Below are 57,671 nucleotides of genomic sequence, written 5' to 3'. Positions count from 1 at the left end.
TCCAGCATGCTCGCCTCAAATGCGATATTGGTGTTGGCCAAGGCAAAAATAGGCATGATCAGGAAGTTCACAGGCTTGGTCAAGGCATGCTCCAGTCTCTCCAGCGGAGACTCCCTTTCGTCAGGCGTAGTAGGAAGGGTTAGTGCAGTCAGCACGCCTGCAATGGTGGCGTGTATGCCTGAATGGTGGATAAAGTACCATATCACGACGCCTGGTAGCAGGTAAAGCCACACGTTCTTAACTCCCATCCGGTTAAAGACGATTAGCAAAGCAAATACCCCTGCTGCATACAACAGGTAGTTCAGGTGCATTTCGTTCGTGTAGAACACGGCAATAACCACAATAGCGCCTAAGTCATCGACGATGGCCAGTGCCGTTAAGAATACCTTTAAAGAGAGCGGCACCCGTTTGCCCAATAGTGTAATTACGGCAATGGCAAAGGCAATATCGGTTGCCATGGGGATACCCCAGCCACCCGCAGTAGCTGTGCCTTGATTAAATAAGGCATAAACAGCAGCTGGAACCAACATCCCGCCAATAGCGGCAAATACAGGCAAAGCGGCTTGCTTAAAAGAAGACAGTTCTCCTTCTACCAGTTCCCTTTTAATTTCCAGTCCTACCAGCAGGAAAAATATAGCCATTAAGCCGTCGTTAATCCATAACAGCACCGGGTATCTTAGTTGCAGCGCTTCTGACTCATACCCTATTTGATGCGCCAAGAGGCGTTCGAAGCCTGGGCCAAGAGGGGAGTTTGCAATGAGTAAAGATAGTACAACACAGGCCATTAGGATGAAGCCGCCTGCTGAGCCGGATTTTAAAAAATCCCTGAAAGGAGTGAGGTTAATTCTTTGTAGCATGCCTAAAAATAAAGAATTTGGTTTTAAGATACTAGAACTGGATGGATTTCCTGTGTAGGAACAAGTAATCACTTAGTTGGTTTTACTCGTAATAGTTTAATTTCTATATTGAAGCCTCGGGGTTGATTTACATATACTTAGGGCGCACGATTACTGTTGTTGGAGATATCAATTAGATGGAAAGTAAACGATAGCGGCAGGCGAATCTCTAGGAGGGGGTGAGTAAAGTAAACAGGCTTTCGGACATTGGGCCTGTGTTTGTCAAATAAGCCGTAAAAGCGCATGCGTATTCCATCAAACTTCATTCTTCCGGCCATACTTTTCCTTGCTCTGTCTTGTCCTGCCCTGGCTCAGGAGGAAGGCAAGGCAGCGCTGGCAGATAGCCTCATAGAGTACGGACCTGTTATCATCCCTTTTGAGAGTGAAGAAAAGGCCCTGACCTTTGACCCTTTGTCTTCTGCGATGGTGGAGGAAGTAAGGTGGGAGAGGAGTATTCAGCGGCTGGCCAGCACCTCTGGTGAAAAAGCCCCTGCTTCCGTTTTTTCCAGTTCCCTGACATTTCCACCCCGGTGGGACGGATTGGAGAAGTTCCTGGTGGTGCGCACCCCTAAAATAGCCTTTACCTTGGAAATCAACGGGCGCCGCACCCGGCTGGACGCGGCCGGTGTCGACGTGAAAATCCACCTGGGGCCGCTGCTGACGGATGAAGATGACTCACTGCGGCTGCGGGTTTGGGGCGACAAGGCTGCCGGTGAGGCAAGCGAGCTGGCCTCCGGGTTTTTGATAGTAGCCGCGCCGAGCTTCCATGTAGTGGAGACGCAGGTCAGGACCCTCATGCGCTACCCCAATTACTACAGAAGCCTTACCTGGGTCTATCTCTTCAGGCTGAGAAACTACTCCACGCAGCCCTTCAACACCTCTCACTACGCCTCCGAAGAGAAGGTAATGAGTATGGAAGGCGAGTTGAAGGAGGATTATGTCCATCACCGCACGGGCAGCATCAGCCAAATTATTCCCAAAGGGAAGACCCACCTGTTCTTTTACACCGATCACCCGGAAGTCATAGCAGGCAAGTGGAATGCGGAAACGCCCTACCTGTACCTGGTTACGAATACTATCTCCTCCAGCAGGTTCAAATTCTCGCAGGTCTTGGCTGAGCGGGTGGGGGTGCGCACCACGAAGGTGCAGGACCGGCAGCTACAAGTAAACGGCGTGACCGCCCGGTTCAAACCCGTTAGCTATACCCACCCGGCGCTCCACGAGGCCGCACCCAGTGCGGAGCAGCTGGAGGGGTTTGTCCGGAAGCTGAAGCAGCACCATGTCAACACGGTTTTCGTTTCCGGCATCCCCGCCAGTCTGGAACTCTACCACCTGGCCGATAAGTATGGGCTCTACATCATCCAGCACCTGGCCCCGGAGGAGGGAAAGGAATCAGGTTTACAACTTAGGCTTCCTATGGCCACTATCCTGAAGCTCCGGAACCGCCCCTCTGTCATTGCCTGGTCCGCGGAGAAAGCCCACCTGGACCTCCTCTCCGATAGCCTCACCCGCCTGGACCCCGACCGTCCGCTCCTCGCGCTGACAAACGCCGATGCCATCACCAACCTGCCTCTCGCGTCCATTGATTTCACCAAGCTTTCAGCGGAACAGCGAGCAGAGCTTAAAAAGGCGAATCAGTCCTTCAGGATGGAGCTGACAAACGATAAGGGTATGAGCATCAGCAACCTTTATGATTTTGCCGCTGCTCCTCAAGTAAAGTTGCAATGGGAGCTGCTGGCGGGAGAGCAGGTCGTGGACAGGGGGGAGGTAACAGGCATTAGCCTGGGGCCGCGCCAGACCCAACGCTTGAGCCTGCCGCTCGGCCACGCGCAAAAAGGAGCTGGCAGGAGCCTGAGGGTAAGGGTCGTGCTGGAGGAAGACCTGCCCTGGGCTGAAAGAGGTTTTGAACTTGCCTGGGAACACTTTAGCCTGTAGTACCTGAGTTTCTGCAGAGCTACTGTGTGCGTGACTTTGAGGAGTATCTCTTTGATCTTGAGTGCAACAAGCCCTTTTCTCCTCTTATCCCTGCCGCCTCTCTAAAGCCTACTTTTCCTCTGGCAGAAAATGTAATCCTGATCCGCATTCTAACCATTACAAAGTATAGTATCATCAAAGTATAAAACCTTGGCTTAAGCAGCAGAAGGATGGTTGTGTCTGTACTCTCAGAAATCAATTAAATCTTATTTTTAAGTGCAATAGACTTTTCTTGTAATATTTTAATCTCTATATTGAAAGGCTCAAAAGTCACTTTACAGCTACCTGTAGCACAACTGGAATTGTGCAGAAAACTAATCAACATAAGAGAAGACCAACCCACACGACGCTTCCCTAACACTATTCCACGCTATTGGCAAAAAACTAAGATTAGTTTTCCTGCCTAAGCAGCGGCAAAGAATTTCTTACCTCCGGAGTGCTGCAGCCTGTTAGGGCCAGACAGCTATTGGTTTCGGATTTTACGCTTACTGTTTGTTTTTACGTGGCTCCTGGCAGCCATATCACTATAAATTAGAAGTTGTATAAAATCTTCATGTTTCATGAAACCAGACAAAGAGAACCCAAGACGAGACTTTATTAAGAAGTCTGCGATGGCTTTCGCCGCTTTTACCATTGTGCCCCGGTTTGTGCTAGGCGGAAAGGGCTATGTAGCCCCAAGCGACCAGCTCACCAAAGGCGTGATTGGGGTGGGAGCTATGGGGCGTAACCACTTCCCTTATGCCGACACGAGAGTAGTAGCGGTATGCGATGTAGACCGGAACCACCTGAAGAAAGCGGTGGACATGTTGGGCAAGGGCGTTAAAACGTTTACCGATTACCGGGAGATGATCCAGATGCCGGAGGTGGATATTGTGCACATCGCCACCCCGCCGCACTGGCACGGCATTATGGCCGCGGATGCGGCCCGCGCCGGAAAGGACATCTGGTGCGAAAAGCCGATGACCCGGACCATAGGAGAGGGCAAGCGCGTGGTAGAGGCTGTGCAGCAGCATGGGCGCATCTTCCGCCTCAACACCTGGTTCCGCTTCGATGATATCTTCTACGGCATGGGGACTACGGTAAAGCCTATCAAGAAACTGGTGGATAGCGGTTTGCTGGGCTGGCCCCTGAAAGTGACCGTAGGACGCGGTACCGGCTACGACTGGAAATTCTACTGGGTAGGCAAAACCAACTTGGACCCAACGCCGGTACCACAGGAACTGGACTACAACATGTGGCTGGGCCCTGCTCCTTATAAGCCTTACAATCCGCACCGTGTGCATGGCACCTTCCGCGGCTACTGGGACTACGATGGCGGCGGCCTCGGCGACATGGGCCAACACTATCTGGACCCTATCCAGTACTTCCTGGGCAAAGACAACACCAGCCCGGTTTCCGTGGAGATTGATGCGCCGCAGCAACACGCAGATGCTGTAGGTACCTGGCGCAGGATAACTTATACTTATGAAGATGGATGCCAAATCATCCTGGACGGTGAGGGCAAGGAAGAAAACATCCCTTACATCGAGGGGCCGAAAGGCAAGCTCTACCCGGGCTTCCGTTCCGACATTCCTGACCTTAGAAGGAAACTAGCCGCTTTCCCTGATCCGGAGCCGCAGGTAACAGACTTTGTGCAGGCTGTGAAGAACCGCCAGAAGTTTGCCCTGAACGAGGAAAACGGCCACCGCTCCTGCACGCTGGTAAACATGGGCCTGGCTGCCCTGCGCCTGGGGCGCAACCTCAAGTTCGACCCCGTGAAGCAGGAGTTCATCAACGACGAAGGCGCCAACCGCCTGGTTTACCAACCGATGCGTTCGGACTGGACACTGGTGTAACAGCTTGGCTAAGAATTAAAAAGCATTCTTTTATAGGTTAGAATTATACTTTGCTAACAACATGAGAAAAATATCATTCGTGCTCCTGGCCTTGCTTATGCTAAGCACTGCCGTGATGGGGCAACGCAAAAATGACCAGCGAACCCTCTCCACGAAGATCGCTGACTTACTGGCAGAACTGCCGGCCCGGGACGAAAAGCACCTGGAGGCAAGTATGACGGGAATTGCTGCCATGGGCGAGGAGGGAATCCTGCAAATGGCCAGCATGCTGTCGGAGCCCGGCAAGGGCGACAATACAAGTATAGAGTATGCGCTAGGCGGCTTCTCTTCCTACGTAATGGAGGCGGAGCGGGAGGATTGGCGAAAAATGAGTGCCAACGCCTATTGCAAAGCCCTTCAGAGCGCCGGGCATGAGGAGAACAAAGCCTTTTTGATCAGGCAGCTGCAAATGGTCGGCGACGATCAGGCCGTTGCGTGTCTGCAGGGGTACCTGGGCGATGGCCGCCTTTGCGGCCCTGCCGCCAGAGCCCTGACAAGTATAAACACTCCTGCCGCCAGCCAGGCGCTGCTGCAGGCCCTGCAAAGCTCAAAGGGAGATTGCCAGTTGGCTTTGGTTGGGGCATTGGGTGATACCCGCCATGCAGCAGCTGTGCCGGCCTTAACTTCTCTGGCCAACAGCCAGGACGAGAAACTGCGCAAGCTGTCCCTCTTTGCCCTGGCCAACATCGCGGATCCGGCCTCCGAGGCTGCCCTGGCTAAGGCCGCGGAAGCAGATAACTACAAGTTTGACAAAGACAACGCTGTTGCCGCCTACCTGCTGTATGCCAACCGCCTTACCGAGAAGGGACAAACGGATGTAGCTGCACGCCTGGCCCAGTCGATGCTGAGCAAAACCACTGCAGATGAGCAGGTGCACACGCGCACGGCAGCCCTGAAACTTTTGAGCGACGCGCAGAAAGAGCAAAGTATGCCGCTTCTGGTAAACGCCGCCGGTGACCCCAACAAAGAGTACCGCGCCGCTGCCCTGAAGTTTGCCGGCCCTTACGTAACAGCAGAAAACACCTCACTGTGGGTAAACAAGCAGAAGAAAGCCGATCCAGCGATACAGGCAGAAATCATCACCATGCTGGGCAACAACGGTGCGAAAGGCGCCTTGCCAGCAGTAGAAAAAGCCTTGAAGAGCAAAGATGCCCAGGTAAGAATCGCTGCCATCGGAGCTGCGGGTAAGCTGGGCCAGCAAGAGGCGCTGCCATCCCTGCTGAAAGCCATGCGCAAAGGTGGTGAGCAAGAAGCCATCGCCGTTAGAAACGCTCTCCTGATCATGAAAGGAGATGGGATGACAGATAAAGTAGCACAGGCCTTGCCAAAAATGCCAGCGGTAGCGCAGGCAGAACTGTTAGCAGTATTAGGCGCCCGCGGTGAAAGCAGAAGGTTCCAGGAGGTGCTTCCTTATGCCAAGCACAACAATACGGCCGTACGCAAGGCTGCCCTGGAGGCACTTGCCAACATCGCAAGCAAAGACAACCTGCCGCAGCTGTTCACCCTGCTGAACGAAACCTCTCAGCCGGAAGAGCTTGCAGCGGTGCAAAAGGCCGTTGTAGCCGCCGTAGGCGACTATGAAAACCAGGCGGAGAAGGCAGAACTGGTACTGCAAAAGATGAATGAGGCGCCGGCAGAAAAGCGGACGGCTTACTTTAACATCCTGGCAAGTATAGGAGGAGACCAGGCGCTTCAGGCGGTGGCCCAGGCCTTCCAGAATGGTGATGCCACTACAAAAACAGCTGCTTTGGCAGCACTCTCACAGTGGTCGGATGTAAGTGCGGCAGAGGAGCTGTACAATATCTGCGCAGGTGCTAACAATGCTACCTACCTGGACCAGGCACTGAAAGGCTATATCCGTGCCGTGAGCATTGCGAAATATCCTGCCGACCAAAAAGTGTTGATGCTTCGCAAGGCCATGGAGGTGGCTAAAACCACAGAGCAGAAGCAGCTGATCCTCACGCAAGTAGGCAGAAATAGAACCTTCCCGGCGCTGGTGTTTGCAGGCAAGTACCTGGATGATACCGCTTTGCAGCAACAGGCCGCCCATGCCGTGATGAACATCGCTTTGTCCAGCACTGATTTCCAGGGCAACGTGGTGCGGGAGTACCTGAACAAAACCATCCAGGTGCTGCAGGGGCCGGACAGCGAGTACCAGAAAGAGTCGATGCGCAAGTTCCTGGCAGAGATGCCACAAGGCGAGGGCTTCGTGGCGATGTTTAACGGCAAAGACCTGACCGGCTGGAAAGGTCTGGTAGAGAACCCTATCGCGCGCGCCAAAATGGACAAGAAGACGCTGGCTCAAAAGCAGCAGCAGGCCGATGAGCAGATGCGCAAAAGCTGGGTGGTGGAGAACGGCGAACTGATCTTCACAGGCAAAGGCGATAACATTGCTTCTGTGAAGAAGTACAGCGACATCGAAATGTTCGTGGACTGGAAGATCTTCGACGACGGCCACAAGGAGGGCGATGCCGGTATTTACCTGAGAGGTACGCCGCAGGTACAGATCTGGGACACTTCCCGCGTAGACGTGGGCGCACAGGTAGGTTCAGGCGGCCTGTACAACAACAAAGTACATCCGAGCAAGCCACTCAAGGTAGCCGACAACCCGCTTGGCGAGTGGAACAACTTCCGTATCCTGATGCAAGGTGACCGGGTGACGGTATACCTGAACGGAGAACTGGTAACGGACAATGTGATACTGGAGAACTTCTGGAATCGCGACCTGCCAATTTTCCCTGAGGAGCAGATAGAACTGCAGGCACACGGCTCCAGGATAGCGTACCGCGATATTTACATCCGCGAAATTCCACGCCCTAAGCCATTTGAGCTGAGTGCGGCAGAGAAGAAAGAAGGTTTCAAGGTGCTGTTCGACGGTACCAACATGCACAACTGGCAGGGTAACACCACCGACTACGTGATAGAAGATGGGGTGATGGTGGTGCACAAGCCCAAGTTCGGAAACGGCGGCAACCTGTTCACGAAGGAAGAGTACAGCGACTTTGTTTTCCGTTTCGAGTTTAAGCTTACGCCTGGAGCCAATAACGGGCTGGGCGTGCGTGCCCCGCTTGAGGGGGATGCCGCCTATGAAGGAATGGAACTGCAGATTCTGGACAACGACGCCGACATCTACAGAGACCTGGACGATCACCAGTACCATGGTTCTGTGTACGGGGTGCTTACCGCGAAGCGGGGCGCTTTGAAGCCGGTAGGAGAGTGGAACTACCAGGAAGTGATCGTGAAAGGGCCAAAGGTGAAGGTAATCCTGAATGGCACGACCATCCTGGACGGCGACATTGCGCAGGCAAGCAAGAACGGTACACTGGATGGAAAAGACCATCCGGGGCTGAAAAGAACCAAAGGCCACATCGGCTTCCTGGGCCACGGCTCTACAGTTTGGTTCCGCAACATCCGCATCAAAGACTTGAGCAAAGACCAGAAAGCGCTATAAGTTTCTTTCTGTAATGTATACCCTGAAGGCCGGCATCTACCGGCCTTCAGTTGTTCAAAGGTTTAACATTATTTAGATAAGCAAGATGGCAAATATCAATACCTCTAAATTCGCTGACCATACCTTTGACGCCATCGTGATCGGGTCTGGGATTAGTGGCGGCTGGGCTGCCAAAGAATTATGTGACAAAGGCCTGAAAACCCTGGTGCTGGAGCGGGGAAGGAATGTGGAGCACCTGAAAGACTATCCCACAGCCACCAAGAACCCCTGGGATTTCCCACACCGTGGCCGTTTGTCGCTCGAGCTAAGCGAGGAAAACCCGATCGCCTCCAGGTGCTATGCTTTCAAAGAGGATGCTACCCATTTCTTTGTGAAGGATAAGGAACACCCCTATGTGCAGGAAAAGCCTTTCGATTGGATTCGTGGCTACCAGGTGGGTGGCAAGTCGCTGTTGTGGGCGCGCCAGACCCAACGCTGGAGCAAGTATGATTTCGAAGGCCCGGCACGTGATGGCTTTGCTGTGGATTGGCCTATTCGTTATGATGATATTGCCCCCTGGTACAGCTATGTGGAACGTTTTGTGGGTATCAGCGGGAACAAAGATGGGGTAGACACTTTGCCAGACGGCGAGTTCCTGCCACCCTGGGAGATGAACGTGGTGGAGAAAGCCATCCGCAAACGGATTGTAGAGACCTATAAAGACCGCCATGTGATGATTGGCCGCTGCGCCCATTTAACCAAGCCGGAGGAAATCCATCACCAGCAGGGGCGGGGGCAGTGCCAGGCCAGAACCCTGTGCCAGCGTGGTTGCCCGTATGGCGGCTACTTCTCCTCCAACTCCTCCACCTTGCCTTGGGCCGCCAAAACCGGTAACCTCACCCTGCGCCCCGACTCGGTGGTGCATTCTATACTTTATGATGAGCAGAAAGGCAAAGCTGTAGGAGTACGCGTGGTGGATGCACACACCAAGGAAGCAACCGAATACTTTGCGAACATTATTTTTGTGAATGCCGCGGCGCTGAACACGAACCTTATCCTGCTCAACTCCACCTCTTCCCGCTTCCCGAACGGTTTAGGAAATGATAACGGGCTTTTAGGGAAGTATGTAGCCTTCCATAACTACAGGGGCTCGCTTTCAGCAAGTATGGACGGGTATGAAGACAGCTATTACTATGGCCGTCGCCCGTGCGCGGTGATGATGCCGAACTTCCGCAACGTGCACAAGCAGGAAACCGATTTCCTGCGCGGGTATATGGTTTTCTATAGCGCCGGCAGAGGTAGGTCAGGCGCTGGCCCTAACGGCGAGCAGCTTGGAGCAGCCTACAAGGATGCGTTGTCGGAGCCTGGAAACTGGGGCATCTACATGATGATGCAAGGGGAGACGATTCCGAAGGAGAGTAACTACGTGAGCCTGAGCACGAGCGAGAAAGATGCCTGGGGCATGCCCTTGTTGAAGGTGTCGGTTGGGTATGACGAGAATGACGAAAAATCGATGAAGGATTTTCTGGTGCAAGGGGCGGAGATGCTCGACAAGGCCGGCTGTAAGAACATCCACACCAACGACAGCAAGCAGGCACCTGGGCTTGACATTCACGAAATGGGCGGCGTACGGATGGGACGTGACCCAAAAACCTCGCTCTTGAACGAGTATAACCAGCTGCACGCCTGCAAAAATGTATTCGTTACCGACGGTGCCTGCATGACCTCTACCGGTACGCAGAACCCCTCGCTCACCTACATGGCTCTGACGGCCCGTGCTGTGGATTATGCCGTGAGCGAGATGAAGAAGGGAAACCTGTAAGTATGGAAGTATAAGTGGACCTAACAGGATAACCTGGTCGAACGAAAAGTATAAATAAAGTATAAGTTAAAAGAAAACCCACCTGCACTTAAGCAGGTGGGTTTTCTTTTAACTTATACTTCTGAAATGGGCGGCTTAGCCGCTGGCATCAGTTAGTATCCTGGGTTCTGCGTCAGGCTAGACACACCGCCAGAAGTCTGCAGGTCTATCTGTCTCTGCGGAATAGGGAAGTAGTCGTGTTTGCCAGGTATGAAGCTGCCTCCTCTCACGTCTGGTAACAGAGAACCTTCATACGAGAAGAAGGAGTTCAACTCTTCAGCTGCTTTTCCCCAACGAACAAGGTCAAAGAAGCGATGTCCTTCGAGTGCCAGCTCTATCTTGCGCTCAAAGTAGATGGCCTCAAGTGCTTGTTCTTTACCTAAGCCGGCAAAATAACCATCCGGGTAAGGAGCAACGTTGTAGTTGGCGGCTGGGGTGCTGGAGAATCCTGCCATTGGGTTGTTAGGGTTAGCGTACTGGTAAACCTTGTTTTCCGGCTTGGCTGCCCTGGCACGAACCATGTTCACATAGTCCTGCGCCTGTGCCAGGTTTCCTAACTGCGCCTCGGCTTCTGCGGCCATCAACAGCACGTCCGCATAACGAATGAGTACCACGTTGATGGCGGAGCCTGGCGCCCAGGAGCTTTGGTCAGAGTAGGTGTCAGCCGTAGCCTGCCAGTAAATGTGCTTCTTGGAAGAGTACGGACCAGCATAGCTCTGCAAACGAATCCAGGTCTGGCCAGGGTGTGCTCCCCAATCCAGGAACGGAATACCACGACGGCCTACTGTCCAGTCCAGACGAGGGTCCACAGGCTGTGTATCCGGCGTGAAGGCTTCATTGGACGCTATGCCCTGGTCATTCTTTAACGGGGTAGCATTGTAGTTATCCAGAATAGGCAGACCCTGAGCATTGGTACGGTAAGAGTTAGCCAGGTCTATGGTTGGCTGGAAGAACCCGCAGCAGCGGAAAGGGCTGTTGTATGGGTAGTTCAGCATCTCTCCCTGGTTGGCGTTGGCAATCGTGCCTGTGCCGTCGTTGGCCACCATCTGAATGGCAAAAACCGACTCCTGGTTATTCTCATTGGCCGCATCAAAGTTATCTTTGAATTTGTCTACGAGGCCATACTTAAGGCCATTGGCGGTAACACCGGAAGTGATAACCTGATCAAAGATGCCCTTCGCTTCACTGTACTTTTTCTGGTACAGGTAAGCCTTGCCCAGGTAAGCGGCGGCAGCCCATTTATTAGCACGACCTGCCTGTCCCTGTGTATTAGGGAGGTTATCCATGGCAAACTGAAGGTCTGCCTCAATCTTTGGCCATATGTCCACATTGTTCGGCTGGTTGTAGTCAGTGACTGTTTCGTCAATCCAGGGAACCATGTTGAACATCTTCTTCAGCTCAAAGTAATAGTGCGCGCGCAGGAAGCGGGCTTCGCCCTCAATCCGGGTCTTGTCTGCGTCTCCGATGTCCTCTGCCTGGCCCAACAGCTTCAACGTGGCGTTTGTACGGGATATACCTTCGTACATGGCCCGCCACTTGGTGTTGAGGAAGCCGTTGCTGGGGTCAGCCGTGAAAGTGGCGATAGAGTTGATCGCCGGCTGGTCGGCGCCGTCGCTGCCCTTATGGGCTTCTCCACCGGCCACACTGCCGTATATCCAGTTGGTAGGGGCAGCCTCCCATTGGCCACCACCCGCGATGGCGGCTCCGTTACCCTGGGCATCCAAGGCGGCATAGGCGCCAATCAACATCTTTTCTACACCTGCCTGATTCGCAATAATGTCTTCACTGAGGGCGCCTAAGGCTGGTTTTTCCAGAAAGTCGTCTCCGCATGAAGTTAGTAGTTGCATAGAGCTAACTACTGCTGCTGTCATTAAGATTAATTTATATTTTTTCATGACTTTAGAAGTTATGCTCAAAACTAGAAGGATAGGTTTATGCCTGCTAAATACTGGCGCATGTTAGGGTAGTTGCCCTCGTCGATACCGAATGCAGTAGTGCCTCCGGATATTTCAGGGTCTATGCCAGAATAGTTAGTGATAGTGAACAGGTTTGCGGCCTGCACGTAAATTCGCAAGCTGCCAACACCATAGTTGCTCAACAGGCTCTTAGGCAAAGTATAGCCCAGCTGCACGTTCTTCGCTCTTAAGTAAGAACCGTTCTCCACATAGTAAGAGGTAGGAACGTTAGTCGTGCTGAAGGTACCTTTCGCTTCCTGTATAGGGGCTGTTGCATTGCGGTTCTCTGGCGTCCAGGAGTCGTGAACAGCTGTTTTGCTTTTCGCACCAACGAAGTTCGGATAGAAGTCTGTCCACCATTTTACCTGGTTCCAGATGTCATTTCCCTGAGAGCCGTACAGGAACATGTTAAAGTCAAAGTTCTTGTAGGTAGCCGCTATGTTTAAGCCATAGGTAAAGTCAGGGTTAGGGTTGCCTAAGATAACTCTGTCGTCCGGGGTAATGATGCCATCACCGTCAGCATCCGCATAGCGGAAACGGCCAATGCCAATGTCTGCCTGATAGAGTGCGTTTGCATCACCGGAGGCTTCAACGGCGCTCGCATTTGCTTGGTCGATTTCTGCCTGATCATCCCAGAACCCTACAATCTGGTAACCGAAGAAAGAACTCATAGGGGAGCCCACCTCGTTGCGGATAATGTTGCTGCCGTTAAAGCGACGCGACTCCAGGTCGAAGTTCTGAGCACCATTTGATACTTTCAGAATCTTGTTGTCGTAAGTCGTTAACGTACCTGTCACATCAATCCTGAAATCTGAGGACACATCGATATGGCCTGTAATGGCGGCGTCGATACCTTTGTTACGCATTCTGGCAATGTTTACGAAAGGTCTGGTGGCACCACCGGCAGTTCCAGGCAGTTCAGGGTCAAACAAGAGGTCTTTGATCTCCTTGTTATAGTAATCCAGGGTAAAGTCAATCTTACCATTGAACAGGGTCGCGTCAAAGCCTATGTTGCTGTTGATGTTGGTTTCCCACTTCGCATCCGGGTTGCCTATACGGGACTGTCTGAAGCCTTCCACGATGGAGTTGTTGGTACCGCCAATGTCGTAGTATGACAGGGCTCTGTCGGAACCATAGGTTGTGAAGGCGTTGGCTGGGCTTACGTTCAACTGGTTACCCATCACGCCATAGCCACCACGTATTTTAAGGTCGGAGATCCAGCTGATGTTTTGCATGAAGCTCTCCTGGGAGATACGCCAGCCGGCGCTAGCCGCAGGGAACGTACCATAGCGCTGGTTAGGACCAAAGCGTGAAGAACCGTCGCGGCGGATTACAAATCCGAACAGGTACTTGTCCATCAGGCTGTAGTCTATCCTACCGATAAGTGAGAAGAGCGCGTCTTCGCTTCTGCCGCTGAAGTTGGTGCGTGTGCCGGCACCCGTTCCCAGTGTGGTAAAGTTCGGGTCGAAGGAGAAATATCCTTGCGTGGAACCGCCTACCTCACTCCAGTAGTTGTTGTAAGCCTCGGAGCCCACCAGGACGCTAAGGTTATGCACATCGTTGAAGCTTCTCTTGTACGCCAGCGTGTTACTCCAGGTCCAGTTGTATCCGTTGCTGGAGCTTTGGTTAAACTGGTTAACGGTGTTGTTCTCACCGTTCTCGTATTCAGGGAAGGTGAAAGAGCGGTTGTTGTTGTTATACATCTCGCCACCGAAAACCGTGCGTGCCGTGAAGTGGTTGAGGAAGTCTACTTCAGCGAACACGTTACCAAACAGGCGGTTACCCATTGCTTTGTTGTTTCTCAGCCTGTCCAGCTGTGCCACTGGGTTTCTGGCATTTCCAAGTCCGCTACCAGAGGAACCGGAGAAGTTGCCCATGATATCGTATACCGGTATAATCGGCTGCAGACGGTAAGCCATGTTTATCATGTTCTCTCCGCCACCGATTTGTGGGTTCTCAATCACAGAGTAGGCCAGGTTTTCACCCACCCGGATGTTATCGTTAAGGTTGTAGGAGCTATTGGCTCTAACAGTATAGCGCTTGAAATAGGTGTTGTCCAAAACACCTTGCTGGTCGAAATAGTTGGCAGAGAAGTAGAAGCTGCCCATCTCACCGCCGCTGCTTACGGCCACGTTATGGCTCGTAATTGGGGCCGGTCTAAATATCTCCTTATACCAGTCGGTGCCGGATTTGTTTGCCCGCGCAATACGATAGAAAGTGCTCAGTTCAGAGCTTCCTCCGGTATAAAAAGGATTGACGTTATATAAGGAAGGATCCGCTTCCGGGTCTCCTGCCATCACGCCTGTTCTGGTAACACCTGGCCCCGAAACCAAATAATCCGGGAGTACAGGGCTTGCACCAGAACCATAAATAGGGCTTTCCGGAGCAACGCCACCATTTCTGGCTACCAGCCAGTTCAGCTCAGCCATTTCCTGCGGGTTGGCCAGGTTCCAAGGGTTGTCTCCTGATGGGCGCTGTGTGCCGTAGTAGCCATCATATGTTACCGACACTTTGCCTTTGCCTTTCTTGGTAGTGATGATGATTACACCGTTGGCTGCACGCGCACCGTAGATGGAGGCCGAGCCGGCGTCCTTCAGCACCTGCATGGTCTCCACGTCGTTGGGGTTCAGGTCCCTGATGTTTTCCGTTGGAACGCCATCCACCACGAAAAGCGGCGTGTTATTGCCGAACGTGTTGAAACCACGTATCCTGATCTGCTGCGACTGCCCAGGCTGTCCGGAACCGAGAACGGTAACACCAGAAGCCCGGCCCTGCAGCATGCTCGAAACCTGCGCCTCCGGCTGCTTGGTCATTTCAGATACGTTTACCACAGCTACGGCACCTGTCAGGTCTTTTTTCTCCTGTACCGCGTAGCCTGTTACCACTACCTCCTGCAGTGCCCGAGCGTCTGTGGCAAGGGTTACATTGATAGTGCTCTGGTTGTTGATAGCAACTTCCTGGCTTTTGTACCCCATAAAGGAGATAACCAGTGTGGTGCTTCCAGCGGGTACGTTCAGGGTGAAGTTACCGTTAGCATCGGTGGCTGTACCAACCGTGGTGCCTTTTACCACTACAGAGGCGCCCGGAATGGCTTCTCCTTCCTCTCCCGTCACTTTTCCTCTTACTTCTGTGGTCTGCCTTGTGGCGCCGCTAAGCATGTTGGGCTCCACCATGAAACTGGTGTTTGCTGCATATCCTGGAAGCGGGCTTTGCAGGGCGCAGACAGCTGCGAACACAATGGCCCAATCTTTCTTGCAGGATAAAATCTTTGCATGTCTGCCCAATGGAGGAAGCCATGCCCCGGAATATTTCTGTTTCATAAAAAATAGGTTAGGTGAGATGTGATTTTTGCTTTCAGAAAAGACGGAAGGTGCTATGTGCACCTTTCACGTAGGTGCCTGGAAAAGGAAAAGCGGCCAGGAAGCATCTAAGGATTTTTAAGTACACATTTTACATAGGCATCAGGCTATAACTGAGTAATCAATCATTAAAATATGTGTAAAAAAAGATAAAAAGCAAGGATAGGTATGATGTTATACTTTAATTTTTTAAAAAAGTATATCAAAGTATAATAATCTAAGTGAATGTCACCTGTTAGATGGATGAGCGTGGTTGATAATCAGTGTTTTGTGTAAAATTGGCTGAAAGGCCTTTTAAATCGCTGTTTTTCTAAGTATGGGGCATTTTTCAGCTAAAAACTCTGTGTTTATACTTTAATGTGAGTGGTTACTTATTTTTAGTGAAGGTAAAATGTTTTTGGGAACTATGCATATTTATTATATTGTGTGGCTTAAAACACTTTACTGTGTTCACCCCTCTCTGTCTGATGAAGTCGTTTGAGGCAGGCTCAGAAGCTATTGTTGTTTCCCTGTGTATATCATAGGAGAAGTGATATTTAAACAGGGGGTAAGCTTTGAAATCAAAAAAGACGCGATACTTAATAATGAATAGAAATGGATAGGCGCTCGGTAGTAAAAGGACTGTTGCTATTTGCCGGAGGCATGGCGGTGCTGCCCTCCTGCGTGCTGGAGGAAGGCAAGGCCTCCATCCAGCTGGACCACCTGGATGTGTCAGCGGAGCAGGAAGAGCTGCTGGCCGAAATCGCAGAGATCATTCTCCCGGCCACCGACACTCCGGGGGCTAAGGCCATGGGCCTGCACCTGTTTACCCTGAAAATGCTCGACGACTGCTACGGTGCTGAGGAGCAGCAGGCCTTCATGACGGGCATGGCCGCCTTCGACGAACTGGCCAAGGAGCAGGCCGGGAAGCGGTTCATCAAGTGCAGCCCCGAGCAGCGGCAAACGCTGGTTTCCGCCGTAAATGACGGACAGGCGCCCGAGGAGGTGCTCACCTTCTACCGCATCCTTAAAGGTGAGACCATCAAGGGCTACCTCAACTCCGAGCTGGTGATGACCACGCTTAGGGTGTACGAGCTGGTGCCGGGCCGCTACGAGGCCTTCTATCCTGTAACAGCAGAAGCACAGATAAGCTAATGGCAAATTTAAACATAGAAAGCGCCAAGGAGCGCACCTTCGACGCAATTGTGATTGGCTCGGGCATCAGCGGGGGCTGGGCAGCCAAGGAGCTGACCGAAAAAGGCCTCAAGACCCTGGTGCTGGAGCGGGGACGCGATGTGAAGCACAACCACGACTACCCCACCACCAATAAAATGCCCTACGAGTTTGAGCACCGCGGGCAGGTGCCCCTGGAGATACGGGAGAAGGAGCCGGTGGTGAGCCGCTGCTACGCCTTCCGCGAGGATGCCATGCACTTCTTTGTCAAGGACTCCGAGCACCCTTATGTGCAGGAGAAGCCCTTCGACTGGATTCGCGGCTACCAGGTGGGCGGCAAGTCGCTGCTGTGGGCGCGGCAGACCCAGCGCTGGAGCGACCTGGACTTTGAGGGCCCGGCGCGCGACGGCTTTGCTGTGGACTGGCCCATCCGCTACAAGGACCTGGCGCCCTGGTACAGCTACGTGGAGAAGTTTGCCGGTATTTCGGGTAACAGCGACGGCCTGGCCGAACTGCCGGACGGGGAGTTTCTGCCTCCTTACCCCTTGAACAGCGTGGAGGACTACTTCCGCCAGCAGCTCAAGACCCACTACGGCAACCGCCACGTGATCAGCGCCCGCTGCGCGCACCTGTCCAAGCCGAACCAGATACACCTGGACCAGGGACGGGCGCAGTGCCAGAACCGCACCCTCTGCCAGCGCGGTTGTCCGTTTGGCGGCTATTTCTCTTCCAACTCTTCCACGCTGCCCTGGGCTGAGCGCACGGGCAACCTCACGCTCCGGCCGTTTTCGGTGGTGGAGTCGGTGATTTACGATGAGAAGGCCGGGAAGGCAACGGGCGTGCGCGTAGTCGATACGAACACTAAGGAGGTGACCGAGTATTACGCCCGCATCATCTTCGTGAACGCCTCGGCGCTGCACACCAACCACATCCTACTCAACTCCACTTCCTCGCGCTTCCCTAACGGGCTGGGCAACGACAACGGGCTGCTGGGCAAGTATGTGGCCTTCCATAATTACCGGGCACGCATTTCGGCTGAGTACGACGGGCTGCTGCAGTACGCCACCGATGGCCGCAACCCGGCGGGCGGAGGCTATTTGCCGCGCTTTAGGAACCTGCACAAGCAGGAAACAGACTTCCTCAGGGGCTATGCCGCCGGCTTTGGGGCCAACCGCTACCAGGTGGAGGACCGCTCCGGCTTCGGCACGGACCTGAAAGAGCAATTGCTTAACCCGACCTGGAGCAACTGGAGAGTGGGCTCGCACATGATGGGCGAAACCATCCCGAAGGCCGAGAGCCAGGTAAGCCTGAGCAAGGACCAGAAGGATGCCTGGGGCATGCCGCTGCTCAGCATCAACATCGGCTACGACGACAACGACGAGAAGATGGTAGCCGACTACCTGGAGCAGATGACGGAGATGTTCACCAAGGCGGGCTTCACCAACATCCGCACCACGGACTCGAAACAGGCCCCGGGGCTGGACATCCACGAGATGGGCGGCGTGCGGATGGGCCACGACCCGAAGACATCGCTCCTGAACAAGTATAACCAGCTGCATGCCTGCAAGAATGTATTCGTGACCGATGGGGCCTGCATGACTTCGACTTCTACCCAGAACCCCTCGCTCACCTACATGGCCTTGACGGCACGCGCCGCAGATTACGCCGTGAGCGAGATGAAGAAGGGAAATCTGTAAAGGCTATACTTATACTTTAGTAAAAGGAGTAAGGGCCTGCCGTTGTAGAATGGCAGGCCCTTACTCCTTTTACACTTGTCTATACTTTATACTTTCAGCTGCGATTAAAGTATGAACTGAAAGTCTTCACCCACCTCTCTAAGCAGGTAGGGTCATTAAGTTTTAACTTAAAGGGCTGATTTATGATAGGAAAGTTGAAAGTAGTAAGAGCCAGACTCTCCCCTTGAGGGGAGTTAGAGGGGTGTCGGAATTTTGCAGATAACTTTTGCTACTAACTTTACACCCCTATAGTCCCCTCAAGGGGACAGTTTTCGGAAGAAGTTAACGGCCCTGCCCTTTGAAGGGGCAGGGGTGGGTTCATCGCAACTTAAGTTTTATACTTTCAGCTACTCTTGCCCTGCTACAGACTCATAAATCAGCTCCGAAACCGTTGCCATGGCCTCCATAGCGGCCTTTTCATCCTTCAAATTCTTAGACAGCAGCACCAGCACATACTTTCGCCCGTCGGGAAGTATAACGATGCCCGAGTCGTGGCGGACGCCGGTAATCTAGCCGGTTTTGTGGGCAACTTTCACACCTTCGGGAAGCCTGGCCGGTATAATCTCCCGGTGCCGCTGGTCGAGCAGGATGCGGACCATCTCCTGAGAGGCCTCTGGGCTTACCGCCTTGCCCGCCGCGATTTGCTCGAAGAGCAGCATCAGGTCGTAGGCTGTAGTGGTGTTGTTTAATCCTCGCTCGTAAGCTTTTTTATCTTCCACTCCGCGCAGCACTTGTATGGCCTGGGCTCCCAACTCGCGCATGGTTAGGGTAACCTGCTTGGCGTCCAGTTCTTCTATGATAAGGTTCGTGGCCAGATTACTGCTCTGGATAATCATTTTGTAAAGCAACTCCGAGACAGGCCGCTTTTGCCCAATCAAAGTGTAAAGTTCCTGCTCGCTGTCGTCTTCCGGGCTAATGCTGTACAGGCTGCCGTCCACAATGCTTTTAAACTCGTTGTGTATAAGGATGGAGTCTGACAGAGAGAACCTGCCTTCCGATGCCTGCTTGTAAGCCTCAATAAGCACGGGTGTTTTCATGGTGCTGGCCGCATGGAAGCTTTCCTGCGCACTCAACAGCAGCTCTTTGCCGGTTTGCAGGTCTTTGAAAGCCACGGCAAAGGTGCCTTCCTGAGCTCCGAGAGTGGTGGTTATTTGTTGGCTGAGTTCATCCATGCGTTGCTTGGGTTTGGTGCTGGTGCAGGCCGCTAAAAGTATAAGCAGGGCCGGTAAGTATAGGCGAAGGAGCATAGGGTTGAGGTTGTCGACTAGTGAAGTTAATTTTTTGCCGGGAGTCTCCAAAGCGCCTTATATTTATACTTTGCTTCATACCTTACGGTAAAGTTCGTCGGCACCGGATGCGGCAAGCCGCACAAAGTATAAAGCTGTACTTCTGATGTTGCGTGTTCCTGCACGCGGCTCCTGAAGTTTTTTTCATACTTTTACGATAGATAAAGTTTATACTTGCTACAGACCATGTGTAAGCCTAGTTACTCCTAAACCAAGCTGCGATGCCTGCTAGATATAATCTCACCCGTTTGTTTGTGTTTGTCTGTCTCTTTAGTGCGCTGCTGTTTGCCGGTTGCAAAGGGGAGGGCGAAAAGAAGACAAGTGCTGCCTCCGAGCACCTTTTTAACGATGGGTGGGAATTTGTGCGCGATGCAGACTCCGCCGCCGTTTTTGACAGCCCGGCAACCGGTCTAGCCTGGGAGCAGGTGTCGCTGCCGCATACTGCCCACATCGAACCTATCCAGAAAACGCAGCAGCAGTGGCAGGGCACAGCGTTCTACCGCAAGTCCTTTACCGTTCCTGCTGCTGATACCGGAAAGCACGTCGCCCTGAAGTTTGAGGCAGCCATGCAAGTGGCCGACGTCTACTTAAACGGGCAGCACATCTTCAGGCATTTAGGTGGCTACCTCCCCTTTTATGTAGACATCTCCGAGGAGGTAAAGTATGGACAGGAGAACGTGGTGCTGGTAAAACTCAACAACGAGGACAACCCACACGTGGCTCCCGGTAAACCCCTAGCCGACCTGGATTTTAACTTTTACAGCGGCATTTACCGCAACGCCTACTTCATTACCAAAGACAAACTGCACATTTCCGATGCCGTGGCTGCCAACCGCATAGCGGGCGGGGGCGTGCTGCTGCACTACGAGGACGTGAGCCAGAATGGCGCTACCTTGCACGTGCAGACCGAGCTGAAAAACGACCATGCCGAGCCACGGGAGGCGCAGGTTCGCATTACCCTTACCGACAGCGAGGGGAAAAGGGTAGGAGGGACTATCTCTGAAAGTATAGCAGTGGAGCCGGGCGGGTTCGGCACCGCGAGCCAAAGTATAATTATCACCAACCCAAAGCTGTGGTCGCCCAACGCGCCCTACCTGTATAACCTGACGGTGGAGTTGCTGCAGAAAGGGCAGGTGCTGGACCAGCAAAGTGTAAAAACGGGTGTGAAGACTTTCCATTTTGCCAAGGATGGCTTTTACCTGAACGGCGAAAAGCTATACTTGCGCGGCACCAACCGCCACCAGGAGTACCCTTACGTGGGCTACGCCCTCTCCGACAACGCCAACTACCGGGATGCCTATAAAATAAAGGAGGCTGGTTTCAACTTCGTGCGCTTGTCGCATTACCCGCAGTCGCCGGCGTTTATGGAGGCCTGCGACGAACTGGGACTGCTGACGATGGATGCCCTGCCGGGCTGGCAGTTCTTCGGGGATAAGGAGTTTCAGAAAAACGCCCTGCAGGATGTGCGCGACATGGTGCGCCGCGACCGTAATTATACGACGGTTATACTTTGGGAGGCCTCGCTAAATGAGTCGGGGATGACAAAAGAGTTCATGCAACAGGCCCACCAGGCGGTGCACGAGGAGCTGCCGTTTGAGAATATTTATACCTGCGGTTGGATAGACGAGGTGTACGATGTGTTCATCCCGGCCCGCCAGCACGCCAAAGCCCCCGATTACTGGAACAAGTATAGCAAAGACAAGCCCATCTTGATAGCCGAGTATGGTGATTGGGAATACTACGCCCAGAATGCCGGCTTTAACCAGAAAGAGTTTGCCAACCTGAAAGAGGAGGAGCGCACCAGCCGCCAACTGCGGGGCTTTGGGCAGAAGCGCTTGCTGCAGCAGGCCCTCAACTACCAGGAGGCACACAACAGCAACCTGCAGGGCCCCGCCGTGGGCGATGCCAACTGGCTCATGTATGACTACAAGCGCGGTTACGCCGACGACATCGAGGCCTCCGGCATCATGGACATCGTGCGCCTGCCCAAATTTGCCTACTATTTCTACCAAAGCCAGGCCGGCCCGGATTTGCGCGAGGGGGCTGCCTTCCATAAGCCCATGGTGTTTATCGCCAACTACTGGAACGACCCCAAACTGACGACCGTGAAAGTATACAGCAACACCGAAGAGGTGGAACTGCAGCTCAACGGCAAAACCATCGCGCGCCAGAAGCCGGATACGGATGCAAACGCGACCCACCTGCCGCACCCGCCCTTTACCTTTGAGGTGCCCGAGTATGAGCCGGGTACCTTAACGGCCATCGGCTACATCAACAACCAAAAGGTCGCCACGCACGAGCAGCGCACGGCGGGCAAACCGGCTAAGCTTATACTTCGCGCAGACTACAGTGGCAGAAAACTGCAGGCTGGCGTCAACGATGTGGTGTTTGTGTATGCCAGCATAGCTGATGCCAATGGCGTTGTCGTGCCGGATGCCGCGCAGCAAATTACTTTCTCTGCAGAAGGCGATGCGGAAATTGTAGGCGCAAAAGCCGTGGACGCAGAGGCTGGCATTGCGGCTATACTTGTGAAAGCGGGAAAACAGGCAGGCGCTATCAAAATACAGGCGCAGGCGGATGGCCTGGCGGCTGGAACTTATACGTTGGAGGCTGTTTCGGCAGAGAAATAAAGAAGCTTATACTTGCGAGTCCTACTCCAGTTTATAAAGCTCCGAGTACAGTTACCTAAAGTAGTCATGAAATAAAATTGTCCTCCTCGGAAGGGTAATTACACCCTCTGAGGTTTATTCATACTTAAAAAGATGTTACAGGAAATCATAGATACATTCGAGTCGCGCTACCAGCAGCAGCCGGTAGTGGTGCGGTCTCCGGGTCGGGTTAACCTGATTGGTGAGCATACCGACTACAACGACGGCTTTGTGCTGCCGGCCGCCATCAACAAGGAAATATACTTTGCCGTGGCGCCCAACGGTACCAATACCTTTAGAGCCTACGCTTACGATTTGCAGGAAGAGGGTGAATTTGACCTGGGCCAGGTGCAGCGCTCGGAGAAGAGCTGGGCCAACTACCTGCTGGGCGTGATTGCGCAGCTGCAGCAGGCACAGTATGAGGTGAAAGGCTTTGACCTGGTGTATGGCGGCAACGTGCCAATCGGGGCAGGTCTTTCCTCCTCGGCGGCGGTGGAGTGCGGGCTGGCTTATGCGCTCAACCACATCTTCGGGTATAACATCCCGAAATTTGACCTGGTGAAGATGGCGCAGATGGCCGAGCACGAGTACGCAGGCGTGAAGTGCGGCATCATGGACCAGTTCGCCAGCATGTACGGACGCCAGGACCACGCCGTCAAACTCGACTGCCGCTCCTTGGACTTCGACTACTACCACCTGGAGATGGCCGATTACCGCATCGTGCTCTGCGATACACAGGTGAAGCATAACCTGGCTTCCTCGGAGTATAACACCCGACGTCAGGAGTGTGAGGCTGGGGTGGCGCTGCTGCAAAAGCATTACCCGCAGGTAAAGAGCCTGCGCGACGTGACGGTGCCGATGCTGGAGCAGCACCAGGAGGAGTTTAACCCGGTGGTGTACAAGCGCTGCATCTACGTAGTAGAAGAGAATAACCGCGTGGAGGAGGCTTGCCAGGCGCTGGAGCAGGGCGACATGATAACCTTTGGTGAGAAAATGTACGCCTCGCACCGCGGCCTGCAGCATAACTATGAAGTGAGCTGCCCGGAACTCGACTTTCTGGTAGACCAGGCAAAGGAAATGGACAGTGTGCTGGGCGCCCGCATGATGGGCGGCGGCTTTGGCGGCTGCACCATCAACCTGGTGAAACTGGATGCGCTGGATTCGTTCATTCAACGTATGGAAGAGGCCTACCAGCAGCAGTTCGGCATCGCGCTTAAAACCTACGTGGCTGAGATTGTAAACGGCAGCAGCCTGGTGGAGCCAAGCCAGGGATAAAACCTAAGTGTGATTTAACCCACCCCTACCCCTCCCAGGAGGGGATTTCCTGTAAGGTGTACTTAATTCCCCTCTTGGGAGGGGTAGGGGTGGGTTTACACTATCGTAATAAAAGTATAGGTCGCACCTAAAGTATAAAGTATAAATGCCCTCCGGGGCATCAACAACACAAGCATACCAATGTCTGATTTTGATTTGGCGGAGCATCCGCATAGAAGATATAACCCGCTCACCGGCGAGTGGGTGCTGGTGTCGCCGCACCGGGCCAAGCGCCCATGGCAGGGGCAGCAGGAGGAACAAAGCCAGGACACGCGTCCGGAGTATGACCCCGGCTGCTACCTGTGCCCCACCAACACCCGCGCCAACGGCGAGCAGAACCCGGCTTACGAGTCGACCTATGTGTTCGACAACGATTTTGGCGCGCTGCAGGAAGGCACGCCGGAGGGAGCCTACGTAAAGGGCGACCTGATCCGGGCTGAAAGCGAGCGTGGCATTTGCCGGGTTATCTGCTTCTCTCCCCGCCACGACCTGACGCTGGCCGACATGGCGCCAGAGGACATCCGCAAGGTGGTGGACCTGTGGCAGCAGGAGTATCAAGAGCTGGGCTCGAAGGACTTCATTAACTATGTGCAGATCTTCGAGAACAAGGGCCAGATTATGGGTTGCAGCAACCCACACCCGCACGGCCAGATTTGGGCGCAGCGCACTGTGCCCGTGGAGCCGGCCAAGGAAACAACGCAGCAGGGTTTATACTTTGAGCAGCACCAGCGCAGCCTGCTGGCCGACTACCTGGCCCTGGAGCTCGAAACCCGCGAGCGGGTGGTGGCTGAGAACGAGCATTTTGTGGCGCTGGTGCCTTTCTGGGCCGTTTGGCCTTTCGAGACTATTGTCATCAGTAAGCGCCACTTCCAGCACATCGGGCAGATGACGGAGGAGGAGAAGAACAGCTTTGCCCAGAGCATCAAAGCCCTCACCGCCGCGTATGACCGGGTGTTTGGCATCTCATTCCCATACTCTTCGGGCATCCACCAAAGCCCTACCGACGGACAGGCGTACCCGGGCTGGCACTTCCACATGCACTTTTACCCGCCGCTCTTGCGTTCAGCCACGGTGAAGAAGTTTATGGTGGGCTACGAAATGATGGGCAACCCGCAGCGCGACATTACCCCGGAGGCGGCTGCCAACCTGCTCCGCAGCCTGGTGCGCTAAGGGCAACTATATTTTTACTAAGGTGCACGCGTCACTTTCGCGGCATAGGTTATTAATTAAATCTTGTTTTTTAATAATTTAGATTGAATCCTCTATATTGGGTATCTAAAACGAAAACTAAATGAAGCTTTCTACACTCGACATTGCGATTTTTCTGGGATACTGCGTGCTCATCATTCTGGTGGGTTTGTGGGTCTCCCGGGAGAAGAAAGGACACACCAAAGACTCCACCGACTACTTCCTGGCCAGTAAGTCGCTGCCCTGGTGGGCAATCGGTGCCTCCCTTATCGCCTCCAATATCTCCGCAGAGCAGTTTATAGGCATGTCCGGATCTGGCTTTGCCATTGGCCTGGGCATTGCCAGCTATGAGTTTATGGCGGCAGTTACGCTCCTGCTGGTGGCTAAGTACTTCCTGCCCATCTACCTCAAGGAGGGTATTTTCACCATGCCGCAGTTCCTCAAGCTGCGCTACGACGACCGCATCCGTACCAGCCTGGCGGTTTTCTGGATCATGCTCTACATTTTCGTGAACCTGACCACCGTTTTATACTTGTCGGCGCTGGCGCTGAGTGTGGTGCTGGATATCAGCACGACAGCAGCCATTATCGGCCTGGCGGCGGTAGCGGTGGCGTACTCGGTTTACGGTGGTCTGAAGGCTGTTGCCTGGACGGACGTAATTCAGGTGATTTTCCTGATACTGGGTGGTTTGGTAACCACGTACCTGGCGCTGGATGCCGTGAGTGGCGGAGATGGCCCTGTGAAGGGCTTAAGCATGCTGTTTGAAAAGGCGCCGGAGAAATTTGACATGATCCTGTCGGAAGAAAACCCGTTTTACAAGGACCTGCCGGGCATGACGGTACTCTTTGGCGGTATGTGGATTGCTAACATCAGTTACTGGGGCTTTAACCAGTACATTGTGCAGCGTGCGCTGGCCGCTAAAAGTGTGAAAGAAGTACAGTGGGGCCTGGTGTTTGCCGCTTTCCTGAAGCTTCTCATTCCATTGGTGGTAGTACTGCCAGGTATCGCGGCCTTTGTGCTGAATGCCGACATCAGCCGCTACGATGAAGCTTACCCTTGGCTGCTGGGCAACCTGGTGCCAACCGGTGTCAAAGGGCTTGCGTTTGCTGCACTCATAGCAGCCGCGCTGTCATCGCTAAGCTCAATGATGAACTCTACAGCCACCATCTTTACCATGGATATTTACAAGTCGCACCTGAAGAAGGATGCCACAGAGAACCAAATGGTAATGGTAGGCCGCCTGGTGAGCTTGGTTTCTATCATCATTGCGGGACTGGTGGCCGAGCCGCTGCTGGGTGGTGAGGAGCAGATCTTCCAGTTCATCCAGAAGTATACCGGCTACGTGAGCCCAGGCATTGTGGTGCTGTTCGTATTCGGCCTGTTCTGGAAGCGCGCTACTTCTAATGCGGCCCTGGCGACAGCCATTGCCTCTGTGCCGTTCAGCATCATCATCGACCTTACCTTCCCAACCATGCCGTTCCTCGATCAGATGGGACTGGTGTTCCTGCTGCTATCTGCGCTGATGGTGGGTATCTCTCTTTGGGAGAACAGCAGGGGCAAGTATCCGGAAAACACAGTTACCCTGGAGAAAGGTCTCTTCCGCACGGACAGCATTTTTAACGTAACTGCCACAGCCATTCTGTTTGTTGTGGCCGCTATTTACATTGCGTTCTGGTAAGAAACAGCGGTAGCCAAATAAACAGGCCCGCCGGTGCATAAGCGCCGGCGGGCCTGTTTATTTATAAGTATAACGAATGCAAATTCCGCCTGTTACTGCCTATCATTCATAGAATCATTTGACACGGTGTCTACGTCAAGTCGCTCGTTAGAGGCCGAGTCAAGGTCGAGCTGCGGCGAGATCTCTTCTCCTGCACCAATCTCCACATTCTCATCTACCGCTGTGCTTCCTGCTGCTGCGTCTTCGGAGCCAGTGGTTCTGTTGTCTGCCGCGTCGCTGCAGGCAAACGCGATGGCGCCTAGTGCAATTAAAAATATCTTTTTCATAGTATAAATCAGGTTGTTTCAGGTTTATACTAACGCAGGGCCAGGCCGGTAAGTTATACTTTGTACTTCTCTATAGGCTGATGCTGATGTAGTTACAAAGGAAAAGTATAAACTGAAGCCCGTGTTTGGCGCAACCAGGAAAGTCTATAAACAGACAGTGAGCGTTCCACAACAGGAGCTCCTGCCATCCAAAATACCTCCTGCTGAAGCAGGCGCGTCTCTTCCTGGAAAGTATAGGAGTGCCATTCCAGCGTTAGGCCGTGCCGCTATACTTTTCGCTGCTAGAATCCCGGCAATCCAGCCCTTTATACCTCTCCCTTAATACCTAACCAAGGCAATCAGGGCCTGAAACTGATAAAGATCATTAATAAAAGATATTAAAGTCTTTTATTTTGAAAGCCCCTGTTTCTACCTTTGAACAAGATTTAAGAGGAGCCGGAATTTCGCCGTTCACCCGTTTGAAATTGGCAGGAAGGGCTTGATAAACTGATAGTTATATGTGGTGACGAAAGGGTGATCTTTTAACCTGTAAGGGTGCCACATATTAAGGGTTAATCAGCCGGTAGAAGCGCAGCAGGTATTCGCTTGGAAAGGCAGCGAAGGCCTAAATCTAGCAGGTAAGCGGAAAAATAAAAAGTGACAAATGTCATATATAAAAGAGATAAACATCTTTTATTTCAGAATAGACGACCAATACTTTTGTAGCAGAAAAAATCACAAATAAACTCTGAACACTACTTTATCAACTTTTAGAATCATGAAAAATAAAAGCAAGAACCTACGAGAAACGCTGGTCAGCAAATTTCTGAAGCCATTGCAACTGGGCGTGGTGGCTTTGATATCCGGTACTATACTTTTCAGCTGTTCTTCAGGCGAGGGAGACGCCAACGCCAGTGCGGGGCAGCAGGAAAGCGGCCTGGCCCACCAGACCGAGGCACCTGTTGAAGACGACGGCAAAGGCATTGGCCCTGTAACCTCAGTTGAAGTGGGCGAAGGCATAGACGAAGCGCTGGCGACATCCGGTAAGGCGATTTTTGAGGGCAAGTGCTCTGCCTGCCACCAGTTGAGCGACCAGAAAATAGTAGGCCCTGGCCTGGCGGGAGTAACGCAGAACCGCAAGCCGGAATGGGTGATGAACATGATCATCAACCCCGAGGAGATGACCAAGAAAGACCCGACTGCTAAGAAACTGCTGGCCGAGCACTTAACCCAGATGACAAACCAGAACGTGAACGAGCAGGATGCCAGAGCTATTCTGGAGTTTCTGAGACAGAACGACCAAAACATCTAATAGAAACACACACATCTACACAAACCATACTTTTATGGAAACTCTGATCAATAAATTTAAAAAAGCAGCCCCCAAGGCCGCCCTGCTGATGGCAGTGGCAGCTGGCTCCGCGCTACAGGGGTGTAGCAACACGGATGGCCGCAATGCCGGCTCTACCGCAGAAGGGGTAGCATCCGACGCAGCCTCCGCGGTGTATGTGGCTCCAGGCAAGCACGACGAGTTATACTCCTTCCTGTCTGGCGGCTTTAACGGACAAGTGTCTGTTTACGGCCTTCCTTCCGGCCGACTGCTCAAAATCATCCCGGTGTTTACGCAGCACGGCGAGAACGGCTACGGCTACAGCGAGGAGTCCAAGGCGATGCTGATGACCTCTCACGGCTTTGTGCCATGGGACGATTTGCACCACCCCAAGCTGTCGCGCACCGATGGGATGACAGACGGCCGCTGGCTGTTTGTGAACGGTAACAACACCCCGCGTGTGGCCCGCATCGACCTGACCACTTTTGAGACAGTAGAGGTGATGGAGTTGCCAAACTCTGCCGGTAACCACTGCTCTCCGTACCCCACCAACAACAACGAGTACGTGATTGCCGGTACCCGCTTCTCTGTTCCGCTGGACATGAAAGGTGGCACAAACGACGTGAGCCTGGACAAGTATGAGGAAGAGTTCCGCGGTTCTATCTCCTTTATTAAGGTAGACAAGGACAAAGGCGACATGGACCTGGACTTCCAAATCCTGGTGCCTGGCTTCGACTACGACCTGGCAAACGGCGGAAAGGGCCCGTCTGAGGACTGGGTGTTCTTTACCACCTATAACACCGAGAAAGCCGGTACGCTGAAAGAGGTAGGTGCCTCTCAGAACGACCGCGACTACCTGGCCGCAGTAAACTGGAAATTAGCCGCTAAGTATGCCGCAGAAGGCAAAGCCCGCGAAATGCCAGCCAACTACTACCACAACAAAATGGACAAGGACACGCACATCGCCAAATCCACGGTGAAGAAGAAAGTGCGCTACCTGCTGCCGGAAGAGTGCCCTGGCATGATGTACCTGCTGCCTGCTCCTAAGTCTCCGCACGGTATCGACGTGGACCCATCAGGTGAGTACATGGTGGTGAGCGGTAAACTGGCCTCTGCTATTCCGGTGTTCTCTTTCGCCATGATGCAGGATGCCATCAAGAACAAGAAATTCGACGGTGAGAAAAACGGTATCCCGGTGCTGCAGTACGAGTCGGTGCTGAAAGGCGAAGTGAAAGAGCCAGGCCTGGGACCATTGCACACCGAGTTCGACGGCAAAGGCAACGCCTATACTTCCATGTTCGTGTCTTCTGAGATTGTGAAATGGAAACTGAACGACCTGAGCGTGGTGGACAGAATGCCGGTATACTACTCCGTTGGCCACTTGATGATTCCGGGTGGTGATACCAAAGAGCCGCATGGCAAGTACCTGGTAGCGATGAACAAAATCACCAAAGATCGTTACCTGCCAACCGGACCTGAACTGGCACACTCTGCGCAGCTGATTGATATCAGTGGCGAGAAAATGAAGATGCTCCTTGACTTCCCGACCGTGGCGGAACCGCACTACGCGCAGGCCATCCCAGCCGAGAAAGTAGCGCCAAACAGCGTGAAGTTCTACAAGCTGGACGAGAACAAGCATCCGCATGCCGTGAAGAAAGAAGCCGACGTGAGTGTGGTGCGTGAGAGCAAGAACAGAGTGCGCGTGAAGATGACCGCCATCCGAAGCCACATGACCCCGGACAACATCGAAGGCATACAGGTAGGTGACACGGTATACTTCCACGTGACCAACCTGGAGCAAGACTGGGACGTGCCTCACGGCTTCGCGGTAATGGGAGCTAACAACGCCGAGACCCTCATCATGCCAGGTGCCACACAAACCCTGACATGGGTGCCGAAGAAAACCGGTGTGTTCCCATTCTACTGTACCGACTTCTGCTCTGCGCTGCACCAGGAAATGCAAGGTTACATCCGGGTATCTCCTAAAGGTTCCGATGTTCCGATTTCCTTCTCCACAGGCAAGAAGAAACAGAACATACCAGGAGTAGCATCAGCTCAATAATGTGCTAACTGGGTACATCAGCGGAGGTTACCCAGCGTAATCTCCGCTGATTTTTTAACACGAGTTGCGATTTATACTTCAGCAAGGCAGGCATCTTCCTGAGTTCTCGGACGACAAAGGGATAGGGGAGGCGGAAAGCTGAAGCAGACGAGTACAACGGGCTCCTGACGCAACCTATCTTTTAATCATCTAACATAAGGAAGGATGAAAATTTACCAAAAAGTGCTGATGATTGTGGCAGCATTATCCCTCGGCCTCCTGTTCGTTTTCCCGATGTGGAAAATCTACCTGAAGGCGCCACAATACCCCGAAGGGCTGGAACTGCACATCTGGGTGAACAAGCTGGGCGGCAGCTCCGAAAGCGTGCTGCAGAACTTCAATATCCTCAACCACTACATCGGCATGGAGCCTATCCACGCCGAGTCGTTTGCCGAGCTTAAGTTTATGCCTTACATCGTGATTGCCTTTATGGTGACCGGTGTGCTGGTGGGGCTGATTGGCAGGAGGAAATTAGTGCTGGGTTGGTCAGCTATGCTGATGGTGGCTGGTGCTGCAGGTATACTTGACTTCTACCTGTGGCTGGTAAAGTTTGGCACCAACCTAGACCCCAAGGCAGCCATCAAAGTGCCGGGCATGACCTACATTCCGCCGCTGCTGGGCAACAAACAACTGCTGAACTTTGAGGCCCTGTCGCTGCCGGCACTGGGTAGCCTGGGCATCTTCCTGGCCATCTCCCTGTCATTGGTGGTGTATTACTTCAGCCTGAAAAATAAAACTGTAACCCGGGATATAAGCTCCGGAAAAGTACTGGTACGATGAACATAAGAAATTTATACTTCTGCAGCCTTGCCCTGCTTCTGCTTGTGCTGGCGGGGTGTGCTGCGGAGCCACAACCCATCCCTTACGGACAGGCTAACTGCGCTCACTGCAACATGACCGTGGCTGATAACCGCTACGGCGCCGAGCTGGTGAACGACAAAGGCAAGCCCTACTTCTTCGACTCGGCAGAGTGCCTGATGGCCTATGTGAGCGAGCAGCCCGAGCAGGGCGAGAAAGCGGCCTTCCTGCTGGTGACAGACTTTACCAGACCTAACGAACTGATAAGTGCCCAGGATGCGCGCTTTCTGCAGGCCAAGGCCCTGCCCAGCCCCATGGGTATGTACTTAACAGCTGTAGCCGATGAGGCTGCCGCTACTAAAATGCAACAGGAAATAGGGGGGCGTGTGCTCACCTGGAACGAGGCGGTTTCGGCCGTAGAGAACAATGAAAGACCCGACTAAACAAATATTTATACTTGCCTACGTGCTGGCCCTGATGCTCGGCAGTCAGGCAGCCTTTGGCACCACCCTGAAAGTATGCCCCACCTGCCCCTATACTTCGGTAAAGGAAGCCGTAGCCGCCGCAAAGCCCGGCGAGACAGTGCTGGTGGAAGGGGGCACTTACCAGGAACATGGCATAGAAATCAACAAGCCGCTGACCCTGCTGGGCCGCAACAACCCGGTTATCGACGGCAACTTTAAAGGCCAAATCCTCACCATCACATCAGACAATGTAACGGTGGAGGGGCTGACGCTGCAGAACATCGCCACGAGCTACCGTCAGGACGACGCTGCCATCCGGGTGGTGCAGCGCAGCAACGTCCGCATCCTCAACAACACCATCCTGCACACCTACTTTGGCATTTACCTGCAGAATTCAGACAACTGCGTAATAAAGGGAAATGTGGTAGCGGGGCAGGACGTCACCGGAAAAAACGAATCGGCGCTGGGCAATGCCATACACCTGTGGTACTGCGATAAGGCCGTAATCAGCAATAACAGGGTAAGTGGCCACCGCGACGGCATTTACCTGGAGTTTGTAAAGGACAGCGAGGTGAAAGACAACCTGAGCGAGCATAACCTGCGCTACGGGCTACACTTCATGTTCTCCGACAGGAACACCTACACCCACAACACCTTCCGAAAAAACGGAGCCGGTGTGGCCGTGATGTACACCCGCGACATCCGCATGGAATACAACACTTTTGAGGATAACTGGGGCGCGGCAGCGTACGGCTTGCTGCTGAAAGACATCAGCAACAGCGTTATCCATAACAATACCTTCCGCCGCAACACCACAGGCATTTATATGGAGAGCTCCAGCCGCCTGGATTTGCAGCGAAACGATTTTGACCGCAATGGTTGGGCCGTGCGCCTGCTGAGCAGCTGCACCGACGATGTGTTTAAGTTTAACAACTTCACCGGCAACTCCTTTGACGTGAGCACCAACGGTGACTCGCAGCTCAACCGTTTTGAAAATAACTACTGGGACAAGTACACTGGCTACGACCTGGATAAAGACCGGGTAGGCGATGTGCCCTACCGGCCGGTGAGCTTGTACTCCATGCTGGTGGAGCGCGTACCGCCATCGGTCATATTTATGCGCAGCTTTATGGTAGACCTGCTGGACAGCATCGAGAAAGTGCTGCCAAGCTTTATACCTGAGAACCTGGTGGATGAGCAACCCTTAATGAAGAAGATAGAACATGATAACGATAGAAAACTTGCGCAAGTCCTACGGTAAGCTACAGGTGCTGAAAGACCTGAACGTAAGCTTCGGGCCAGGCAAGGTAGTATCCGTTATTGGCCCGAACGGGGCCGGTAAAACAACCATGGGCAAGTGTATACTTGGCATGGTGCTGCCGGACGGCGGCGATATAAAACTTGACGGGCAGAGCGTGCTGGGCAAACATGCCTACCGCAGCCAGATTGGGTACATGCCCCAGATTGGCCGCTACCCCGAGAACATGAAAATCCGGCAGGTGATCGAAATGATTCGCGATATCCGCAAGGACGCCAAGGAGGTGGACGAAGAACTAATCGGGCTATATAACCTGAAAAGTATGTACGATAAGCGCATGGGGGCCTTGTCGGGCGGTACGAAGCAGAAGGTGAGCGCCGCGCTGGCCTTTATGTTCAACCCGCGCATCCTTATACTAGACGAGCCCACTGCCGGCCTGGACCCCATCGCAGCTGAAATACTCAAGAGCAAAATTCTGAAGGAGAAGAAGCGGGGCAAGCTCATTCTCATCACCTCCCACATCATGAGCGAGATAGAGGAGGTGGCTGACGAGGTGATGTGCCTGATGGACGGGCAACTCAAATTCCACGAAACAATTGCAGGTATAAAAGCCCAGGCAAACGAAGAGCGACTGGGCCGGGCTATCGCCAAAATAATGGAGGAGGACTAAGCCATGAACAAGATTATTAAATACGTATTCTACGACATTATCCGGAACAAAATTGTACTGGCTTACACCTTGTTCCTATTGTTGCTCTCCTTCGGGTTGTTTAACCTGGGCGGCAGCCCCGACAAGGCTATACTTAGCCTGCTGAACCTGGTGCTGCTCACTGTGCCGCTGATAAGCATCGTGTTTGCCACCACCCACTTCTACAACTCTTATGAGTTTATGGAACTGCTGGTGGCACAGCCCATCAACCGCAAGAAAATATTCATGAGCGAGTACCTGGGCGTGGCATGTTCTTTATCAGGTGCCTTCATACTTGGGGTAGGTGTGCCCATGCTGATTTTCGGGGCAAGTATTACCGGTTTATACTTGCTGCTCACAGGCGTGTTCATCACCTTTATTTTTGTGGCGCTGGCCTTTCTGGCCTCGGTTATTACCCGGGATAAGGCCAAGGGTATTGGTATCGCGCTGCTGCTGTGGTTCTACTTTGCGCTCATCTACGACGGTATCGTGCTGATTATACTTTACGCCTTCGCCGATTACCCGCTGGAAAGCGCCACCCTGGCCATGACGGCTCTCAACCCGGTGGATCTAGGACGCATCATTGTGCTGCTGAACCTGGACGTGTCGGCGCTGATGGGCTACACTGGTGCACTCTATAAAAGTATACTGGGCAGCCTGTGGGGTATAGGACTGGCTTTCGGGTTAATGCTGGTGTGGGCAGTGGTGCCTTTGGCCAGCTCGGGCAGGATATTCAGTAAACGGGATTTGTAGCAATATTACTGATATCTGCCTGTTCATAAGTTAATTACGTGTTTTGGTGTTTAAACGCGCAGTCTGGTAAGGCTGCGCGTTTTTCGTTTCATGGCTCGTTCGTAAAAGTTCGATTTGCACTGTAATTATAACAGTTAAGATTCCGTGCCGTACATGTCCGTGTAAAGCTGTTTAAACAAAACTCGCAATATCATGGCAAAACCAACAAGAACCTTAAACAAAATGATGGCAGATGCACTTCTGAAACCCCTGCGCTTTGGAATGGCGCTGTTATGCTGCGCGGCGGTGCTTACCAGCTGCTCCGGAGATGGCGAAAACAAGGCAACCGAGGAAGGATCAGCGCAACAAGGGGAGACCGTAGCCGAGGAAATTGAGGATGATGGCAAGGGCATTGGCCCTGTGTCTACAGTAGAAGTGGGAGACCAGATAGATGAGGCGCTAGCCGCAGAAGGCAAGACCATTTTTGAGGGCAAGTGCTCTGCCTGCCACCAGCTAACAGATCAGAAAATAGTGGGCCCCGGACTGCTGGGCGTAACCGAAAAACGAAAGCCAGAGTGGATCATGAACATGGTGATAAACCCGGAGGAGATGACGAAAAAAGACCCGACTGCTAAAAAACTGCTGGCCGAGCACTTAACCCAAATGACGAACCAGGATATCTCAGAGAAAGATGCGAGAGCCATTCTGGAGTTTTTAAGGCAAAATGATTTAGAAAACCTGAACAAGTAGATCGCATTCATACCATAAACCATATTCTTATGAGAGCACTCGCGAATAAACTAACTAATCTGAGGTCCGGATTTGGCCTGCCCTTGGCCTTACTAACCGGTGTGGTTCTGCAGAGTTGTGGTGGGGATAAAGCTGGGAGCAGTCAGGCAAGCGGGGTGGCAGAGGATGCCGCAGCCGCAGTCTATGTGCCGCCAGGACAGCACGATGAATTATACTCTTTTCTGTCTGGGGGCTTTAACGGACAGGTGTCGGTTTACGGCATTCCGTCAGGCAGGCTGCTGAAGGTAATTCCGGTGTTTACCCAGCAAGCAGAGAACGGCTACGGCTACAACGAGGAGACCAAGCCCATGCTGATGACCTCGCACGGCTTTGTGCCCTGGGACGACCTGCACCACCCCAAGCTGTCGCGCACCGATGGCATGGCCGATGGCCGCTGGCTGTTTGCAAACGGCAACAACACCCCGCGCGTGGCCCGCGTCGACCTGAAAACCTTTGAGACAGTGGAGATCATGGAGATTCCGAACTCTGCCGGTAACCACTGCTCGCCGTACCCTACCAACAACAACGAGTACATCCTGGCCGGTACCCGCTTCTCAGTTCCGATCGATATGGAAAAAGGGGGTATGGGGGACGCCAGCCTGGATGAGTATGAAGAGAAGTTCCGCGGCTCTATTTCCTTTATCAAGGTAGACAAGGATAACGGCGACATGGAGCTGGACTTCCAGGTGCTGGTGCCCGGCTTCGACTACGACCTGGCAAACGGTGGCAAAGGCCCGTCTGAGGACTGGGTGTTCTTTACAACCTACAATACCGAGCGGGCCGGTACGCTGAAAGAGCTTGGCGCTTCCCAGAACGACAAGGATTACCTGGCCGCCATCAACTGGAAACTGGCTGCCAAGTATGCCGCGGAGGGTAAAGCCCACGAAATGCCGGCCAACTATTATCACAACAAGCTGGACCACGGCACCCACACGGCAAAGTCAACCATTAAAAAGACGGTGCGCTACCTGTTGCCAGAAGAGTGCCCGGGCATGATGTACCTGATTCCGGCCCCTAAATCCCCGCACGGTATCGACGTGGACCCCACCGGTGAGTACATGGTGGTAAACGGCAAGCTGGCCTCCTCGCTGCCTGTGTTCTCTTTCTCTAAAATGCAGAAGGCCATCGAAAACAAGGACTTCGACGGCGAAGTGAACGGTATTCCGGTGTTTAAGTATGAGTCCGTGCTTTATGGCGAAGTAAAGGAGCCGGGCCTGGGGCCATTGCACACCGAGTTTGATAACAAGGGCAACGGCTACTCTACCATGTTCGTGTCGTCGGAGGTGGTGAAGTGGAACGTGAAAGACCTGAAAGTGCTGGACAGGATGCCGGTATACTACTCCCCGGGGCACCTGATGATTCCGGGCGGCGATACCAAGGATCCGTATGGCAAGTATATGGTGGTGATGAACAAGATCACCAAAGACCGCTACCTGCCCACAGGCCCTGAATTGCTGCACTCTGCACAGCTGATCGATATCAGCGGCGACAAGATGCGGATGCTGCTCGACTTCCCGACACTGGCTGAACCGCATTACGCACAGGCTATCGTTGCTGATAAAGTGGCTCCGAACAGCGTGAAGTTCTATAAGCTGGACGAAAACACGCACCCCGAGGCTGTTAAGTCGGAGAAAGACGTGAAGGTGACGCGCCAGGGCAGAACCGTGAAAGTGAACATGACCTCCATCAGAAGCCACTTTGCCCCGGATAACATCGAGGGGGTACAGGTAGGCGACACGGTTATCTTCCATGTGACCAACCTGGAACAGGACTGGGACGTGCCGCACGGTTTTGCCGTAATGGGAGCCAATAACGCCGAAACCCTTATCATGCCAGGCGCCACGCAGTCGCTCAGGTGGGTGCCTAAGCAGGCGGGCGTGTATCCGTTCTACTGCACCGACTTCTGCTCTGCGCTGCACCAGGAGATGCAGGGCTACGTCAGGGTATCGCCAAGGGGCTCTAACGTGCCGATTAAGTTCTCCACCGGCAAGCCGAAACCAGTACCTCCAGCACAAGCATCCGTAAATTAACCTGAGTCTTGTGCGGCATGGCAGCGGAGTTTGTCCTTTAGCAGGCTCCGCTGTCTTTTTATGCGTTTCACTTTTGACAGACAATAGGATGAGCGTATACCTGAGAGTAATCATGATAGCGGCAGCGCTGTCGCTGGGGCTGTTGTTCCTGTTTCCGATGTGGAAGATCTACCTGCAGGCGCCCCAGTACCCGGAAGGGCTGGAACTGCACATCTGGGTAAACAAGCTCGGTGGAAGTTCGGAGAGCGTGCTGCAGAACTTCAACATTCTCAACCACTACATCGGGATGGAAAAAATCCACCCGGACTCTTTCGCTGAGCTCAGGTACATGCCCTACATCGTGATTGCTTTTATGGTAACAGGTGTACTGGTGGGGCTGCTGGGAAACCGGAAGCTGGTGCTGGTATGGGTGCTGCTGCTGGCCGTTGCCGGAGCCGTCGGCATCCTGGACTTTTACCTGTGGCTCTACAAGTTCGGCACCAACCTGGATCCCACAGCACCTATTAAGGTGCCCGGCATGACGTATATTCCGCCGCTGTTTGGCAGCAAGCAGTTACTTAACTTTCATGCACTCTCGCTGCCCTCATGGGGCGCCCTGGGTATATTCCTGGGACTTGTATTGGGTGGATTAGTCTATATCTTAAGTAAGAAATCAGTAAAACCACAACTAGCATAGTAACCCTTACCCTTATGAGAAAACACGTGATGTATATTTTTAGCCTGCTGGCTACACTGCTCCTGCTGGCAGCCTGCTCGGTAGAGCCCAAGCCTATACCTTACGGAGAAGCCAACTGTGCCCACTGCAACATGACGGTGGCCGACAACCGCTACGGCGCCGAACTTGTAAACGACAAAGGCAAGGCCATCTACTTTGATTCGGCAGAGTGCCTCGCTGCCTTAGTGAACGAACAGCCAGAGCAAGAGGAGAAGGCTGCTTTCCTGCTGGTGACAGACTATACTAACCCTAACCAACTGGTAGAGGTGAAGGAGGCATATTTTCTGCAAAGCCGCGAGATGCCAAGCCCCATGGGTATGTTTTTGACCGCAGTGGCCGACAAGGCAACTGCAGAACAGCTGCATCAGGAGCACGGCGGCCGCCTGCTCGACTGGAACCAGGTAGTTTTAGCCGTAAAGAATAATGAGAAACTCGACTAAGCAAATCTTCATACTTGCCTACATACTGGCCCTGACGCTAGGCAGCCAGGTAGCCCTTGGCAACAACACCCTGAACGTATGCAAAACCTGCCCTTATACTTCGGTAAAAGAGGCCGTAGCAAAAGCTGCCGCCGGCGACACCATTGTAGTGGATGGCGGCACTTACCAGGAACACGGCATAGAGATTAACAAACCTTTGGCCATACTTGGCCGCAACAACCCTGTTATCGACAGCAACTTTAAGGGACAGATACTCACGGTGCTGTCCGATAATGTAACCATCCAGGGACTGACGCTGCAGAACATCGCCACCAGCTACCGGCACGACGATGCTGCCATCCGGGTGGTGCAGCGCAGCAACGTCCGCATCCTCAACAACACCATCCTGAACACCTACTTTGGCATTTACCTGCAATACTCCGAGGGGATTGTAGTGAAGGACAATGTGGTGAAAGGCGAGAAAGGTGACAAAGCAGAATCGTCGTTGGGCAATGCCATCCATGTGTACCGCACCGACGAGGTAGAGATAACCGGCAATACCGTGCAGGGGCACCGCGACGGCATCTACCTGGAGGTGGTGAAGGACAGCGAGGTACACCACAACACCAGCCAGGAGAACCAGCGCTACGGCCTGCACTTTATGTTCTCCAACGGCAATAACTATACTTACAACACCTTCCGGCACAACGGGGCCGGCGTGGCCGTGATGTATACTGATAAGGTGCACATGGAGCACAATACCTTTGAGAACAACTGGGGGGCGGCCTCCTACGGCCTGCTGCTCAAGGATATCCGCGACAGCGTGATCCGGAACAACATCTTCCGCCGCAACACCACGGGCATCTACATGGAGAGCTCCAGCCGCCTGGACATGCAGCACAACAACTTCGAGCGGAACGGCTGGGCCATCAAGCTGCTTACCTCCAGTATAGACAACACCCTCAAACTGAATAATTTTACCGGCAACTCCTTTGATATTAGCACCAACGGGCCCAGTCAGCTAAACCACGTAGAAAATAACTACTGGGAAAAGTACACTGGTTACGACCTGGACAAGGATGGGGTGGGGGATGTACCCTACCGGCCGGTGAGCCTGTTTTCGATGCTGGTGGAGCGCGTGCCGCCATCGGTTATGTTTATGCGCAGCTTTATGGTAGACCTGCTCGATAACATGGAGAAGGTGCTGCCCAGCATTATCCCGGAAAACCTGGTGGATGAAAAACCCTTAATGAGTAGAGTGAAACATGATAGCGATAGAAAACTTACACAAGTCGTACGGTAAACTGCAGGTGCTCCGGAACGTGAGCGTCGAGTTTAGTCCCGGGAAAGTCGTTTCCATTATCGGCCCGAACGGTGCGGGCAAAACCACCCTGAGCAAATGCATCCTGGGCATGGTGCTGCCCGACAGCGGCGAAATTAAGATTGACGGGCAGAGCGTGCTGGGCAAACATGCCTACCGCAGCCAGATCGGGTACATGCCCCAGATCGGCCGCTACCCCGAGAACATGAAAATCCGGCAGGTGATCGAGATGATCCGCGACATCCGCAAGGATGCCAAGGAAGTGGACGAAGAACTGATCGGACTATACTCGCTGAAGGAGATTGATGAGAAACGCATGGGCGCTTTGTCAGGCGGTACCAAGCAGAAGGTGAGCGCGGCGCTGGCCTTTATGTTTAACCCGCGCATCCTTATCCTCGATGAGCCCACCGCCGGCCTGGATCCTATCGCCGCTGAAATCCTCAAGAGCAAAATTCTCAAGGAGAAGAAGCGGGGCAAGCTCATCCTCATCACCTCCCACATCATGAGCGAGATTGAGGAGGTGGCCGATGAAGTGCTTTGCCTGGTGGACGGAAGTATAAAGTTCTACGAAACCATTCCCGACCTGAAAGCGCACACCCAGGAAGAACGCCTGAGCCGCGCCGTTGCCAAAATCATGAACGAAGGATATCACCCATGAACAAGATCATTAAATACGTGCTGCTCGACATCATCAAGAGCAAGATCATCATCGCCTATACGTTGTTTTTGCTGTTGCTCTCCATCGGGTTGTTTAACCTCGGCGGCAGTCCCGACAAAGGGATACTCAGCCTGCTAAACCTGGTGCTGCTCACCGTGCCGCTCATCAGCATCGTGTTTGCCACCACGCATTTTTACAACTCCTACGAGTTTATGGAACTGCTGGTGTCGCAACCCATTAACCGCACCAAGATTTTCATGAGCGAGTACCTGGCCGTAGCGCTATCGCTTTCAGTGGCCTTCCTGGTGGGAGTGGGCATTCCGGTGGCTGTTTTTGGCGCGGGGCTTACTGGTTTTTACCTGGTGCTCACGGGCGTGTTCATCACCTTTATTTTTGTGGCGATGGCTTTTCTGGCCTCCGTTATTACCCGGGATAAGGCCAAGGGCATTGGTATTGCCTTGATGCTGTGGTTCTACTTTGCGCTCATCTACGACGGCATCGTGCTGTTTATACTTTACGCCTTCGGGGATTATCCGCTGGAGTACGCCACGCTGGCCATGACGGTTCTTAACCCGGTGGATTTGGGCCGCATCATCGTGCTGCTGAACCTGGACGTGTCGGCGCTGATGGGTTATACCGGCGCCTTGTACAAGAGCATCTTCGGAAGTGTGTGGGGCATTACTGCTGCATTCGGCCTGCTGCTGCTCTGGGCGCTCATACCCGTGCTCAGCTCCCGCAGGATTTTCTCCAGAAGGGATTTGTAGTATTTGGCTAGAGCCACATAGTAGGAATCTTTAGAAGAGCGTAAGTATAAGTGGCTTACGCTCTTTTTTATACTTATACTTCGCCTGTACTTAATACTTAAGCAAATGGCTCCTGTTCGCCACGAAGTTCCTGATTTATACTTTGGCTATACTTGCTGATTTAAACTTTATACTTTCGCTGGCTCAAGTCTTCAGCCCCCCGCTGCCGCGAGTTTGTAACTCGCGCCTACAATGGTGTTGGGTTTGTAACCCAACTGGCTCGAAGAGCCATACTTACTCTGGCTATACTTTATACTTGCTGCTATACTTTCCTAGCCGCCGCTTCCTGCAACTGGAACCAAGCTATTCTTACTAGCTGCCGTTCATCCTCTAGTTCCTACCAACCTATCGTTTCATTTATACTTTCTGCTCTCAAGCCCGAGAGGGCTCGCCTTCGGGCATCGCGCTGTCTACATTTCCTTTGCTCCTGACGTCGCAATGCCCTTGACGGGCACCGAAAATCTAGAAGGCGCTCAACCCAAAGGCTGGGAAGCAGTTCGATAGCCCCTGCCCCTGCTGTCATCTCGACCTTTGGGAGAGATCTGTTTAGAATTCCAAATAGATCTCTCGCGCAGCTCGAGATGACAGAGTAAATGGTAAGTATAAATTCCCCTCTTGGGAGGGGCTAGGGGTGGGTTTATACTTGGTAGTGACCTGTCTGCACAAGAACAGAAGCTATGAAACTTATACTTATGCCAATCTAATGACAGACTCCCCGCCTTAGAAAAGGAGGGGTTAGGGGTGGTTGGACCCGGTACTGCTAAGTTCTTTTCCGAGAGGGGGCCGGTGATAAAAGTTAATCGCCACTTATACTTTCTCCCTAAACTTTATCTGGTAACACCAGGCACAGCAGACTACATTTACAGACTAAAAACACACTTAGTTAAACTTTAAGTATAAAAAATACATCTTTTATAGCACTGACATAGTATGTATGGGGTAGCAGTAATTCCGCACAATGCTGCAGCATAACAGTTTGTAGAGAAATGTTGCATCACCTAACCCTCTTCGTCTATGGCCACTACTGATATTACCACCAGCGGGGTGCATCCTGTGCATGAGGAGCACGAACAGCACGAGCAGAATTTCATAGAAAAGTACGTTTTCAGCCAGGATCACAAGACTATTGCCAAGCAGTACCTGATGACAGGTATCTTCTGGGCCTTTATTGGCAGCTTCCTGTCGGTGCTCTTCCGCCTGCAATTGGGCTGGCCGGAGGCTACCTTCTCCTTCCTGGAGCCTATTCTGGGAGGCTGGATAGAAAACGGGAAGATCAATCCTGAATTCTACCTGGCGCTGGTAACCATGCACGGCACCATCATGGTGTTCTTCGTGCTGACGGCGGGCCTGAGTGGCACGTTCAGTAACCTGCTTATCCCACTGCAGATTGGGGCCCGCGACATGGCCTCCGGCTTTATGAACATGCTTTCTTACTGGCTCTTTTTCGTATCTAGTTTGATCATGTTCTGGTCGCTGTTTCTGGATACTGGCCCCGCCGCCGGCGGCTGGACTGTGTATCCGCCCTTAAGTGTGCTGCCCGAGGCCATACAGGGCTCAGCGGCTGGCATGACGATGTGGCTGATTGCAATGGCCTTTTTTATTGCCTCCACACTCCTGGGCGGCATCAACTATATCACCACCGTTATCAACCTCAGAACCAAGGGTATGTCGATGAGCAGGCTGCCGCTTACCGTGTGGGCGCTCTTTTTTACAGCCATTGTGGGTCTCCTATCGTTCCCGGTGCTACTGTCGGCTGCCATTCTGCTAATCTTCGACCGCAGTTTCGGCACCAGCTTCTTCCTTTCCGATATCTACATTGCCGGTGAGGCGCTGGTCAACTCGGGTGGTAGCCCTATTCTGTTCCAGCACCTGTTCTGGTTCCTGGGGCATCCCGAAGTATACATCGTTATTCTGCCGACCTTTGGTATCACCTCCGAGGTAATCGCCACGAACTCCCGCAAACCTATCTTCGGGTACCGCGCCATGATCGGCTCCTTGATTGGCATCTCCGTGCTGTCGATTGTGGTATGGGCGCACCATATGTTCGTGTCGGGCATGAACCCGTTCCTGGGCTCTGTGTTCATGTTCCTGACCCTGATAATTGCCGTGCCGTCGGCGGTAAAGGTGTTTAACTGGCTGGCTACGCTTTGGAGGGGCAATATCCGGTTCACCACGGCCATGCTCTTTGCCATCGGCTTTGTGTCGATCTTTATCTCTGGAGGATTAACGGGAATTATACTGGGTAACTCCTCGCTCGATATTCAGCTGCACGACACCTACTTTGTGGTGGCGCATTTCCATATGGTGATGGGCGCGGCGGCGTTTTTTGGCATGTTCTGCGGCGTATACCATTGGTTTCCGAAAATGTTTGGGCGGATGATGGATGAGAAGCTCGGTTACCTGCACTTCTGGTTCACCTTTCTGGCGGTTTACCTGGTGTTCCTGCCGATGCACTACGTTGGTATTGCGGGCTTCCCGAGGCGTTACTATAACTGGACAGGTTTTGAGACATTCAACATCTTCACCGATCTGAACACCTTCATCAGCATAGCGGCCATTTTCGGTTTCTTTGCGCAGTTCATCTTCCTGTTCAACTTTTTGTACAGCATCTGGCGCGGCCGCAGGGCCAGCGCTAACCCCTGGCACTCCAACACGCTGGAGTGGACCACCCCGGTGAATCCGGGCCATGGCAACTGGCCGGGGCCGCTGCCTGTGGTGTACCGCTGGCCTTACGATTACAGCAAGCCCGGCGCGCCGGAGGATTATATCCCCCAGACGGTGCCCTATGCAGAAACGGCTTCCTCTAACCTGCCCCACGACCGGGACGAGGATTAAGGAGCAATTCAACTTAGAAATAGCAGCGCCAAAGTATAACCTATACTTTGGCGCTGCTGCTTTAGGTAGTGGCTACAGCTTGCGCCTTTTTATTTCCTGCTGCAACAGGCTTAACTCGCGGCCCATTTGCCCGGCAATGGAGGTGTTTTCCTCTGCCCTGCGGATAAGGTAAGGCAAAGCCGTCGCTACCTCGCCGTAAGGAAGGTACTTGGAGGCGTTATAGCCCGCGGCGGCCAGGTTGTAGGTCAGGTTATCACTCATGCCGTAGAGCTGCGAGAAGTGGATGCGGTGGCGGTACGGGCGAATGCTATCCTCCTGAATGCGGCTGGTCAGGTAGCTGGTGCTCTGCTCGTTGTGCGTGGCGGCGCAAAACTCCACCCGGTGCAGGTGCTCCAGGCAGATGTCGATAGCCTGGTTAAAGCTCTTGTCTGTGTCGGATTTGCGTGTGAAGACAGGGCAGGGGTAGCCTTGTTGTTTGGCGCGCAGTTGCTCCTTCTCCAGGTAGGCACCCCGCACGATTTTGATGCCCACTATAACCGGCTCACCCTCGAAGCGGCGCAGGCACGACTTGAGGTAGTCGATGCGGTCGGTGCGGTACATTTGCAGCGTGTTGAACACCACCGCCCGCTTCGTGTTGTAGCGGCGCATCATTTCCTCGGCCAGTTCGTCCATCGGGTTTTGCAGCCAGCTTTCCTCCGCGTCCAGGTACACCGTAATATTTGCCTCGGTGGCAGCCTGGCAAATATCGTCCAGCCTTTGTTGTGTTCTGGCAAAGTCGGCTTGCTCTTCCGGGGTCAACTCCTGCCGCAGGTGCAGCTTCCTAAAGATGTTGCTGGAGCCGATGCCCGTCAGTTTCACGCTGATAAGGGAAAAGCTTTTTGTTTCGCGGCCGATGATAATGTTTTGCAGCACTTCATCCCGTACCATGTCGAAGCCGGCCTCGGTGCTTTGCGCCTCGGCGGCATAGTCGAGCACCGTTTGGATGCGGGCTGCGGCCAGTTTCTGCACCACCTGTTGGGCCTCCTGCACGGTTTCGCCCCCGCAGAAGTGCTTGTAGATGGTGTTGCGGATAAGGCCCTTCACCGGCAGCTTCAGTTTCAGGGCGAGCTGGGCCGCCGCACCGCCGGCTGCTACCAGGGCAGGCTTGCCCATCATACCAAAGAGCCAATAGGCCAGCTTTATCTCTTTATCGGTTTTGTTGCAGAACGTTACCTGCAGGTTATTCGGGTCGAAAGTGCCCGCTAGTTTCGGGGAGGCTGTTGCGTTCTCCATATTTTCAAAAATAAAATCGTGAAGTATCGGGTAAGCGCCCACCCGCAAACGTGCAGGAAGGCACTGAACCGGATGGAAAGGTCGTCAATAAAGCGGGGATACTGCATGAGTAGGGTCAGTGGCAGCAATGACTTGCATCATTGCACAGGACTAGGGTATAATAGGGTTGCTGGAGTCGTCCAGAAGTGATGTTTATCATTTTATGAATGAAGGGGTTAGGCTAAGTTTGTAGAGACAACCTTGCAAAAGATGGATACCCTAGAAATAAACCTCCCCGAGCTGGTAAACCCGATGACCTACGAGCAGTACAGGGCCCTGAGCGACGAGTTGGTGGCACAGAACAAAACCACCGGCTCGGAGCAGAGCGAGCATCGCATCAGCTTCACCAAACTGAACCAGCAACGCATGAAGCGCGTGGAAAAGCAGTTTGTGCTGCAGCCTGCCCTGCAAGAGCTGTTAGCGCAAAACCAACGCGACTGGAAATGGCTGGTGCTGGTGGAGGCCTGGTGCGGCGACGGCGCCCAGATACTGCCCGCTATTGCCGCTATCGCAGCCGCGTCGCCAAGCATTGAGCTGGTGGTGCTGCTCCGCGATGCAAACCCCGCCCTGATGGACACTTGCCTGACCAACGGCAGTCGTTCTATTCCGAAACTGATTTGTGTGGATGCCAAAACCGGCGAGCGCGTGTTTACCTGGGGCCCGCGCCCAACGGCTATCCAGGCGCAGGTAAAGCAACTGAAAGCAGAGAAACCTGAAATTCAGCACGACGAATTGGTGCAGCAGGTACAGCTGTGGTATGCCAAGGACCACAGCCAGTCGTTGCAGCAGGATATGGTGCAGTTGCTGCAGGAGGCGCTGCAGACGCAGGGTGCCGAAGTATAAATCAGAAGTATAAATAAACAATATGATAATGAGACCTATACTTATATTTGTAGCGGCCGCGATGCTGCTGTTTTCCTGCTCGCATGAGCATAAAACCGGCGAGGCAGGCCACCACGACGGGCACGCGGCCCATACCGAACTTGCCTTGAACAACGGGGAGCGCTGGCAGGCCGATGAGGCTACTAACGACAATATTGCCCAGTTGCAACAGCTGATGGAGGAGCACCTGAGCCAGCCAGATGCCGATGAGCCGGAGGCGGTGTACGAACTAGGGCGCAACATGCAGCTGGGTTTTCAGGAGGTATTTGACGAATGCCGCATGAAAGGCCCCGAACACGACATGCTGCACGTATACCTGATGCCGATGCTAGAGGACGTGAAGGCGCTTGAGTCTAGCAGGGTGGAGGACGCCCTTGCCGCCCGCGACCGCCTGGCCGAGCAGCTGGAGGCGTATCAGATATACTTTAAATAATGCCCGAAACCGGAGAAATAGCTACAGAAAGTATAAACCGCTGGCGGTTGCCGCTGCTCTCGGCGCTGCTGGGCCTGGTAGTCATAGCACTGCTGGGCCTGCTGCTGCGCGGGATGCTGGTGGCGCCTGTAACGGGGCTCAATTACAAGTACCTGCTGCACGCCCACTCGCATGCGGCGCTGCTGGGCTGGCTGTACCCGGTGCTCTTTATCGCGCTGCTGCACGCCTACTTTCCGCCGGAGGTACGGAATAAAAAAGTATACTTCCGGCAGTTCTGGCTCTCGCAGGGGGCGGTGCTGGGGATGCTGCTGAGTTTTCCGGTGCAGGGCTACGGGGCTGTTTCCATCACCTTCTCTACGGCCCACATCCTGCTGAGCTATTGGTTTATACTTCGGTTCTGGAAAGATGCCAGGGCGCAACGTATAAATGGCGGGGTGCACGGGCTCTCGTTCCGGTTTATCAAGGCGGCGCTGTTCTTTCTGGCGCTCTCTTCGCTGGGGCCCTGGGCGATGGGACCGATTATGGCTACCGGGCACAGCGGCACAGCCCTCTACTACAACGCCATCTACTTTTACCTGCACTTCCTCTACAACGGCTGGTTTACCTTCGCGGTGCTGGGGCTGCTGTTCTGGCTCCTCGAAAAGTATAACATCGGCTTCAGCCAAAAGTATGGCCTGTTGTTCTTCCGCCTGATGTTCTGGGCCTGTCTGCCGGCCTACCTGCTGTCGGTGCTGTGGGTAAAACCGGGTGCCATAGTATACTTTGTAGGCGGGTTAGCGGCGCTGGCGCAGGTACTCGCGCTTGGCCTGCTGCTCGGGTTACTATGGTCGGTGCGTGCACGGATCTATACTTTATTTAGTGGCTGGGGGAGAGCGCTAGTTATACTTGCTGGCACGGCCTTTATACTTAAAACGCTGATGCAGTTCTCCACGGCTTTCCCGTACATGGCCGACCTGGCCTATAACCTGCGTTACTTCATTATCGGTTACCTGCACCTGGTGCTCATCGGGTTTGTGAGCTTTTTCATGTTTGCCTGGCTGGCGCAGCAGGGTTGGATTAGCTTTAGCCGAAGTATAAGCCGGTGGGGGATGGGCCTGTTTATACTTGCCTTTATCGTTACCGAGGCGCTGCTTTTCGGGCAGGGTGTATACTTGTGGGGTGGTCTGGGTGCTATTCCAAAGTATAACGAGCTGCTCTTCGGGGTAAGTGTCTTTTTGCCACTAGGCGCGTTGCTGTTTTTTATCTCTCAGGTAATGTATAAGCCACATCCTGTCCTGCAGGTAGGCGAGCGGATGGAGCCTTACCTGACTGCCAGGCAGCGTCAAGCCTGATGTATAGCTTTTATACTTTCAAACGGTTGGTGTAACTAGAGCAGGTTCATCCCAAAGACAATGAGGGTGGCTACTTTTATCACCTCCATGCCCAAGTAATAGAAGTGCAGGGCCGATGCCTGCAGCGCAGCGCCCGATATAGCGGCCTCTGCCCGTTTGTTCATGGCCGGGAGCAGCCAGCTGGTTTGCAGCACCAATAGCAGGAGCGGAACGAGCAGTAAGTATGAGCTATCAAATGAAAAGCCGTTCCCCAAGACGAGCAGTAGCACGCACACTATCCCTAAGCTCCACTCCACCTTATTAAGCCCGCTGAAGATTAACCGGCCGATGCTCAGGCCCACGGGGCGGGTTACCCCCGGCGCCCGGAACTTGAGCCAGGCCTCCATAAAGCTGATGGCGCTCACAAATCCCGCCCAAAGAAAAACACTCAGAATCAGATAGGGGCTGTAGTGCATGGCGTTAAAGTATAGTGGTGCCCTTGTGCTGCTGGTAGTAGGCAATTTTGCTGGAGAACATTTCTGCCATTTTCTGAGCCCGCCACTTTGCCTCCTCTGCCTTTGCCCCTTTAAAAAGCTCGTCAATAGTGGCGTAGAAAATGCTGATCCACCTGTCGAAGTGCTCGTTGCTTACAGGCAGCGTAATGTGTTTGGAACCGGGGTTACCCTGGTACGTGAGCTCCTCCAGCAGCACGGTTTGCCAGAAGCGGTACATGATGTCCAGGTGTTGCGGCCAGCGGTCCTGTATCCGTTCGTCGAAGATTGGCCCCAGTAACTCGTCAGCCCGCACGCGGGTGTAAAACGTGTCTACCAGCAGCTTGATGTCGTCCAGGGCTAATATGTCTTGTTTCTTTGCCATAGTGTAAAAGTATGTCCGAATCAGGATTTACAGGATGTATGGATGAACAGGATTTTCTCTGTAACAAGTAGCGAACCACCCCTACCCCTCCTTAACCAAGGAGGGGAGTTTTAAAGTCCCCTTTGAAAGGGGCAGGGGGATGATAACTATAATTGCTAAAGAACTCTGTTCAAATTTCAAATCCCATAAGTCCCGACCCGGACAAGAAATTATTTAAATCAGTTTAACCTTTCCAATCACTGGTCCTTAGCTACAGCCCAGGCTGTTGCCGCAGTTGAGGCATTTGTAGCAGGTGCCGGAGCGGATGGTGATGTGGCCGCAGACGTTGCAGTGCGGCGCATCGCCCATCATGCTGGCCAGTACCTGCTGCGTTTGCTCCATCAGCACGGTGCGGCTCTGGGAAACCACTTTGTAGCTCTTGCCATTGCTGGCCGGGGCCGCGGCGGCATCCATAGCCGGCGCCGCTTTCGGCTCCGGAACCGGTGCCGCAGGCAAGGCCTCACTGCTCTTATCCTCGGATGCTACTTGTGGAACATGCACCAGGTCGGTTCGGTTCAGGTACTCGTAGGCCAGCAGGCGGAACACGTAGTCAAACACCGAGGTGGCCGACTTGATGTTCGGATGCTCCACGCGGCCGGCCGGTTCGAAGCGGGTGAAGGTGAAGCGGTTCACAAACTCCTCCAGCGGCACGCCATACTGTAGCCCCAGCGACACCGAAATGGCAAAGCAGTTGAGCATGGACCTAAACGAGGCCCCTTCTTTATACATATCGATAAACAACTCCCCTAGAGAGCCATCCGGGTACTCGCCCGTTCTCACGTAGACCGTGTTTCCGTCAATTTTTGCCTTTTGGGTAAAACCTCTGCGCTTATCGGGCATCTTGCGGCGCTCCACCATACTTACCAGCTGCTGGCGGAAGCCCTCGCTGGCCGAGTCGGCCAGTATACTTTGCGCTGCCTTCAGAATCTGCTCGGCGTTATACTTCTCTTCCGGCGTAGTGGCCTGCGGCTCCTCTGTCGGCTCGTCTTTCTCCTCCTGCGTAGCGCTTTTAGAGGTGAGCGGTTGGGAGAGCTTGCTGCCGTCGCGGTAAATAGAGCAGGCTTTCAATCCCAACTCCCACGACAGTTCGTAGCAACGCGCCACATCATCCACGTTCACCTCATTGGGCAGGTTGATGGTTTTGGAGATAGCTCCGGAAATGAAGGGCTGCACGGCGGCCATCATGTAAATGTGCCCTTCGGCTTTAATGAACCTAGTGCCCTTGCTGCCGCAGCGGTTGGCGCAGTCGAACACCGGGTAATGCACCGTTTTCAGGTAAGGCGCGCCTTCCACGGTCATAGTGCCGCACACGTAGGTGTTGGCCTCCTCTATCTGGCGCACGGTAAAGCCCAGTGCCTGCAGCAGGTTAAAATCGGGGCTGTTATACTTTGCCGGCGGGTAGCCCAGGCGCTGCAGACAGGCCTCACCCAAAGTAAACACGCTAAACAGCGAACTCACGTCGTAAGCCGTAGGCAGCGCCGCCTCCAGTTGCGCAATCTCTTCAGGCAGGAAGCCTTTTTGCTGCAGCGTGTCGGGGTTGATGTACGGTGCGCCGGTAAATGAGCCGTATCCTTTGGCGTAATTTACGATCGCCTTCACCTCCTCCGAAGTATAGCCCAACTTCTGCAGGGCAACCGGGATGGATTGGTTGATGATTTTGAAATACCCGCCCCCAGAGAGCTTTTTATACTTTACGAGCGCGTAATCCGGCTCCACGCCCGTGGTGTCGCAGTCCATCAGAAGGCCGATGGTGCCGGTTGGGGCAATTACCGTGGCCTGTGCGTTGCGGTAGCCATACTTCTGGCCCTGCGTCAGCGCGGTGTCCCAGGCGTGTTGGGCAGCTTTCAGCAGCACGGGCGGGCACAACGCCTGGTCCAGCCCCACCGGTTTTATACTTAGCTCCTCATACTTATCTGCCTTGTTGTAGGCTGCGTAGCGATGGTTGCGGATCACGCGCAGCATGCTTTCCCTGTTGGGCTCATACTTGGCGAAGGCCCCTAGCACGGCGGCCAGCTCGGCAGAGGTCTGGTAGGCTACGCCCGTCATCAGAGAGGTGATGCCGGCGGCCATGGCGCGGGCGGCGTCGCTGTCGTAGGGAAGGCCCTGCACCATCAGCAGCGCACCCAGGTTGGCATAGCCCAGCCCGATGGTACGGTAATCGTAAGAGCGCTGCGCCACAATCTCGGACGGGAACTGCGCCATCAGCACCGAAATCTCGAGCACTACCGTCCAGAGGCGGCAGGCGTGGGCAAAGGCGTCAATATCAAACTCCTGCTTTTCGGTATCGAAAAAGCGCATGAGGTTGAGCGAGGCCAGGTTGCAGGCGGTGTTGTCGAGGAACATATACTCCGAGCAGGGGTTGGAGGCGCGGATCGGGCCTTCGGCCGGAGAGGTATGCCACTCGTTAATCGTCGTGTCGAACTGCACGCCGGGGTCGGCGCAAGCCCAGGCGGCCTCGGCTACCTGCTGCCACAGCTGGCGGGCTGGTATACTTTTGAGGATGCTGCCGTCGGTGCGGGCGGTCAGGTGCCAGTCGGTATCCGCATGCAAAGCCTTAAAGAAGCTATTGGGCACGCGCACCGAGTTGTTGGAGTTCTGGCCCGATACGGTAGCGTAGGCCTCGCCCTCGTAGTCGGACGGGTAGCCGCCGGCAATCAGCGCCGCCACTTTCTTCTCCTCGTCTTTTTTCCAGTTGATGAATTCCTCAATCTCCGGATGGTCCAGGTCGAGGCACACCATCTTGGCTGCCCGCCTGGTAGTGCCGCCCGATTTGATGGCCCCGGCTGCCCGGTCGCTCACCTTCAGAAACGACATGAGCCCGGAGGAGCTGCCCCCGCCTGAGAGCGGTTCGTTTTTGCCCCGGATGCTGGAGAAGTTGGTGCCCACGCCCGAGCCATACTTAAAGATGCGCGCCTCCTGCACCAGTAGATCCATGATGCCGCCTTTCTGGGCCAGGTCGTCCTCCACCGAAAGTATAAAACAGGCGTGCGGCTGCGGGTGCTCAAAGGCCGAGTCCGACTCGCGCAGCTTGCCCGTGTCGGGGTCTATATAATAGTGTCCCTGCGCTTTTCCCTTTATCCCATAAGATTCGTGCAGCCCGGTGTTAAACCACTGCGGTGAGTTGGGCGCCGCGTACTGGCCCAGCAGCATGTACACCAGCTCATCATAAAACACACCGGCGTCGGCGTCGGATTTAAAGTAGCCATACTTCAGGCCCCATTGCTGCCAGCAGTTTACAAGCCGGTGCACCACCTGCTTCACCGATTTCTCGGAGCCGGTGCTGCCGTCGGGTTGGGGCACACCCGCCTTGCGCAGGTATTTCTGGGCCAGGATGTCGGTAGCAATCTGCGACCATTGCTCTGGCACCTCCACGTCGCTGAGCTCGGCCACCACATCACCCGAGGGGTTGCGGATGGTGGAGGAGCGCAGTTCGTAGCGGAACATCTCATAAGGGGATTGCTGCGGCATGGTAAAATGCCTTTTAAACGTGAGCGCACTGGCCCGGAGGGAAGATTTTTTTTCCATAAAGAGGGTGGTATTTGAATGGATGATGTCAGAAGTGACTGAAGTATCCAAAGGTGCTATATAGTGGAGGCAATAGAAATGACGAAGATCATTTTAATAAAAGACTTTATACTCTTTTTTTGTGAAATCGAACGTATACATTTGTAACAGTAAAAAGTAAGACTTTTAATCTTAACGAAATGACAAGTACACAAGAAATTGAAAAACTGGATGTTACCGTCCTGGAGCCCCGCATGAAGCACCCCACTATCTTTCAGTGGTTCGACAACCTGAAAGGCGGCGAAGCTTTTGTTATTCACAACGACCACGACCCCAAACCGCTGTACTACCAGCTGCTGGGCGAGCGCGGCAACGTGTTTAAGTGGGAGTACCTGGAGCAGGGCCCTGAAGTATGGGAGGTGCGCATCTCCAAGCTGACCCCGGAGGAAGGGGAGACGGTGGGCGAGCTGGTGGCCAAGGACTACCGCAAGGCGCAGGTGTTTAAAAAGTATGGCATCGACTTCTGCTGCGGCGGCAAAAAATCGGTAAAGCAGGTGTGTGCCGAGAAAGGCATCAGCCAGGATGAACTGGAAGCCGAGCTGATTGCTTTGGACGAGGCCGAGAAGGCGCGCGAGGTTGAATACAACAAGTGGGACCTGGGCTTTCTGGCAGACTACATCGTGAACACGCACCATAAGTACCTGCAGGAGGCAATCCCGGCCCTGTATGAATATACCACTAAGATAGCCCGTGTGCACGGCAGCCGCCATCCCGAGCTGCTGGAAGTAGTGAAGCACTACACCAACGTGGCCAACGAGCTGGAGGCGCACATGCCGAAAGAGGAGCGCGTGCTGTTCCCTTACATCAAGCAACTGGAAGAGGCCAAGAAGAGCGGCGTGAAACTGGAGCCGGCCGGCTTCGGCTCTATCCAGAACCCGATTAACATGATGGAGATGGAGCACGAGAGTGCGGGCGGCGAGATGGAGCGCATCCGCGAGCTGACCAATAACTATACCTTGCCGGCCGATGCCTGCGCGACCTACACCGTGGCCTTCAAGAAGCTGAAGGAGTTTGAAGATGACCTTTTCCGCCACATCCACCTCGAGAACAACATCCTGTTCCCGAAAGCGATTGAGATGGAGAAGGAAGTGCTGAAGTAAATAATCTGAATCAGGATTTACAGGATTTAAGGATGAACAGGATGCAGTTCCTGGACCAACCACCCCTTCCCCTCCTTAACCAAGGAGGGGAGCTTTAAAGTCCCCCTTTGAAGGGGGCAGGGGGATGATGACAACAGCTGAAAAAATCCTGTCAATCTTAAAACCTGTAAATCCTGTTTTTAAAGTACCACGATCATGAAAAAGACCATCGCACCGCAGAAAAGAGACAAGAGCCTGGTTCCGCTGTCACGGGAGCACCACTTTGGGTTGCTGTTTTGCTGGAAACTGCGCCAGGGGCTCAAGAACGGAACTGATTTGGAGGTGATGCGCGCCTACGTGCGTTACTTCTGGGATAATATCCTGAAGGAGCACTGCCAGGAGGAGGAATGGCTGCTGGAGAGAGTGCTGCCAAACGACGATACGCAGCGGGCAAGGCTGCATGAGGAACACAAGCTGCTGGAGGCGCTGGTGGAACTGGTAGAGGAAGGCAGCCGCATGAACAAAGACCTGTTCAGGGTGCTGGAGCAGGACCTGAACGACCACATCCGTTGGGAGGAACGCGAGCTGTTTCCGTACGTGCAGGCGGCGGCGAACTCCGACGATTTGGAGCTGGCCGGGCAGCTGCTGGCACACAAGCACGACCCGCGCAACGACACGTTCACGCCGGAGTTCTGGGTAGCCAAACCTACTAAAGCGTAGCCATGCAAATCGCAGCCAGCACCAAAATCTCGGCCCTGATAAAGGAGAACCCTGCTGCCATTGAGGCCATTGCCAGCATCAACAAGCACTTTGAGAAGCTGCGCAACCCGCTGCTGCGCAAAGTGCTGGCTTCCAGGGTAACCATCGCCGACGCCGCCCGCATTGGCGGCTGCGAGGTAGAGCGGTTTTATGAGAAACTGGCGCCACTCGGCTTTACCGTAGCCGCCGGGAAAAGCACGGAAAGTATGGCACAGCCGGTTTATACTTCCAACGCTGAGTTGCCGGCTTTCCTGGCGAACCTGCCGGCAGAACGCCTGCGCCGGCTGGATGTGTGCGCAGATATCGCCACCGGAAACGACCCCTTCCGGAAGATTATGGCTGCTGTGGACAAGGTAGAAGAAAACAGCGCCCTGCTCCTCATCAACACGTTTGAGCCCACGCCGCTGATGGCCATACTTAAAAAGAAAGGCTACAGCTACTTTACCGAGGAAAAGTCACCGGACCTGGTGCATACCTACTTCTGGCGAAACGGAGCAGCGGAGCCCTTGGCAGAGGAAAGTATAAAGCCCGCTGAAAACAACTTTGAAGATACCCTGGCCCGCTTTGCCGGAAAGGTGAAACGCGTAGATGTGCGCCACCTGGAAATGCCGCAGCCCATGGTAACCATACTTGGGGAACTGGAAAAGTTGCCGGCAGGCGAGGCGCTGTACGTGGTGCACAAGCGGGTGCCGCAGTTCCTGCTGCCGCAGTTGGACGAGCGTGGCTTTCACGTAGCCATTAACGAGGTAGGTCCGAACGAAGTATACCTACTTATTTATAGAGAGCCGACAAGTGAGGTATAGGTTTTACACTGTTTCAGAAAGTCTTTTGTCTAAAGCTCCTTTATCAACTCAAAAAAAGAAACCATGAGCGCTGCCACTACATCAAACTCGCCGGGCAAATGGGTGGTGCTGCCGCACTACGCTTTTGCAGCCCTGGCTTTCGTGGCCTTGGGCGTGTTGTTGCTTTTCTCCACCGATGCCTTTGGTGGCCACTACTTCCACCCCAAGCTGCTCACGCTGACCCACGTGGCGGCGCTGGGCTGGGCGACCATGGTCATCTTCGGGGCACTGTACCAGTTGCTGCCCGTGGTACTGGAGTGCAACTTATACTCTGAGAAGCTGGCCACGGCGGCTTTTGGCTTCCTGGGGGCAGGCACCATCCTGTTGGCCTGGAGTTTCTGGCATTTTGAGCTGGGCTGGCCGATGCACGTGGCCGCCTGCAGCCTGGTCATCTCCTTCATCCTTTTCAATATCAACGTGGCGCAAACAGCCCGCAAAGCCCCTAAATGGACGATAGAGTCTGATTTCATCGTCACCTCGGCCATTTGGCTGCTGGTAACGGGGCTGGTGGGCCTGCTGATGGTGGTCAACTTTACGATGCCTTTTCTGCCGGTGGAGCACACGCATTACCTGAAGCTGCACGCCCACATCGGCATGGCGGGCTGGTTTCTGCTGCTCATCATCGGCGTTGGGGCTAAGCTAATCCCGATGTTCCTGCTGGCGCACCACGAGGGAACCAAAAAACTGAACTGGTCTTACAACCTGATAAACGCCGGCCTGGTCCTGTTTATACTGGATCACCTGCTGTTCCAAACGGCGCTGCTGCCCGTGTATGCGGCCCTGGTGGTGGCGGGCGTGGCGTGCTTCCTGCTATACCTGCGCCAGGCGGCCAAAACGCGCCAGCGACAGGACATCGACTTAGGCATGAAGCAGACCTTCGTGGCACTGGGCCTGCTGCTGTTGCCGCTTCTGCTGGTGCTGGTGGTGAGCAGCCAGCTGGCCTTGCCGCAATCGCTGCTGTCCTCGGTTTACCTGGTGTACGGCATCTCGGTTTTCTTCGGGTTTATCTCGGCGCTCATCCTGGGGCAAACGTTTAAAACCCTGCCTTTTATCGTATGGATGCATGCCTACGAGGATTACGTGGGCCGCTTTAAAACACCTATGCCCAAGGACATGTACAGCCACACGCTGCTGCGCTGGCAAAACATCAGCTACCTGCTCGGTTTTATACTTCTAGTGGCCGGGGTGCTGCTGCGCAGCCAGCAGGTTATACTGGGCGGGGCCATCGGATTTACCCTTACCTCGCTGCTGTACACGGCCAATGTGTTCCAAATGCTGCTGCACAAAGCACACGACTTAAAACCTTTTCCCTATGGAAACGCAAAATCTGCCTGAAGACTTCGGCCAGGAGGTGTACGAGACCCTCAAATATATCATCGACCCGGAAGTGGGCATCAATATCGTGGACCTGGGGCTGGTGTACCAGGTGAGCCTGAGCGAGGAGGGGGAACTGGCGGTGGACATGACCCTGACCACCCCGGGCTGCCCGATGAGCGGCACCATCCGAACGGCGGCCGAGCAAATCCTGCTCAAGCGTTTTCCGAGTCTGGACGTAAAAATAAACCTGGTGTGGTCGCCGCCCTGGAGTATGGACATGATTACGGAGGAAGGCATGCGGCAACTGGAACGGAAGGCGTAACTTGCAGCCGTGTTAGTGTTAGACGAACGGAGTTTTTAAACATGCTACTATCTAAAACAGCAGAATATGCCCTGCGCGCCATTGTGTACGTCGCCCTGAACGACGCACAGGGGCTGAAAGTAGGGATGAAAGATATCGCTAAGGAACTGGAGCTGCCCATGCATTTTATAGGCAAAATCCTGCAGGACCTGGTGCGCAAAGGAGTCATCGCCTCCATTAAAGGACCGGGCGGGGGATTCTTCCTGCACCGGCCGGCCAGCGAGATAAGCATCCTGGAAGTGGTGCAAACCATCGACGGGCTGGAGATGTTCCGCAAGTGCGGTATGGGCATGAAGCAGTGCTCCGATACCCACCCCTGCCCGCTGCACGACGATATTAAAGCCTATCGCAACCAGGTGCTCAAGACCTTCAGCACCAAAACCATACAGACGCTGGTGGATGGGGTGAACTCGGGCAATTATTTTATCACCAACGTGCACGAGGCTGAGCCACAGAGCTAAGGTTTAGAAGCCGGATTTATGGGCGTAAAAGTATGAGCACGGCTCAGGTTTATCTGTCGGATGCTGCGCTTTGGTTCCTGTTTGTAAATCCCTTTGCATTCATAACTCCTTATTATCCATTACCGAATCATGCTAACACAAACCAAAAGCGCGTTTCTGCAGAAACTGAGCGCCATGAATCCTGATGCCCTGCCTGAGCGGGAAGAGGCCGGACTGCTGGCCGCCGTAGAAGAGATACGTGAGCTGAAGCGCCGGAAAAACGCCGTCGTACTGTCGCACTTCTATATGCCTGCCGAGCTGCAGGTAAAGCACCAGGATGGCGGCATCGCCGATTTTGTGGGCGACTCGCTGGGCCTGAGCGTGGCGGCTAAAAACGTGGAGGCCGATTACATCATCTTCTGCGGCGTAAAGTTCATGGCCGAGACTGCCAAAATCCTGAATCCTGCCAAACAGGTGCTGCTGCCCAGCTTTGAGGCCGGCTGCTCGCTGGCCGAAAGTATAACCGGGGCCGATGTGCGCAGGCTAAAAGAACAACATCCGGGCGTGCCGGTGGTGGCCTACATCAACACCTACGCCGAAACCAAGGCCGAGTCCGACATCTGCTGCACCTCGCGCAACGCCATGGACATTGCCCGCTCGCTGGGCGGCGACAAGCTCATCTTTTTGCCCGACTTATACATGGGCCGCAACCTGCAAACCAAGATTAAGGCCGAAACAGGCAAGGAGCTTATACTTTGGGAAGGCCGCTGCGAGGTGCACGAGCAGTTCACGCCGCAGCGCATCAACGGCCTGAAACTGATGTACCCCGAGGCGCAGGTGCTGGTACATTGGGAGGTACCG

At 53.8% G+C, this 57,671-nt stretch carries 44 protein-coding genes (2 of these 44 only partly in view); 35 read left to right on the top strand and 9 right to left on the bottom strand.

Annotated features, from left to right (window positions below; translation table 11 throughout):
• A protein-coding gene (gene nhaA / locus BM040_RS08560; RefSeq protein WP_092100079.1) for a Na+/H+ antiporter NhaA crosses the window boundary here: on the bottom strand, window positions 1–857 show its 5' portion. The gene continues 367 nt to the left of window position 1, outside the view; the window shows 857 of its 1,224 coding nt (coding positions 1–857); it begins with the start codon at window positions 855–857; the stop codon falls past the left edge of the window.
• 282 nt (window positions 858–1,139) lie between these two features.
• Between nhaA and BM040_RS08555 the strand changes: the two genes are divergently transcribed.
• The 4 genes from BM040_RS08555 (at window position 1,140) to BM040_RS08540 (ending at window position 9,996) form a co-directional block, all read left to right on the top strand.
• The gene (locus BM040_RS08555) at window positions 1,140–2,831 is read left to right on the top strand and encodes a beta-galactosidase domain 4-containing protein (protein WP_092100078.1); all 1,692 of its coding nucleotides are present in this window, start codon (window positions 1,140–1,142) and stop codon (window positions 2,829–2,831) included.
• Between the two features lie 599 nt (window positions 2,832–3,430).
• Window positions 3,431–4,705 (top strand): Gfo/Idh/MocA family oxidoreductase, encoded by a 1,275-nt coding sequence (locus BM040_RS08550; protein ID WP_092100077.1) that lies wholly within the window; start codon window positions 3,431–3,433, stop codon window positions 4,703–4,705.
• Window positions 4,706–4,766: 61 nt separating this feature from the next.
• Window positions 4,767–8,195 carry a 3-keto-alpha-glucoside-1,2-lyase-like domain-containing protein gene (locus tag BM040_RS08545; RefSeq protein WP_092100076.1) on the top strand — a complete coding sequence of 1,143 codons (3,429 nt, stop codon included), beginning with the start codon at window positions 4,767–4,769 and terminating at the stop codon, window positions 8,193–8,195.
• Between the two features lie 85 nt (window positions 8,196–8,280).
• The gene (locus BM040_RS08540; protein ID WP_092100075.1) at window positions 8,281–9,996 is read left to right on the top strand and encodes a GMC oxidoreductase; all 1,716 of its coding nucleotides are present in this window, start codon (window positions 8,281–8,283) and stop codon (window positions 9,994–9,996) included.
• A gap of 152 nt (window positions 9,997–10,148) precedes the next feature.
• Here the strand turns inward: BM040_RS08540 and BM040_RS08535 are convergent, their stop codons facing one another.
• Window positions 10,149–11,882, bottom strand: coding sequence for a RagB/SusD family nutrient uptake outer membrane protein (locus BM040_RS08535; RefSeq protein ID WP_245756146.1), 1,734 nt, complete (start codon window positions 11,880–11,882; stop codon window positions 10,149–10,151).
• A gap of 71 nt (window positions 11,883–11,953) precedes the next feature.
• Entirely contained in the window at window positions 11,954–15,310 is a 3,357-nt protein-coding gene (locus BM040_RS08530) for a SusC/RagA family TonB-linked outer membrane protein (RefSeq protein WP_217646735.1), read from the bottom strand.
• Window positions 15,311–15,943: 633 nt separating this feature from the next.
• Between BM040_RS08530 and BM040_RS08525 the strand changes: the two genes are divergently transcribed.
• The gene (locus BM040_RS08525; RefSeq protein ID WP_092100073.1) at window positions 15,944–16,483 is read left to right on the top strand and encodes a gluconate 2-dehydrogenase subunit 3 family protein; all 540 of its coding nucleotides are present in this window, start codon (window positions 15,944–15,946) and stop codon (window positions 16,481–16,483) included.
• The gene (locus BM040_RS08520; protein WP_092100072.1) at window positions 16,483–18,198 is read left to right on the top strand and encodes a GMC oxidoreductase; all 1,716 of its coding nucleotides are present in this window, start codon (window positions 16,483–16,485) and stop codon (window positions 18,196–18,198) included. Before BM040_RS08525 ends, BM040_RS08520 begins: the two co-directional genes overlap by 1 nt.
• A gap of 548 nt (window positions 18,199–18,746) precedes the next feature.
• On the opposite strand, the gene BM040_RS08515 is transcribed toward BM040_RS08520, so the two are convergent.
• Window positions 18,747–19,484, bottom strand: coding sequence for a serine hydrolase (locus BM040_RS08515; protein ID WP_317040165.1), 738 nt, complete (start codon window positions 19,482–19,484; stop codon window positions 18,747–18,749).
• Window positions 19,485–19,744: 260 nt separating this feature from the next.
• Between BM040_RS08515 and BM040_RS08510 the strand changes: the two genes are divergently transcribed.
• The 4 genes from BM040_RS08510 (at window position 19,745) to BM040_RS08495 (ending at window position 26,351) form a co-directional block, all read left to right on the top strand.
• Window positions 19,745–22,153 (top strand): glycoside hydrolase family 2 protein, encoded by a 2,409-nt coding sequence (locus BM040_RS08510; RefSeq protein WP_092100071.1) that lies wholly within the window; start codon window positions 19,745–19,747, stop codon window positions 22,151–22,153.
• Window positions 22,154–22,285: 132 nt separating this feature from the next.
• Window positions 22,286–23,446, top strand: a complete 1,161-nt coding sequence (locus BM040_RS08505; RefSeq protein ID WP_092100070.1) for a galactokinase — start codon at window positions 22,286–22,288, stop codon at window positions 23,444–23,446.
• Between the two features lie 180 nt (window positions 23,447–23,626).
• Window positions 23,627–24,655 carry a UDP-glucose--hexose-1-phosphate uridylyltransferase gene (locus BM040_RS08500; protein ID WP_092100069.1) on the top strand — a complete coding sequence of 343 codons (1,029 nt, stop codon included), beginning with the start codon at window positions 23,627–23,629 and terminating at the stop codon, window positions 24,653–24,655.
• 121 nt (window positions 24,656–24,776) lie between these two features.
• The gene (locus BM040_RS08495; RefSeq protein ID WP_092100068.1) at window positions 24,777–26,351 is read left to right on the top strand and encodes a sodium/sugar symporter; all 1,575 of its coding nucleotides are present in this window, start codon (window positions 24,777–24,779) and stop codon (window positions 26,349–26,351) included.
• 92 nt (window positions 26,352–26,443) lie between these two features.
• On the opposite strand, the gene BM040_RS08490 is transcribed toward BM040_RS08495, so the two are convergent.
• Window positions 26,444–26,677 carry a hypothetical protein gene (locus tag BM040_RS08490; RefSeq protein WP_092100067.1) on the bottom strand — a complete coding sequence of 78 codons (234 nt, stop codon included), beginning with the start codon at window positions 26,675–26,677 and terminating at the stop codon, window positions 26,444–26,446.
• 757 nt (window positions 26,678–27,434) lie between these two features.
• On the opposite strand from BM040_RS08490, the gene BM040_RS08485 reads away from it, so the two are divergent.
• From BM040_RS08485 to BM040_RS08415, 15 genes are all read left to right on the top strand, one after another.
• On the top strand, window positions 27,435–27,968 hold the full coding sequence (locus BM040_RS08485; RefSeq protein WP_092100066.1) for a c-type cytochrome: 534 nt from the start codon (window positions 27,435–27,437) through the stop codon (window positions 27,966–27,968).
• Between the two features lie 34 nt (window positions 27,969–28,002).
• Window positions 28,003–30,048: a Sec-dependent nitrous-oxide reductase gene (gene nosZ, locus BM040_RS08480; RefSeq protein ID WP_092100065.1), complete on the top strand. Its 2,046-nt coding sequence runs from the start codon at window positions 28,003–28,005 to the stop codon at window positions 30,046–30,048.
• Window positions 30,049–30,252: 204 nt separating this feature from the next.
• Entirely contained in the window at window positions 30,253–30,867 is a 615-nt protein-coding gene (locus tag BM040_RS08475) for a hypothetical protein (RefSeq protein WP_092100064.1), read from the top strand.
• Complete coding sequence (locus BM040_RS08470) at window positions 30,864–31,328, top strand: nitrous oxide reductase accessory protein NosL (RefSeq protein ID WP_092100063.1); 465 nt, start codon at window positions 30,864–30,866, stop codon at window positions 31,326–31,328. Before BM040_RS08475 ends, BM040_RS08470 begins: the two co-directional genes overlap by 4 nt.
• Window positions 31,312–32,610, top strand: a complete 1,299-nt coding sequence (locus tag BM040_RS08465) for a nitrous oxide reductase family maturation protein NosD (RefSeq protein WP_092100062.1) — start codon at window positions 31,312–31,314, stop codon at window positions 32,608–32,610. Before BM040_RS08470 ends, BM040_RS08465 begins: the two co-directional genes overlap by 17 nt.
• A complete protein-coding gene (locus BM040_RS08460) occupies window positions 32,573–33,277 on the top strand; it encodes an ABC transporter ATP-binding protein (RefSeq protein WP_092100061.1) in 705 nt (234 codons plus the stop codon). The genes BM040_RS08465 and BM040_RS08460 overlap by 38 nt, the downstream gene beginning before the upstream one ends.
• Before the next feature lie 3 nt (window positions 33,278–33,280).
• On the top strand, window positions 33,281–34,048 hold the full coding sequence (locus tag BM040_RS08455; protein WP_092100060.1) for an ABC transporter permease subunit: 768 nt from the start codon (window positions 33,281–33,283) through the stop codon (window positions 34,046–34,048).
• Between the two features lie 192 nt (window positions 34,049–34,240).
• On the top strand, window positions 34,241–34,777 hold the full coding sequence (locus tag BM040_RS08450; RefSeq protein WP_092100059.1) for a c-type cytochrome: 537 nt from the start codon (window positions 34,241–34,243) through the stop codon (window positions 34,775–34,777).
• Window positions 34,778–34,806: 29 nt separating this feature from the next.
• Window positions 34,807–36,846, top strand: coding sequence for a Sec-dependent nitrous-oxide reductase (nosZ, locus tag BM040_RS08445; RefSeq protein WP_092100058.1), 2,040 nt, complete (start codon window positions 34,807–34,809; stop codon window positions 36,844–36,846).
• 88 nt (window positions 36,847–36,934) lie between these two features.
• Entirely contained in the window at window positions 36,935–37,522 is a 588-nt protein-coding gene (locus BM040_RS08440; protein WP_092100057.1) for a hypothetical protein, read from the top strand.
• A 14-nt stretch (window positions 37,523–37,536) separates the two neighbouring features.
• A complete protein-coding gene (locus BM040_RS08435; protein WP_092100056.1) occupies window positions 37,537–38,001 on the top strand; it encodes a nitrous oxide reductase accessory protein NosL in 465 nt (154 codons plus the stop codon).
• On the top strand, window positions 37,985–39,283 hold the full coding sequence (nosD, locus tag BM040_RS08430) for a nitrous oxide reductase family maturation protein NosD (protein WP_092100055.1): 1,299 nt from the start codon (window positions 37,985–37,987) through the stop codon (window positions 39,281–39,283). Before BM040_RS08435 ends, nosD begins: the two co-directional genes overlap by 17 nt.
• A complete protein-coding gene (locus tag BM040_RS08425) occupies window positions 39,246–39,959 on the top strand; it encodes an ABC transporter ATP-binding protein (protein WP_092100054.1) in 714 nt (237 codons plus the stop codon). Before nosD ends, BM040_RS08425 begins: the two co-directional genes overlap by 38 nt.
• Entirely contained in the window at window positions 39,956–40,723 is a 768-nt protein-coding gene (locus BM040_RS08420) for an ABC transporter permease subunit (protein WP_092100053.1), read from the top strand. Before BM040_RS08425 ends, BM040_RS08420 begins: the two co-directional genes overlap by 4 nt.
• A gap of 1,053 nt (window positions 40,724–41,776) precedes the next feature.
• Window positions 41,777–43,597, top strand: a complete 1,821-nt coding sequence (locus tag BM040_RS08415; RefSeq protein WP_092100052.1) for a cytochrome c oxidase subunit I — start codon at window positions 41,777–41,779, stop codon at window positions 43,595–43,597.
• A 72-nt stretch (window positions 43,598–43,669) separates the two neighbouring features.
• Here the strand turns inward: BM040_RS08415 and BM040_RS08410 are convergent, their stop codons facing one another.
• Window positions 43,670–44,869, bottom strand: coding sequence for a proline dehydrogenase family protein (locus tag BM040_RS08410; RefSeq protein WP_245756145.1), 1,200 nt, complete (start codon window positions 44,867–44,869; stop codon window positions 43,670–43,672).
• A gap of 249 nt (window positions 44,870–45,118) precedes the next feature.
• On the opposite strand from BM040_RS08410, the gene BM040_RS08405 reads away from it, so the two are divergent.
• The 3 genes from BM040_RS08405 to BM040_RS08395 are packed head-to-tail and all read left to right on the top strand — an operon-like array spanning window position 45,119 to window position 47,554.
• Entirely contained in the window at window positions 45,119–45,751 is a 633-nt protein-coding gene (locus BM040_RS08405; RefSeq protein WP_092100051.1) for a thioredoxin family protein, read from the top strand.
• Between the two features lie 28 nt (window positions 45,752–45,779).
• Window positions 45,780–46,223: a hypothetical protein gene (locus BM040_RS08400; protein WP_139217784.1), complete on the top strand. Its 444-nt coding sequence runs from the start codon at window positions 45,780–45,782 to the stop codon at window positions 46,221–46,223.
• A complete protein-coding gene (locus BM040_RS08395; RefSeq protein ID WP_092100049.1) occupies window positions 46,223–47,554 on the top strand; it encodes a hypothetical protein in 1,332 nt (443 codons plus the stop codon). The genes BM040_RS08400 and BM040_RS08395 overlap by 1 nt, the downstream gene beginning before the upstream one ends.
• Window positions 47,555–47,589: 35 nt before the next feature.
• Here BM040_RS08395 and BM040_RS08390 read toward each other — a convergent pair whose 3' ends face one another.
• From BM040_RS08390 to BM040_RS08380, 3 genes are all read right to left on the bottom strand, one after another.
• Window positions 47,590–48,009: a hypothetical protein gene (locus tag BM040_RS08390; RefSeq protein ID WP_092100048.1), complete on the bottom strand. Its 420-nt coding sequence runs from the start codon at window positions 48,007–48,009 to the stop codon at window positions 47,590–47,592.
• A gap of 4 nt (window positions 48,010–48,013) precedes the next feature.
• The gene (locus tag BM040_RS08385) at window positions 48,014–48,409 is read right to left on the bottom strand and encodes a group III truncated hemoglobin (RefSeq protein ID WP_092100047.1); all 396 of its coding nucleotides are present in this window, start codon (window positions 48,407–48,409) and stop codon (window positions 48,014–48,016) included.
• Between the two features lie 246 nt (window positions 48,410–48,655).
• The gene (locus BM040_RS08380; protein ID WP_092100046.1) at window positions 48,656–51,973 is read right to left on the bottom strand and encodes a vitamin B12-dependent ribonucleotide reductase; all 3,318 of its coding nucleotides are present in this window, start codon (window positions 51,971–51,973) and stop codon (window positions 48,656–48,658) included.
• Window positions 51,974–52,152: 179 nt separating this feature from the next.
• Here BM040_RS08380 and ric point away from each other — a divergent pair, with 179 nt between their 5' ends.
• The 7 genes from ric to nadA all read left to right on the top strand — a co-directional run.
• Complete coding sequence (gene ric / locus BM040_RS08375) at window positions 52,153–53,112, top strand: iron-sulfur cluster repair di-iron protein (RefSeq protein WP_092100045.1); 960 nt, start codon at window positions 52,153–52,155, stop codon at window positions 53,110–53,112.
• Between the two features lie 195 nt (window positions 53,113–53,307).
• The gene (locus BM040_RS08370; protein WP_092100044.1) at window positions 53,308–53,811 is read left to right on the top strand and encodes a hemerythrin domain-containing protein; all 504 of its coding nucleotides are present in this window, start codon (window positions 53,308–53,310) and stop codon (window positions 53,809–53,811) included.
• Between the two features lie 2 nt (window positions 53,812–53,813).
• A complete protein-coding gene (locus BM040_RS08365) occupies window positions 53,814–54,653 on the top strand; it encodes a DUF2249 domain-containing protein (RefSeq protein WP_092100043.1) in 840 nt (279 codons plus the stop codon).
• Between the two features lie 63 nt (window positions 54,654–54,716).
• Window positions 54,717–56,027 carry a hypothetical protein gene (locus BM040_RS08360; protein WP_092100042.1) on the top strand — a complete coding sequence of 437 codons (1,311 nt, stop codon included), beginning with the start codon at window positions 54,717–54,719 and terminating at the stop codon, window positions 56,025–56,027.
• Window positions 56,005–56,331, top strand: a complete 327-nt coding sequence (locus tag BM040_RS08355; protein WP_092100041.1) for a metal-sulfur cluster assembly factor — start codon at window positions 56,005–56,007, stop codon at window positions 56,329–56,331. Before BM040_RS08360 ends, BM040_RS08355 begins: the two co-directional genes overlap by 23 nt.
• Before the next feature lie 41 nt (window positions 56,332–56,372).
• Window positions 56,373–56,831, top strand: coding sequence for an RrF2 family transcriptional regulator (locus tag BM040_RS08350; protein ID WP_092100040.1), 459 nt, complete (start codon window positions 56,373–56,375; stop codon window positions 56,829–56,831).
• A gap of 129 nt (window positions 56,832–56,960) precedes the next feature.
• Window positions 56,961–57,671 carry the 5' portion of a quinolinate synthase NadA gene (gene nadA / locus BM040_RS08345; protein ID WP_245756144.1) on the top strand. Its footprint extends 333 nt past the window's final position, so 711 of the gene's 1,044 nt are visible here — the first part of the coding sequence; its start codon is at window positions 56,961–56,963; the stop codon falls past the right edge of the window.

Source organism: Pontibacter chinhatensis (assembly GCF_900113285.1).
Taxonomy (GTDB): Bacteria; Bacteroidota; Bacteroidia; order Cytophagales; family Hymenobacteraceae; genus Pontibacter; species Pontibacter chinhatensis.
Note: the sequence above shows the minus strand (reverse complement) of the source record. Positions and strands in the feature narration are given on the sequence as shown.

Coding starts and splice junctions, on each gene's coding strand:
- BM040_RS08555 (WP_092100078.1), top strand. CDS start 1,140: ATGCGTATTCCATCAAACTTCATTCTTCCGGCCATACTTTTCCTTGCT.
- BM040_RS08550 (WP_092100077.1), top strand. CDS start 3,431: ATGAAACCAGACAAAGAGAACCCAAGACGAGACTTTATTAAGAAGTCT.
- BM040_RS08545 (WP_092100076.1), top strand. CDS start 4,767: ATGAGAAAAATATCATTCGTGCTCCTGGCCTTGCTTATGCTAAGCACT.
- BM040_RS08540 (WP_092100075.1), top strand. CDS start 8,281: ATGGCAAATATCAATACCTCTAAATTCGCTGACCATACCTTTGACGCC.
- BM040_RS08535 (WP_245756146.1), bottom strand. CDS start 11,882: ATGCAACTACTAACTTCATGCGGAGACGACTTTCTGGAAAAACCAGCC.
- BM040_RS08530 (WP_217646735.1), bottom strand. CDS start 15,310: ATGAAACAGAAATATTCCGGGGCATGGCTTCCTCCATTGGGCAGACAT.
- BM040_RS08525 (WP_092100073.1), top strand. CDS start 15,944: ATGGATAGGCGCTCGGTAGTAAAAGGACTGTTGCTATTTGCCGGAGGC.
- BM040_RS08520 (WP_092100072.1), top strand. CDS start 16,483: ATGGCAAATTTAAACATAGAAAGCGCCAAGGAGCGCACCTTCGACGCA.
- BM040_RS08515 (WP_317040165.1), bottom strand. CDS start 19,484: ATGCTCCTTCGCCTATACTTACCGGCCCTGCTTATACTTTTAGCGGCC.
- BM040_RS08510 (WP_092100071.1), top strand. CDS start 19,745: ATGCCTGCTAGATATAATCTCACCCGTTTGTTTGTGTTTGTCTGTCTC.
- BM040_RS08505 (WP_092100070.1), top strand. CDS start 22,286: ATGTTACAGGAAATCATAGATACATTCGAGTCGCGCTACCAGCAGCAG.
- BM040_RS08500 (WP_092100069.1), top strand. CDS start 23,627: ATGTCTGATTTTGATTTGGCGGAGCATCCGCATAGAAGATATAACCCG.
- BM040_RS08495 (WP_092100068.1), top strand. CDS start 24,777: ATGAAGCTTTCTACACTCGACATTGCGATTTTTCTGGGATACTGCGTG.
- BM040_RS08490 (WP_092100067.1), bottom strand. CDS start 26,677: ATGAAAAAGATATTTTTAATTGCACTAGGCGCCATCGCGTTTGCCTGC.
- BM040_RS08485 (WP_092100066.1), top strand. CDS start 27,435: ATGAAAAATAAAAGCAAGAACCTACGAGAAACGCTGGTCAGCAAATTT.
- nosZ (WP_092100065.1), top strand. CDS start 28,003: ATGGAAACTCTGATCAATAAATTTAAAAAAGCAGCCCCCAAGGCCGCC.
- BM040_RS08475 (WP_092100064.1), top strand. CDS start 30,253: ATGAAAATTTACCAAAAAGTGCTGATGATTGTGGCAGCATTATCCCTC.
- BM040_RS08470 (WP_092100063.1), top strand. CDS start 30,864: ATGAACATAAGAAATTTATACTTCTGCAGCCTTGCCCTGCTTCTGCTT.
- BM040_RS08465 (WP_092100062.1), top strand. CDS start 31,312: ATGAAAGACCCGACTAAACAAATATTTATACTTGCCTACGTGCTGGCC.
- BM040_RS08460 (WP_092100061.1), top strand. CDS start 32,573: ATGATAACGATAGAAAACTTGCGCAAGTCCTACGGTAAGCTACAGGTG.
- BM040_RS08455 (WP_092100060.1), top strand. CDS start 33,281: ATGAACAAGATTATTAAATACGTATTCTACGACATTATCCGGAACAAA.
- BM040_RS08450 (WP_092100059.1), top strand. CDS start 34,241: ATGGCAAAACCAACAAGAACCTTAAACAAAATGATGGCAGATGCACTT.
- nosZ (WP_092100058.1), top strand. CDS start 34,807: ATGAGAGCACTCGCGAATAAACTAACTAATCTGAGGTCCGGATTTGGC.
- BM040_RS08440 (WP_092100057.1), top strand. CDS start 36,935: ATGAGCGTATACCTGAGAGTAATCATGATAGCGGCAGCGCTGTCGCTG.
- BM040_RS08435 (WP_092100056.1), top strand. CDS start 37,537: ATGAGAAAACACGTGATGTATATTTTTAGCCTGCTGGCTACACTGCTC.
- nosD (WP_092100055.1), top strand. CDS start 37,985: ATGAGAAACTCGACTAAGCAAATCTTCATACTTGCCTACATACTGGCC.
- BM040_RS08425 (WP_092100054.1), top strand. CDS start 39,246: ATGATAGCGATAGAAAACTTACACAAGTCGTACGGTAAACTGCAGGTG.
- BM040_RS08420 (WP_092100053.1), top strand. CDS start 39,956: ATGAACAAGATCATTAAATACGTGCTGCTCGACATCATCAAGAGCAAG.
- BM040_RS08415 (WP_092100052.1), top strand. CDS start 41,777: ATGGCCACTACTGATATTACCACCAGCGGGGTGCATCCTGTGCATGAG.
- BM040_RS08410 (WP_245756145.1), bottom strand. CDS start 44,869: ATGGAGAACGCAACAGCCTCCCCGAAACTAGCGGGCACTTTCGACCCG.
- BM040_RS08405 (WP_092100051.1), top strand. CDS start 45,119: ATGGATACCCTAGAAATAAACCTCCCCGAGCTGGTAAACCCGATGACC.
- BM040_RS08400 (WP_139217784.1), top strand. CDS start 45,780: ATGAGACCTATACTTATATTTGTAGCGGCCGCGATGCTGCTGTTTTCC.
- BM040_RS08395 (WP_092100049.1), top strand. CDS start 46,223: ATGCCCGAAACCGGAGAAATAGCTACAGAAAGTATAAACCGCTGGCGG.
- BM040_RS08390 (WP_092100048.1), bottom strand. CDS start 48,009: ATGCACTACAGCCCCTATCTGATTCTGAGTGTTTTTCTTTGGGCGGGA.
- BM040_RS08385 (WP_092100047.1), bottom strand. CDS start 48,409: ATGGCAAAGAAACAAGACATATTAGCCCTGGACGACATCAAGCTGCTG.
- BM040_RS08380 (WP_092100046.1), bottom strand. CDS start 51,973: ATGGAAAAAAAATCTTCCCTCCGGGCCAGTGCGCTCACGTTTAAAAGG.
- ric (WP_092100045.1), top strand. CDS start 52,153: ATGACAAGTACACAAGAAATTGAAAAACTGGATGTTACCGTCCTGGAG.
- BM040_RS08370 (WP_092100044.1), top strand. CDS start 53,308: ATGAAAAAGACCATCGCACCGCAGAAAAGAGACAAGAGCCTGGTTCCG.
- BM040_RS08365 (WP_092100043.1), top strand. CDS start 53,814: ATGCAAATCGCAGCCAGCACCAAAATCTCGGCCCTGATAAAGGAGAAC.
- BM040_RS08360 (WP_092100042.1), top strand. CDS start 54,717: ATGAGCGCTGCCACTACATCAAACTCGCCGGGCAAATGGGTGGTGCTG.
- BM040_RS08355 (WP_092100041.1), top strand. CDS start 56,005: ATGGAAACGCAAAATCTGCCTGAAGACTTCGGCCAGGAGGTGTACGAG.
- BM040_RS08350 (WP_092100040.1), top strand. CDS start 56,373: ATGCTACTATCTAAAACAGCAGAATATGCCCTGCGCGCCATTGTGTAC.